This is a genomic window from Streptomyces achromogenes, assembly GCF_030816715.1.
Lineage (GTDB): Bacteria > Actinomycetota > Actinomycetes > Streptomycetales > Streptomycetaceae > Streptomyces > Streptomyces achromogenes_A.
The window spans coordinates 2,687,961-2,743,225 of record NZ_JAUSYH010000001.1 but is presented as its reverse complement, the minus strand read 5'-3'; the positions used below and the strand labels follow the sequence as shown (position 1 = coordinate 2,743,225).

Here is a 55,265-nt window from a genome sequence, read left to right as displayed (position 1 = left end):
GCGGGCCATCCGGGGTCTCGAGGAACGGTTGCGGGCGCGGGCCGTCGCCATCGTCGAGCGGGCGAGTGAGCAGGGCGGGGGTTCCTTCGACTTCGTCACCTCCGTCGCCTCGGAGCTGCCGCTTCAGGCCATCGCCGAGCTGATCGGGATACCCCAGGACGACCGCGCGAAGATCTTCGAGTGGTCCAACAAGATGATCGCGTACGACGACCCCGAGTACGCCATCACCGCCGAGGTCGGCCAGCAGTCCGCCGCCGAGGTGATCGCGTACGCCATGAACATGGCCGCGGAGCGCAAGCAGTGCCCCGCCCAGGACATCGTCTCCACGCTGGTGGCCGCCGAGAACGAGGGCAACCTGAACTCGGACGAGTTCGGGTTCTTCGTCCTCATGCTCGCGGTGGCCGGAAACGAGACGACCCGCAACGCCACCACCCACGGGATGCACGCCTTCCTCACCCACCCCGAGCAGTGGGAGCTCTACAAGCGCGAACGGCCCGACACCGCCGCCGAGGAGATCGTGCGGTGGGCCACTCCCGTCGTCGCCTTCCAGCGGACCGCCACCCAGGACACCGAGCTCGGCGGCAAGCTGATCAGGAAGGGGGACCGGGTCGGGATCTTCTACGCCTCCGCCAACCGCGACCCCGAGGTGTTCGAGAATCCGGACTCCTTCGACGTCACCCGCGATCCCAACCCGCATCTCGGGTTCGGCGGCGGCGGACCGCACTTCTGCCTCGGCAAGTCGCTCGCCGTCCTCGAGATCAACCTCATCTTCAACGCCATCGCCGACGCCATGCCCGGCATGAAGCTGGTCGGCGACCCGCGACGGCTGCGGTCCGCCTGGATCAACGGGGTGAAGGAGCTGAGGGTCACGGCGGCGTAGGGGCGCCGGGACGTTCCGCAGGCTGGCGACGCCGGGAGTATACGTGGACGTATACTTCCGGCATGAGCGATGCGATGATTCGAGTCCCTGCCGAGGTGCGGGACCGGCTGGCGGTGATCGCCGAGTCGAGAGGCACGTCGATTCGGTCCCTGGTCCAGGAGTTCGCGGAGTCGACGCTGACCGAGGAGGAGCGCCGGGAGCGTGCCGAGCGGACCCGTGCCTACCTCGCGGAGCACTTCGGTGTCGAGGTGAGCGACGGCGAGAGCGCGGCCATGGGGCGCAGGCTGCGGGAGGCCTTCGCCCGGCAGCAGGATGACGCCGCGTGATCCTTCACCACCTGGTCCTGGACACGCCGACGCTGCTGGCGTTGTCCGGCAACCGGCAGGTGTCCGCGCTGATCCACCGGGCTCACTTCGAGACGGAGACCCGCTTGTGGGTTCCGACCCTGTCGGTTCTGGAGGCCGACCGCGAGCACCTCGGGATCGCCGAGCACGTCGGCCAGCTGGAGGTCCTTCACACCGTCGACCTGGATTACGCGGCGGCGCTCGCGGTGGCCAGACTGCATCGCAACGGTATTCCCCCGGGGGTCGGGGCGGCGATCCACGCTGCCCGTCACCTGCCCGAGTGGGGTGCGGCCGCTGTTGTCGCCACCGTGCATGCGAAGGCGTACGAGGGGTGCGGCGTGCCCACCCTGGATCTCACCCGCTGAGACGGTCGGACCGGACGCAGGCGCATGGGCATGCGCGAACGCCGAAGGCGACGGCCCGGGGGATCGGGGGCCGCCGCCTTCGGCGCGTATCGGGGCGCGCGAAGCGCGGGTCACGCGGTGGGGCTCAAGCGGGTGGAGCGGGTGGAGCGGGTGGTGCAGGCGGCGCGAGCGGTGCGGTCGGCGTGGCTCAGTACCAGCCGTTGGCCTGCCAGAAGGTCCAAGCGCCGACCGGGCTGCCGTAGCGGGAGTTCATGTAGTCCAGACCCCACTTGATCTGGGTCTTGGCGTTGGTCTTCCAGTCGGAGCCGGCCGAGGCCATCTTGGAGCCGGGCAGGGCCTGGACGAGGCCGTAGGCGCCGGAGGAGGCGTTGGTGGCGTCGACGTCCCAGCCGCTCTCGTGCTTGACGATGTTGGAGAAGGCCTTGTACTGCGCGGCGTCCGGGATCATCTTGTGCGCGATCGCCTGGGCCTTGGAGGTGGAGGACGCGGACGTCGTCGCGGCGTGGGCCGGGGCGGCGGACAGCGCCAGACCCGCGGTGGCGGCGGCCACGGCGATGCCGGTGAGGGCCTTCTTCGGGGAAGCGATGCGACGGATGACGGAGACGGACACGAAGAACCTTTTCTTTCGGGGACGGTGGCGGTCGCCTGCATGCCGGAGCCACGCGGTGCGTGGCCGCACCGCGTGGTGTGCGGTGAGTGGCTGCATGCCGCGGCGCCGAGGCCCGTGGGCTCGTCGGCGCCGTGCGACGTCATCCAGAGAAACAGGATCGGCCGCTGCCCGCAAAGACCCCTTTTGCTAGTGGACGTCGTATGTCGGGAGCGGGGCGCCGGTGTGACCTGGCTCTCAACGTGCAGGTCGGAGGGCCTAATGGCATGCGCATGGCATCCAATTTGCCCGACTAGTTCGATTAGTAGGTGATGTGGGTCATGTGGGGTGGTTCACCGGTCAACGGCGCTCGGGGGCCGTCCGAGGGGCCTCGAATGTGACCGCGGTCTCGAAGGCGGCCCGCCGGGTGGCTCTGCGCAGCGCCTTCAGCACCGCCGGACCGAGCGTGCAGGTCAGCAGCACCGTGACCAGCGCCCGCCCCAGGTCCCAGCCCAGCGACGTCGCCACGCAGTACGCCACGAAGCGGGCCAGGTTCGCCGGGACCGTCCCGTCGGGATCGAAGGCGACCCCCGAGGCCAGCGTGCCCATGAAGGGCCAGCCGGCCAGGTTCATCGCCGTGCCGTAGGCGAAGGCGGCCAGGAAGCCGTACACCGACAGCAGGAGCAGTTCGCCACGGCCGCGCAGCCGGTCGCCGCCCGGCAGCAGGCCCGCGCCCATCGTGAACCAGCCCATCGCCAGCATCTGGAACGGCATCCACGGGCCCACCCCGCCCGTGAGCAGCGCGGACGCGAACATGGTCACCGACCCGAGGACGAAACCGAAGCCCGGACCGAGGACCCGCCCGCTCAGCACCATCAGGAAGAACATCGGCTCGATGCCCGCCGTCCCCGCGCCGAGCGGACGCAGCGCCGCGCCCGTCGCCGCCAGCACGCCGAGCATCGCCACCGCCTTCGCGCCCAGCCCGGACTCCGAGATCGTCGCCGCCACCACCGCCACCAGCAGCACCAGCAGGCCCGCGAAGAGCCAGGGAGCGTCCTGGGCGTGGGCGTTCAGCGCGGAGGCGGGCGGGGCCAGGAAGGGCCAGCCGAAGGCGACCACGCCCACCGCGCCGACCAGCGCCAGGGCGGCGAGGGAACGCGGGCCCAGCCGGACGGGACGGGGCCGCCGCCCGGGACGTGGCCGCCGCCCGGGGCGGTCCGTCATCGCAGCGCCTCCCTCACCTGCGCGACCGTGAGCCACCGCTGCGGGGCCAGGATCTTCGTCACCTGCGGGGCGAAGGACGGCGAGGAGACCACGACCTCGGCCGTCGGGCCGTCCGCGATGATCTCGCCCTCGGCGAGCAGCACCACCCGGTGGGCCAGTTCCGCGGCCAGCTCCACGTCGTGCGTGGCCAGCACGATCGCGTGTCCGGCGGCCGCCAGCCCGCGCAGGACGGCGACCAGCCGGGCCTTCGCCGCGTAGTCCAGACCACGGGTCGGCTCGTCGAGGAGGAGGAGCGGCGGGCGCGCGGTGAGGACGACGGCCAGCGCGAGGGTGAGGCGCTGGCCCTCGGAGAGGTCGCGGGGGTGGACGCCGTCCGCGATGCCGGGCAGCAGCTCCGAGACCAGGGCGCGGCAGGAGCCGGGCTCGGCCCGCGCGTCCCGGTCGGCGGCCGCGCACTCGGCGGCGACCGTGTCGGCGTACAGCAGGTCGCGCGGCTCCTGCGGGACCAGTCCGACGCGGCGGACCAGGTCGCGGGGCGAGGCGCGGTGCGGGACGGCGCCCGACACGAGGACCGCTCCCGCGGACGGCTCGACCAGGCCCACGAACGTGTTGAGCAGCGTCGACTTGCCGGCCCCGTTGCGGCCCATGAGGGCGATGGTCTCGCCGGGCGCGACGGTGAGGTCGACGCCGCGCAACGCCTGGACGCCGGCCCGGCGGACGCCCAGCGAACGGGCCTCGGCGGGGGGCGCGAGGGTGGTGGGCACCTCGGGGGAAGGGGAAGGGGCGCGGCGCAGGAGGCGGCGGGCGGGGCGGGGGACGGGGCGGCGGGCCCAGAGCCTCGCGGACGGCGTCTGCGCCGGGGACCCGACGACCGGTGCAGGCACAGGTGCAGGCGCAGGTGCAGGCGCAGCCGCAGGTTTCGGTGCCGGTGCCGCCGACCCGGCGTGAGCGTCGCCGGGCGCGTTGCCGGTGTCTCGGGATATTTCCAGGGTGGCGAGGCGTTCCCGCAGCTCGGCGGCCCTTCGGCGGGCGTCGCGGACCGTCAGCGGCAGCGGCGACCAGTCCGCCAGCCGGCCCAGGGCCACGACCGGCGGGAACACCGGGGAAACGGCCATGACGTCCGCCGGTGCGCCGAGCACGGGGGCCGCGCCGGGGGCGGGCAGCAGGGCGACCTGGTCGGCGTACTGCAGGACGCGCTCCAGCCGGTGCTCCGCCAGCAGCACCGTCGTCCCCAGGTCGTGGACCAGCCGGAGCAGGACGGCGAGGACCTCCTCTGCGGCGGCCGGGTCGAGCGCGGACGTCGGCTCGTCCAGGACGAGCACCCGGGGGTGCGGGGTGAGCACCGAGCCGATCGCGACGCGCTGCTGCTGGCCGCCGGAGAGGGTGGCGATGGGGCGGTCGCGCAGGCCGGCCAGGCCGAGCAGGTCCAGGGTCTCCTCGACGCGGCGGCGCATCACCTCCGGCGGGAGGCCCAGCGACTCCATGCCGTAGGCGAGTTCCTCCTCGACCGTGTCCGTCACGAAGTGCGAGAGCGGGTCCTGGCCCACCGTGCCGACGACATCGGCGAGTTCACGTGGTTTGTGGGTGCGGGTATCACGGCCGGCGACCGTGACCCGTCCCCGCAGGGTCCCGCCGGTGAAGTGCGGGACGAGGCCGCCGACCGTGCCCAGGAGCGTCGACTTGCCCACCCCCGACGGGCCCGCCAGCAGCACGAGTTCGCCCTCGGGGATCTCGAAGTCGACGCCGGTGACTGTGGGTTCGGCGACGCCCTCGTACGTCACGGAGACGTTCTCGAAACGGATCACGACGGCTCCTCGGACACGAACGCGGGCAGCAGGCCGATCAGGACGGCCGCCGCCGGCCAGAGCGGGAGGGCGGGCGCGGTCAGCGGCACCACCCCGGGATGCAGGACCGCCGGATCGGCGGACGCGGCGACGACGAGGAGAGCCGCGACGGCGACCCCGGAGGCGGCGACCAGACAGGCGCGAGGTGTCCAGCGGTCCGGACGGTACCGGGTGCGCGGGGAACGGCGGCCCCCCAGGCGCAGCCCGGCGAGGGCGGCGACGACCCCGGCGAGCAGCACCGGCAGCCCGTAGGTGCCGCCGGCCGCGGTGAGCAGGCCGTACGTTCCCGCGCAGACGCCGAGCAGGCCGCCCAGGGTGAGGGCGGCGGTCGTCCGGCGGACGGGGGCGGCGACGTCGGCGGTGCGGCCGTAGCCGCGGGCGTCCATCGCGGCGGCCAGCGCCACCGAGCGTTCCAGCGCGCCCTCCAGGACCGGCAGGCCCACCTGGAGCAGGCCGCGCAGACCCCGGTCCGGGCGGCCCCGCAGACGGCGGGCGGCCCGTAGCCGGTGGACGTCCGCGACGAGGTTCGGGGCGAACGTCATGGCCACCACGACCGCCACACCCGTCTCGTAGAGGGCGCCGGGCAGGGTCTTCAGCAGACGGGAGGGGCTGGCCAGGGCGTTCGCCGCACCCACGCACACCAGCAGGGTGGCCAGGCGCAGGGCGTCGTAGAACGCGAAGAGCAGGCCCTCGGCCGTGACCGCGCCGCCCAGCCGGATGCCCTGCGCCCAGTGCGGAAGCGGGACTTCGGGGAGCGTGACGAGGACGTGCGTGCCCGGGATCGGGGAGCCCAGCACGACGACGAAGACGATCCGGACGACCAGCACGGCGAGGGCGAGTTTGAGGAACGCCGCGTAGGAGCGGGCCCAGGGCGTGTCCGGACGGCACACGGCGACGACGTAGGCGGACACCGCGAGGAGCAGGCCGAGGAGGAGAGGGTTGGAGGTGCGGGTGGCGGCGGTGCCCAGACCGAGGGCCCAGAGCCACCAGGCGGCGGGGTGGAGTCGCCGGCGGGAGCGGCGGTCAGCCATTCCGGCGCGAACCCCGCCGCCGTGCCTGCCACACCGCTGCCGCGGCGAGCACGGCCACGGCCGCCGCGCCGCCGTAGACGCCGAGCGACGGGCCGCCGCCGCTGTCACCGCTGTCGCCGTCGCCGGCCTCGGGCTGGGTCGTGGGCTGCCCCATGGGCTGCTTTGTCCCATCCGTCGGCTGCGGCGGCTCCGTCGTCCCGCCGGCCGAGGCGTCCGCCGACCCGGCCGTCGCCACCTGCTCCCCGCAGCCCTTCTCCGGGTAGCCGGCGATCGCGCACAGCAGGGCGTTCGCGTCGTAGCGCAGGGGCTTGGCGACGGCGGCGAGTGCCTCGGCCGTCGTCGCGGCGGGGGAGACCCGGGCGCACGCCGTGCGCGGCGAGGGCGAGGGCGGGCTCTCGCCGCCCGGGGCGTCCGCCGCCGTGCCGAAGTCGAGGACCAGGGCCACGCGCTTGGTGCCGGCCCGCGCGGGCGTCCCGGCGCAGATCACCGTGAACGAGGCCGCGCCGCGCGGCTGCGACGCGTCCTGGGAGTCCGCGCTGACGGCGAACCGGAAGCCCTGCACGTCGCCGTCGGCCGGGCGGGCGAGGGACGGCCCCTGGGTCGCGTACGTCCAGTGGTCGCCGGCGCGGTCCCAGAAGGACCAGTAGCGGTAGCCCGCCGCCTGGGCCGAACCGGCCGAGCCGACCACGCCGGCCGCGCCCGTGAGGACGAGCGACAGCGCGGCGAGGACGACGGCGACGCGACGGCGTGTCACGGCTGCCGCTTCCGGCCGCGGGCGCTGATCAGGAACCCGATGCCGATGCCGGCGACGAGGAAGACGCCGACGATCACCCAGACGCTGTAGCCGGAATCCGAGTTGCTCTTCTTGTCGGTGTCGGTGTCGGTGTTCTTGCCGGCGTCGCCGGCCGGCGCGGTGGCCTGCGGGGCCGGGCCCGTCGCGTTGAGCTGTGCGACCAGGTCCGTGCCGCCGAAGGCGCGCATGTCGGCGCCCGTGGCGTGGGCGGCGAAGACCAGCTGGGCGTAGGCGGCCGGGCCGCTCTGCTTCGCCCAGGCCGACGCGTTTTTTTGAAGCCAGGCGAGGGGTTTCTTCGCCTGCTCGGCCGCGCCCTGGGCGGCGAGCGCGACGACCGCGTCGGCGGTGTTGCCGTAGTCGGGCTGGTCCTCGGCGCCGGGCAGGGCCGACGTGAGGTGGCCGGTCGCGGCGACCGCCCGGGCGAGATGGGCGGCGCCGTTGCGGGCGAGGTCGGCCGCGGTGAGCGCGCCGGGCGTGCCGCCGCACACGGGGGCCGCCGAGGTCTTTCCGGCCGTCGCCGCGAAGCCCTCGCCGAGCGCGCCGAGCACGCCCGCCGCCGTCGCGTCCGCGTTGGCCGCGAGGGCGCCCTTCTTGTCCGGCTGGTAGGCGAACGCGCCGCCGCCGTCGCCGCCGCACGGGAGGGAGAGCTTCCCGAGCGCGTCGAGCGGCGATTTCCCGGCCTTGCGCACCCGCGCGGGCTGCTCCCCGGCCGCCGCCAGCGCCCCCGCCACGACGGACGTCGAGTTCGCGTCGCTCGCCCCGCCCGCGGAGTAGCCCCAGCCGCCGTCGGCGTTCTGGACGGACTTCAGCCAGCCGACCGCCTTCTCCGCCGCGGCCCGGTGACCGCCGAGGGCGGCCAGCGCCTGGACGGCCGCGGCCGTGCTGTTGGTGTCGGTCATCACCTTCGCGTCGCAGGGCTTGGCGGGGTCGGCGCGGAAGGCGGCGAAGGCGCCGTTCGCGCACTGCTGCCCGGCCAGCCACGTCACGGCCCCGTCGGCGGGGGTGACGCCCACGGTGTGCTGTGCGAGCAGGGCCAGCGACTGACGCCAGACGCCGTCGTAGGTCGGGTCGGAGGTCCCGTACAGCCCGGCGGGCCTCGCCGTCGACGGGGCGGGGGACGGTGTGGCGGCCACGGCGGGGACGGCAGCGCCCAGCACGACGGTGGCGGCGGCGAGAGCCGTGGCGCTACGGCGGACGTTCATGATCGGCGGGTGCCTCTCCCGGTCGGGGAGCCGGGCAGCACGGGGCACCCCGGCGGCTCGGCTCCGTATGCCTCGACGGTGCCGTGCGACGGCGGGCCTGCCGACGCACGCGAGCCGGTCACGTCCCGTACCGGGCGATCCGGCTCTACGGAAAGGGGCCTCCCCGGGGCGAGCGAAGTCGAAGCTTGGGGCAGGGTCGGCGCCGGAATTGCGCCGGCTTCCCCCTGTACGGGCGTGGACGACGCGGCCACTCTACCGGCAGGTAGGAATCGGCCCGAGGGGGGCTGTGCGAGGCCGACACGCAGGTAGATTCATGTCCATGCCAGTTGCGGGGAGACTGCTCGGCTCGGGTCGCACGGCCGACGTCTACGAGATCGACGAGGACTGGGTGCTGCGCCGGGACCGGGAGGGCTGGGGCGACGCGGTCGCCGAGGCGGCGGTGATGGCGCATGTGCGCGCGCACGGCTACCCGGCGCCCGCCGTCCGGCCCCCCGTCTCGCGCGTCGACCTGATCATGGAACGGCTGGACGGGCCGACGATGCTCCAGGCGCTGACTGCGGGCGCGCTGGACGCGGGGGAGGCGGGGGAGATGCTCGCCCGGCTGCTGCGCGCCCTGCACGCGGTGCCGGGGCGGGTCTCGGACGGCGCCCGCGTCCTGCACCTCGACCTGCACCCCGACAACGTCGTCCTCGCCCCCGACGGCCCGAGGGTCATCGACTGGACGAACGCGGAGGACGGCGACCCCGGCCTCGACTGGGGCACGTCGGCGGTGATCCTCGCCCAGGTCGCCGTATCCGCCGAGCCGGTCGCGGCGCCGGCCCTACCGCCCTTGGCCCGCGCGACGCTGACGGCGCTTCTCGCCGACCCGTCCGACCTCACCGAAGAGGGGCTGGCGCAGGCGCTGCGGCGACGGGCCGCAAACCCGACGGTGAGCCCGCAGGAGACGGAACTCCTGCGCGCCGGCCGCTGAGTTGATCAGGTCGCTGACGGAGTAGCGGCGAGCGGTGTCGGGCCTCCGAAGGGGAGGAACAGGACCCGTCGCGCCAGCAGCCACGCGCCGTCGACCCGGCGGAACGCGTCCTCGTAGTGTCCGACCTGGACGGGCGGGCCGGCGGGGACGACGCCGCCCTCGTAGCCGTCGACGCGGTGCGTCGAGAAGTACGAGACGGCGTGCGCGGTGTCCGGCCCGGTCGCCGTGACGAGGATGTTCGCCATCAGGCGGCGCGACAGCCGGTCGGCGGGACGCGAGCCGAAGTACTCCCGCAGGGCCGCCCGCCCCACGACCAGCCGCTCGCCGGCCGGCCACTCCCAGCTGCCGTCCTCGGTGAACAGCTCGGCCACGGCGGCGGGTTCGCCGAGGTCGAGACGGTGGACGAAGTCGATGACGAGGCGTTCACAGGCGCGTTCGGCGACGAGGCGTTCGTGGGAGTCCATACGTCTGTCTAACAGGCGCGATCACGGTGCGGCGAACCCTTTACCGGGGTCACACCGCCATGTACGTCACCGGCTCGCTCCCCGTCACCGCCTCCGCCCGGCCCTGTTTCACGAGCCGGCGCAGATGCGCCTCCGCCTCCGAGACGGCGATGTTGCGGGAGCCGTAGGGGATGGCGTCCCAGGGCCGGTTCCACTCCATGCGTTCGGCGACCTGCCAGGCGGTGAGCGGGGCGGAGAGGAGGGCCAGGAGGCCGGTCAGGCGGTCCTCGTGGTGGGCGAGCAACTCCCGTACGCGGGAGGGGGCGTCGGTGAAGGCATGCTGGTGGGCCGGGAGGATCTCGGCGGGGCCGAGGCGGCCGACGCGTTCGAGGGAGTCCAGGTAGTCGCCGAGGGGGTCGGTGACGGTGTCGTCGTCCGGGTCCTCGTAGAGGCCGATGTGAGGGGTGATCTCCGGGAGCAGATGGTCGCCGGAGAACAGCCGGCCGTGGCCGCCGAGCCGGGCGGGGTGTTCCTCCTCCAGATGCAGGCAGACATGGCCCGGGGTGTGGCCCGGGGTCCAGATCGCGCGCAGCCGGCGGCCGGGCAGGTCGAGGAACTCGCCGGGGACGATCTCCCGGTCGGGGAGGGCGGGCGCCAGGCCGGGCAGCGTGCGGCGGCGGGTCCGAGTCGTGCGCAGAGGTGCGATGTGCTCCTCGGGGGCGCCGGCGGCCGTGAGCTTGTCCGCCATGTACGTGTACCAGCGCTCGGGCCGCGTCCCCCTGGTCCGCCTGACGATCGCGGCGTCCGCCGCGTGCATGGCCACCCACGCCCCGGAGGCCTCCCGCACCTTCCCGGACAGGCCGTGGTGGTCGGGGTGATGGTGGGTGACGACCACCCCGTGCAGGGCCTCGACGGACGTGCCGCAGGCGGCCAGCCCGGAGGTCAGGGCCTCCCAGGCGGACGGGTCGTCCCAGCCGGTGTCGATCAGCACCGGCCCGCGGTCGGTGTCGACGACGTACACCAGGGTGTGACCGAGAGGGTTGTCGGGGATCGGCACCCGCAACGAGCGGACTCCGCCGCCATGGTCGAACGTGCCGGGCCCGTCGGCGGGACTGCTCTGACTGCTCTTCATCTGCCCTCCGTCACCCGACCGCCGCCCACTATAACTAGAACTGGTTCCAATGGATGCTCAAGTCGACTGTTCGTGCGGACGGTTGAATGTGCGGTGACATCGGTGACATAGGTGGCGGGAGGGAGTGCTCATGCGGCATACGTCGGACGAGCATGCGCATCAGTCGGTAGGTCGGCCCGACTACCTGACCGACCGGCAGTGGGCGGGGCTGGCGCTCGGGGTGCTCAGCGGCGTGGTCGAGGGGTGTGACCGGGCTGAGCTCGAGGGGGCGTGGGCGTCGGAGCTGGGGGTTGCCGCGTTGCAGGGGCTGCTGGTGCGACTGGACGAATTGATGGCGCGGGGCGACGCGCGGGGTGGCGCGGCGGGCGGCTGACCCGGGCGGAGAAGCCGCTGGTGAGGGCGGGTTCGGTGGCGACCCTGGCTTAGTGTGACCGGAACTGGTATCAGTTTCTGAAATACCGTCAGAAACGAAGGCAGTGGCCATGGCCGAACTCGTGGAACACGGACAGCTGTTCATCGGTGGCGCGTTGACGGACCCCCTGGGCGATGCCGTCATCGAGGTGATCTCGCCGCACACCGAGGAGGTCATCGGGCGGGTTCCGCACGCCTCGCGGGCCGATGTGGACCGTGCCGTCGCGGTCGCCCGGCAGGCCTTCGACGAGGGGCCCTGGCCCCGGCTCCCGCTCGATGAACGGATCGCGGTCGTCACCCGGATCAAGGACGGCATCCTCGCCCGTCACGAGGAGCTCGCCCGGGTGATCTCCGCCGAGAACGGCTCGCCGTACTCCTGGAGCGTCCTCGCGCAGGCCCTCGGCGCGATGATGGTGTGGGACTCGGCGATCAAGGTCGCCGGCGACTTCACCTACGAGGAGCGGCGCGACGGCGTGCTCGGCAGGATCCTCGTGCGGCGCGAGCCGGTCGGCGTGGTCGCGGCCGTCGTCCCCTGGAACGTCCCGCAGTTCGTGGCCGCCGCCAAACTCGCGCCCGCGCTGCTCACCGGCTGCACCGTGATTCTCAAGCCGTCGCCGGAGACGCCGCTGGACGCGTACGTCCTCGCGGACATCGCGCGGGAGGCGGGGCTGCCGGAGGGTGTGCTGTCGATCCTCCCCGCGGACCGCGAGGTGAGCGAGTACCTGGTCGGGCATCCCGGCGTCGACAAGGTCTCCTTCACGGGTTCGGTCGCGGCCGGCAAGCGGGTCATGGAGGTGGCGTCCCGCAACCTCACCCGGGTCACCCTCGAACTGGGCGGGAAGTCGGCGGCCGTGGTCCTGCCGGACGCGGACATCGCCACCGCCGTGCCGGGGATCGTCTCGGCCGCCTGGATGAACAACGGCCAGGCCTGTGTCGCCCAGACCCGCATCCTGCTGCCGCGCTCGCGCTACGACGAGTTCGCGGACGCCTTCGCCGCAGCGGCGGCCGCGCTGGTCGTCGGCGACCCGCTGGACCCGGCGACCCAGGTCGGTCCGCTGGTGGCCGAGCGCCAGCAGCGCCGAAACCTGGACTACATCCGCATCGGCCAGGAGGAGGGCGCGAAGATCCTCACGGGCGGCGGACGTCCGCCGGGCCTGGAACGCGGCTGGTACGTCGAGCCGACCCTCTTCGGCGACGTCGACAACTCCATGCGGATCGCCCGCGAGGAGATCTTCGGCCCGGTGATCTGCCTGCTGCCCTACGGCGACGAGTCCGAGGCCCTCAAGATCGCCAACGACTCCGACTACGGCCTCAGCGGCAGCGTGTGGACGGCCGACGTCGAGCACGGCATCGAGATCGCGCGCGAGGTCCGCACCGGGACGTACTCCGTGAACACCTTCAGCCTCGACATGCTCGGCCCGTTCGGCGGCTACAAGAACTCCGGACTGGGCCGGGAGTTCGGGCCGGAGGGGTTCGGCGAGTACCTGGAGCACAAGATGATCCACCTGCCGGCGGGCTGGGAGGGCTGAGCTGCCATGGGCGACCGCTGGCACGTCGAGGTGGACCGCACCCTGTGCATCGGCTCCGCCCAGTGCGTCCACCACGCACCCGGCGGCTTCCGGCTGGACACCGCACGGCAGTCCCATCCGGCCGATCCGGACACGGACGCCAACGAGCGGGTGCTGGCCGCGGCGGAGAGCTGTCCGGTGGAGGCGATCATGATCACGCTGGTCGGGAACGGCGAGGCGGTCTTCCCTCCCGACGAGTGAGAAATATTCGATTTGGGGGGTTTCATTCGGGTTGGCGTGTTCTATGCTGGTAAAGGCCTACGAGGCGAGTGAGGGAGTTCGACCGGAGTAGCCGACTCGGGCGCGACGCCGCATGACAGGGCATCCGCCGGGGCCGACGTCGACGGACGGACTGAGGGACCGGAAGGCCGCAGGCCAGGGCCGGACGGAGACCCCCGGTCGTCTCGTAGGTCTTCTGCGTGCGCAAGTCTTCGCGTGCGCGCGGACTCCCCCGGGCCGACGGCTACGGGGGCCGGCGGCTACGGGTGCGCGCCGGGGGGCTTCGGGTCGGTCACGTCGATCAGCCGGCACACCGTCTCGATGTCGATGCGCACCTGCGCGATGGACGCGCGACCGGACAGCCAGGTGATCAGCGCCGAGTGCCAGGTGTGCTCGATGACGCGGACCGCGGAGAGCTGCTCGGGTGTGGGGTCGGTCAGTCCCATCGAGTCCAGGATGATCGCCGTCGTCTGCCGGGACACCTGGTCCACCTCCGGCGACACGCTGCGGTCGGCGAAGGTCAGCGCGCGGACCATCGCGTCCGCCAGATGCGGCTCGCGCTGCAGGGCGCGGAAGGCGCGCATCAGTGTTTCCGCGACGCGATCCGCGGCGCTCTCGCCGGTCGGGGGCTTCTTGCGCAGCGTGCCGTGCATGTGCTCCAGCTGGTCCTGCATCGTGGCGACCAGCAGATGCACCTTGGAGGGGAAGTAGCGGTAGAGCGTGCCGAGGGCGACCTGCGAGGACTCGGCGACCTCCCGCATCTGCACCGCGTCGAAGCCGCCCCGGCTGGCCAACTGCGCGCTCGCGTGCAGAATGCGGCGACGGCGCGCCTCCTGACGCTCGGTGAGAGGCGAGTGCGCCGGGCGCGGTGGGGTGGCATCGGCAGACATGGGTCCCGCTCCGGTCCGTTCCGTGACGGTCGTGGTGACCGTCGGTGAGGGGGCGGTGATCATGCGGCTGGGCGGAGCGGCCGACCCGGGCCGGCCGTGGCGTGAATCACCTGATCCACTGCTCTCGGCGCTCCTACCTGCCGGTAGATTCAGAGCCTCCCGAACGATCAAGTTTGAAACTTGTTCTAGATTAGCGTCCCGTCGTAGTCTCGCGGGACAATGCAGGCAGAAGGGGGCCCGGAGTGACCGCTGAGGCCAGTCAGGCGGGGTCCCGGCGTGACCGTGCTTCCGACGGCGAGCGACCGCTCAAGATCGCACTCCTCACCTATAAGGGGAACCCGTTCTGCGGGGGCCAGGGCGTCTACGTACGGCATCTGTCGAGGGAGCTCGCCCGCCTCGGGCACAGCGTCGAGGTGATCGGCTCCCAGCCCTACCCCGTGCTCGACCCGGGGCTCGAGGACCGCCTCACCCTCACCGAACTGCCCAGCCTCGACCTCTACCGCCAGCCGGACCCCTTCCGCACGCCCGGACGGGGCGAGTACCGGGACTGGATCGACGCCCTGGAAGTGGCGACGATGTGGACCGGCGGGTTCCCCGAGCCGCTGACGTTCTCCCTGCGCGCCCGCCGCCATCTGCGCGCCCGCCGCGGGGAGTTCGACGTCGTGCACGACAACCAGACCCTGGGTTACGGCCTGCTGGGCGACGTCGGCGCGCCGCTGGTCACCACCATCCACCACCCCATCACCGTCGACCGGCAGTTGGAGCTGGACGCCGCCGACGGACGACGGCGACGCCTCTCGGTGCGCCGCTGGTACGCGTTCACCCGGATGCAGAAGCGCGTGGCGCGCCGGCTGCCCTCCGTGCTCACCGTCTCCGGCACCTCCCGGCAGGAGATCGCCGACCACCTCGGCGTGCACGACGACCGCATCCACGTCGTCCACATCGGCGCCGACACCGACCTGTTCTCGCCGGACCCGTCCGTGGCCGTCCTGCCGGGCCGGATCGTGACGACGTCCAGCGCCGACGTCCCGCTCAAGGGTCTGGTCTTCCTCGTCGAGGCGCTGGCCAAGGTGCGCACCGAGCACCCGCACGCCCACCTCGTCGTCGTCGGCAAGCGCCCGCAGGAGGGGCCGGTCGCCCAGGCGATCGAGCGGTACGGCCTCGAAGGCTCCGTCGAGTTCGTCAAAGGCATCTCCGACGCCGAACTCGTCGACCTGGTGCGCTCCGCCGAGGTCGCCTGCGTGCCGTCGCTGTACGAGGGCTTCTCTCTGCCGGCCGCCGAGGCCATGGCCACCGGCACCCCGCTGCTCGCCACGACCGGCGGGGCCATCCCCGAGGTCGCCGGGCGCGACGGCGACACCTGCCTGGCCGTGCCGCCGGGCGACGCGGGGGCACTCGCCGCGGGCCTGGGCCGGCTGCTGGGCGACCCCGCCCTGCGGGCCCGGCTCGGCACGGCCGGACGGCAACGCGTGCTGGAGCGGTTCACCTGGGCGCGGGCCGCCGAGGGGACCGTCGCCCGGTACCGCGAGGCGATAACCGACGGCGGCCGCGCACGGGTCGCCCCGGCCTTCGACGCCCACGGCGTCACCGACACCCCCGACGCCTCCCCGGCCTCCGCGGCCGCCGGAAGCCCCGAGGCCGCAGAGACCGTCGAGGCCGTGGCGACGGCCGACGTCGTATCCGAAGCATCCGATCGCGAAAGCAGGGCCACGTGCTGACCGTCGACTTCTCCCGGTTCCCGCTCGCCCCGGGCGACCGAGTCCTGGACCTCGGCTGCGGGGCCGGGCGGCACGCCTTCGAGTGCTACCGGCGCGGCGCGCAGGTCGTGGCCCTCGACCAGAACGCCGAGGAGATCCGCGAGGTCGCCAAGTGGTTCGCGGCGATGAAGGAGGCCGGCGAGGCCCCCGAGGGCGCCACCGCCACCGCCATGGAGGGCGACGCGCTCGCGCTGCCCTTCCCCGACGAGTCCTTCGACGTCGTGATCATCTCCGAGGTCATGGAGCACATCCCGGACGACAAGGGCGTCCTCGCCGAGATGGTGCGGGTGCTCAGGCCGGGCGGACGCATCGCGATCACCGTCCCGCGCTACGGGCCCGAGAAGGTCTGCTGGACCCTCTCCGACGCCTACCACGAGGTCGAGGGCGGCCACATCCGCATCTACAAGGCGGACGAACTCCTCGAGAAGATCCGCGAGGCCGGCCTCAAGCCCTACGGCACCCACCACGCCCACGCGCTGCACTCGCCGTACTGGTGGCTGAAGTGCGCGTTCGGCGTCGACAACGACAAGGCGCTGCCCGTGCGGGCGTACCACAGGCTGCTGGTCTGGGACATCATGAAGAAGCCGCTGGCCACCCGGGTCGCCGAGCAGGCCCTCAACCCGCTGATCGGCAAGAGCTTCGTGGCCTACGCGACCAAGCCGCACCTGCCCGCGGTGGACGCGCGGTGACCACTCCCCGGACAGAACACCTGGTCCTGCCCGGGGTCCTCACCGCAGGGCAGGCCGCCGCGACCGTCGCCGGCATCCTCGCCGTGCAGCGGGAGGACGGCGCCATCCCGTGGTTCAGGGGCCACCACCTCGACCCCTGGGACCACACCGAGGCCGCGATGGCCCTGGACGCCGCGGGCGAGCACGAGGCCGCCGCCCGCGCCTACGCGTGGCTGGCCCGGCACCAGAACGACGACGGCTCCTGGTACGCCGCCTACGCCGACGGCGCCCACGACGACGTCACCGACCGGGGGCGCGAGACGAACTTCGTCGCCTACGTAGCGGTCGGCGTGTGGCACCACTACCTCTCCACCGGGGACGACACCTTCCTCGACCGGATGTGGCCGAGCGTGTACGCGGCGATCGAGTACGTGCTGCGGCTCCAGCAGCCGGGCGGACAGATCGGCTGGCGGCGCGACGACGACGGCACGCCCACGGCCGACGCGCTGCTCACCGGCTCCTCCTCGATCCACCAGGCGCTGCGCTGCGCGCTCGCCATCGCCGACCAGCGCGAAGAGGCGCAGCCCGACTGGGAGTTGGCGGCCGGCGCGCTGCGCCACGCGATACGACGGCACCCCGAGCGGTTCCTCGACAAGGACCGCTACTCGATGGACTGGTACTACCCGGTGCTGGGCGGCGCGCTGACCGGCGCGGAGGCCAAGTCCCGCATCGAGGCCGAGTGGGAGCGGTTCGTGGTGCCGGGCCTCGGCGTGCGGTGCGTCGTGCCCAACCCGTGGGTGACGGGCGGAGAGTCGGCCGAACTCGCCCTCGCCCTGTGGGCGATGGGCGAGTCCGACCGGGCGCTGGAGATCCTGCAGTCCATCCAGCACCTGCGGGACGCGGACTCCGGGCTGTACTGGACCGGGTTCGTCTTCGACGACGAAGCGGTCTGGCCCCGGGAACTCACCACCTGGACCGCGGGGTCGCTGCTGCTCGCGGTCGCGGCCCTCGGCGGCCACGAGGCCACCTGCGCCGTGTTCGGCGGCGAGCAGCTTCCCGCGGGACTCGAAGCGGACTGCTGCGCCTGAGGGAGGGGACGGACCGCCGCCCTCAGGCGCGGGACCGCCGCACCTGGGGGATCGGCGGCGCGGACCGCGCTCGGGGACGTCAGTGGCGGTGGACGCGGTTCGCGATGGCGTGGCCGACGAACAGGTACACCACCGCCGCCAGACCGTAGCCGGCCACGACCCTCGCCCACGCCTCGTCGAACGTGAAGAGGTCACGGGACCAGCCGGCCAGCCAGTTGGCGGCGTGATGGACGAACTGGACGAGGTCGTTGCCCCGGTTGGCGTCCAGCAGGTACATCAGGATCCACAGGCCGAGGATGACGGCCATGACGTCCGCTACCACCGCGATGACCGTTCCGGCGGAGTTGGAACCACTGCGATATCGAGACATGTTCTCCGGATTGCCGTTCGATTCCGGATGAAACCTCGGGCCGGGCGGCGCGGAACCGGCCGCGTCAGGAGTTGAGTTCCGCCAGCACCCGCAGCGTCGTCGGGTCCGGTGCGACCGCCAGCAGATCCGTCACCGGGCCCTTGCGCCACACCTCCAGCCGCTCGGCGATGCGTTCGCGCGGGCCGACGAGGGAGATCTCGTCGGCGAACGCGTCCGGCACGGCGAGCACGGCCTCCTCGCGGCGGCCGGCCAGGAACAGCTCCTGCACACGCCGGGCCTCCTCCTCGTAGCCCATGCGCGCCATCAGGTCGGCGTGGAAGTTGCGGGTGGCGTGGCCCATGCCGCCGATGTAGAAGCCGAGCATGGCCTTCACGCCCAACAGGCCCTCGCCGACGTCGTCGCAGACCTTGACCCGGGCCAGCGGCGCCACCCGGAAGCCCTCCGGCAGCTCCGCCACCGCCGGCCCGTACGCGTCCGGACGATTCGGCGACCAGTACAGCGGCAGCCAGCCGTCGGCGATACGGACCGTCTGGGCGACGTTCTTCGGCCCCTCGGCGCCCAGCAGCACCGGCAGGTCGGCACGGAGGGGATGGGTGATGGACTTCAACGGCCGCCCGAGACCCGTCGCGTCGGCGCCGCGGTAGGGGTGCGCGTGGAAGCGGCCGTCGAGCTCCACCGGAGCCTGCCGCCGCAGCACCTGCCGCACGACGTCCACGTACTCCCGGGTCGCCGTCAGGGGCGACTTCGGGAACGGCCGGCCGTACCAGCCCTCGACGACCTGCGGGCCGGACAGCCCGAGCCCGAGCATCACCCGGCCGCCGGAGAGGTGGTCCAGGGTCAGGGCGTGCATCGCGGTCGTGGTGGGGGAGCGGGCCGCCATCTGCGCGACCGCGGTGCCCAGCCTGATCGTCGACGTCCGGGCGGCGATCCAGGTGAGGGGGGTGAAGACGTCCGACCCCCACGACTCCGCCGTCCACACGGAGTCGTAGCCGAGCCGTTCCGCCTCGCGGGCCAGCTCCACATGATCGGGGGAGGGGCCGCGTCCCCAGTAGCCGAGCGCCAGACCGAGCCGCATGCCCGCCTCCTGACGGTGTGTCAGACAGAGAGGGCGACTGTACGGCAACGGCCCCCCGCCCGGAAGGGCGAGGGGCCGTGCACACCGTGGTGCGGAGCGGGGCTCAGCCGCGCTGGATGCCCGACGAGTCCCGCAGGACGCCGCGTCGGCCGTCCTGCGTCTGGGCGACGAGGCCCTGGGCGCCCTGCTCGACGGCCAGGTACCAGGTGCCGGGGGCCAGTTCGGCGATCGGCGTCGGCGCGCCGTCCTCCGCGTACAGCGGACGCGGCACCGGCACGGCGAACCAGAACGGCGAGAAGTCCCCGCCGGACGGCTGCGCCGGAGCCGGCTGACCGCCGCCGAACGACTGCGGACCCGGCTGGCCCGGCTGACCGGGCTGCCCCTGCGGCTGACCGCCGAACGCCGACGGCTGCTGCGCGCCCGGGTAGCCGTAACCGGCGGGCGGCTGCGCGCCGTACGGCTGCGGGGCCTGCGGCCTGGGCGCCGGGACGAGAGCGGCCTGCAGGGCCGGGACGAGCGGGGTGGCGACAGCGACAGCGGCGAGGAGCAGGGTGGCGACGAGGGCCAGGATCAGGCCCGCGCCGGCGTCGGGGCTGTTCGAGCTGTCACCGACGTTGTCGTAACCACCGGACGGGTCGAAGATGTTGCCGAGCGCGCTCCAGGCGGCGAAGACCGTGAAAGCCACGCCGAACTGGCGGAGTTCCAGGCCGGCGACCTTCGGCGGCTGCGGAAGCGCCCGGCTGACGACCACGAGCGCGGCGCCGATCAGGCCCGCCAGGACGACGCTGAACAGGACCGGCCCGCTGCCCCAGAGGTTCGGCAGATCGTAGCTGTCGGGGATCCCGTCGATCGAGTAGTTGTCCAGGAACGACGCGATGAACAGCAATACCGCTGCTCCGATCACCACGCCGTCGCCTCGAGTGAGGGAGCGGATATTCACTTCAGGTCCTTCGTCAGTCGTCTCGTCGTCGGTACACGCATACACATAGCGGTAGAGGCGTCGCTGTCACCATGTCGCCGTCAGGCCCCGGTGTGAAGCGCGGGGGTGGCCCCTCATCGTAGGAACGACATTATCGTCCGCACGATCGCACTGTCCGCCGGGATCAGCGCCCTGATCACTACCCGCGCAGGAAACTCACGATTCCCTCAGACATCCCCTGCGCCGCCTTCTGCCGCCAGGCGCCGCTGGTCAGCAGTGCCGCGTCCTTGGTATCGCGCATGTTGCCGCACTCGATGAACACCTTGGGAACCGTTGACAGATTGAGACCGCCCAGGTCCTCACGCGTGACGAGACCGGTGCCGTCGCCGACGTAGTTGGACGGCGAAGTGCCCGTGGAGCGGGCGAAGTCGCCCGCGATCAGCTCTCCGAGCTCCTTCGACGGGGCGACGACGGCCCGGTTGTCCGCCAGGCCCTTGTGCACCGAGCCCGGCAGGATCACGTGGAAGCCGCGCTGCCCGGCCCCGGCGCCGTCCGCGTGGATCGAGACGACCGCGTCGGCGTGCGCCGCGTTGCCGATCCGGGCACGCTCGTCGACGCAGGGGCCGAACGGCCGGTCCGCGTCCTGCGTCAGCTTCACCGTGGCGCCCTGCTCCTGGAGCAGGGCGCGCAGCCGGTGCGCCACGTCCAGCGTGAACGTCGCCTCGCTGTAACCGGCGTTCGTGGACGTGCCCGTGGTGTCGCATTCCTTCCAGTTGGTCCCGATGTCAACCTTGCGGTTGATCTCGGAGGCGTGCTCGGCGTTGGCGGGGTTGTGCCCGGGGTCGATGACGACGACCTTGCCCTCGAGGGGAGCGGCGGCCCGGCTCGGCGACGCGGCGAGCGTGTTCGGCTTCGCGTCCCCGCCGGCCCCGACCGTGGCGCCGGCGCTCGAGGAAGCACCGGCTCCGGCCGCCCCGCCTCCTGCGCCCCCGCTCCCCGGCGCGCCCAGCGCCTCGTACGCCAGCCAGCCCAGCAGCGCCCCGGGCACCAGCAACGCCAGCCCCACCGTCACCGGACGCCGCAGGCGGGAACGGCGGGGCTGCGGGGAGCCGAAGGAACCGGACGGCCCGGAGGGGTCGGAGGGGTCGGAGGGGTCGGAGTGCGAGCCTGGGTACGACACGCCTGCCACCCTAACCGCCCCCTCCGGTGCCGTGACCGGAAAGGTTCACCGGCTCGCGCCGCCCGGCACGGCACTAGCGCGTCACCTCCGCCGACGCGTACGCGGTGCCCCGGGGGGCCAGGCAGACGAACCAGTTGTAGGGGGAGCTGTCGACCGTGCGGACGGTCGGGACGTCGGCGCGCACGCCGGTGGTCGCGGGGACCCTGCTGATCACGGTCTTCGTGCCGTTCTTCCAGGTGCACGTCACCTGTCGGGCGGTCTTGGCCACCTGGCCGATCACCAGCCGGTCGGACTTCTCGGCGTAGGTGCCGAGCCGGTACGCGAGGGCGTTGATCTTCCTGCCCGAGAGGGCGTCGCCCTTCCCGGTCAGACCGTGCAGGACCATCACCGTGCGGGCGGTCGCCTCCTCACCGGTGCTGCGGTGCACGAAGTAGGCGCTCTTGCCGACCAGGTCCGCGGGCGTGCGCACGCCCGCGGGGGACTGGTCGTACTCCGCCATCGCGTTCATGGAGGCCCTGGCGTCCTGAACGTCGATCGGCGCCGGCCAGACGTCGAGGGTGACCCGCCATTCCCGGCCGCCGTCCGTGCCGCTCGCGAGGGTGACCCGGTTGTCCGGCTGGAACGGCGTCGGCGTCTCGGTGACCCGCTCCGTCGCCGCGGGCGTCGCCCGGTCCCCGTCACCGCCCGGCAGCCCGGTGACCGCAAGCGCCCCCGTCGAGCCGACGACCACCAGGGCGGTGGCCGCCGCGACCGCCCAGCGGCGGGCTCTGCGCCGGCGGCCGCCGCGGATCAGGGCCTGGGTGGGGGCTATGCCGATCTCCACCTCGTCCGCGGCGTCGGCCAGCAGGAAGGCGATGTCGTGTGCCGCCATGTCGTGGTTCGTCTCCCGGTCCGCGCCCATCACTTCCGCCCTCCGTACATCACGCCGTCCGCCAGTTCCGGTATGGCGCGGAGCTTCGCGATCCCCTTGGCCGCGTTGCTCTTCACCGTGCCCACGGAACAGCCCATCGCCTCGGCCGTCTGCGTCTCCGTCAGGTCCTCCCAGTAGCGCAGCACCACCGCCGCCCGCTGCCGTGGCGGCAGCGCGGCCAGCGCCCGCAGCAGGGTCTGCCGGTCGTCGGCCCGCGCGATCAGGTCGCCGGGGGCCGGGGTCTCGTGGGCGAGACCCGGTCCGTCGTCCCTCGGGGCGAGCAGTTCGCGGAGCTTCTTGCGGTGCCTGCGGGCGTGCGCGTTGACCATCACGCGCCGTACGTACGCCTCCGGCTCGTCCGCCGCGCGGACTCTGCGCCAGGCGACGTAGACCTGTTCCAGCGTCGACTGGACCAGGTCCTCGGCGGCGTGCTGCTCCCCGGTGAGGAGAAACGCCGTGCGCATCAGCCGTGGCCAGCGGCCGACGACGAATGCCTGGAACTCCGTGTCCCCGTCCTGTTCCCGATCCCCCATGGGCACCTCCTAGATGTTCAAAGGAGGCCACGAGAGGCCCGGATCGTTGCCTCAGCGGGCCGGGATTCTCCGCGGCAGCCACAGCAGCATCAGCGCCGCCCCCGCCAGCAGCACCCCCGCGCCCGCGCGGAACGCCAGGGCGTACCCCTCGGTCAGCGCCTGCGGGGTGCCGCGGCCCGCGGTGCGGGAGGCGGCCAGCGCCGACAGCACCGCCAGGCCCAGCGAGCCGCCCATCGTGCGGGAGGTGTTGACCAGGCCGGACACCAGCCCGGCCTCGCCCGGCCCGGCGCCGGACGTGGCCAGCGAGGCGAGCGGGGTCGAGCCCAGGCCGCCGCCCAGCATCATCAGCACGCCCGGCAGCATGATCCCGGTGACGTACCCGTCGTCCATCCGCATCGTCGACTGCCAGCCGAACCCGGTCGCCGCCAGCAGCGTGCCCAGCACGGCCACGGTGCGGGCGCCGGCGACGCGCATCAGCCGGGGGGCGAGTTTGGAGCCGACGACGATGGCCAGGGAGCTGGGCACCAGCGCCAGCCCCGCTTCCAGCGGGGTGTAGCCCAGCGCGTTCTGCAGGTACAGGGTCAGGAAGAACCACATCGAGAACATGGCCGAGCCGTTCACGAACATGGCCGCGTTCGCCGCGGACACCGTCCGCAGCCGGAACAGGCCGAGCGGCATCAGCGGGGCCGCCGTCCGGGCCTCGACCACGAGGAACAGCGCGACCAGGGCGAGCCCGGCGGCCAGCGGCACGAGGGCGGCCGACGCGGTCCATCCCTCGGACTCGGTCCGCGAGATGCCGTAGGCCAGGGTGGCGAGGCCGGCCGTGACCAGCAGCGCGCCCGGCAGGTCCAGGCGTCGTCCGTCCCCGGTCCGGCTCTCGGCGAGCCGGCGCAGCGAGCCGGCCAGCACCAGCACGCCGACCGGCACGTTGATCAGCAGCACCCAGCGCCAGGACAGCAGGTCGACGAGCCCCCCGCCGACGAGTCCCCCCGCGGCCCCGCCGCCCGCGCCGACCGCCGTCCAGGTCGCGATGGCCCGCGCCCGCGCGGCGCCCTCGGGCACGGCGGCGGTGACGATCGTCAGGGTGGCCGGGGCCAGCACCGCGGCGCCGAGCCCCTGGACGGCCCGGGCGAGCAGCAGCTGCCAGCCGCTCTGCGCCAGGCCGCCGGCCAGCGAGGCCAGGGTGAACAGGGAGAGCCCGGTGAGGAACATCCGCTTGCGCCCGTACAGGTCGCCGGCCCGGCCGCCGAGCAGCATGAACCCGGCGAAGGCCATGGAGTAGGCGTTCACCACCCACTGCAGCCCGGAGGAGGTCATGCCGAGGTCCGCCCGCATCGACGGCAGGGCCACGTTGACCACGGACACGTCGAGCACGACGAGGAACTGTCCGGCGCAGGCGAGCGCCACGAGCAGCCAGGCGGGGGGAGCGGTGCGAGGGGATCTCCGGGCGCGGGCGGTGGCAGCGGTCTCCAGCATGGGCGTCATGGTCTCAACCGGGTTGTGCCCCTTGCATCGGTTTTTCGACCTAGGTCCACGGACGCGAGTCGGAGTCGAGGGCGGACGCAGGTCGGAGTCGAGGGCGGACGCCGCCCGGAGGGAGAGGAAGGGGAACGCCCGGAGGGAGAGGAAGAGGAAGGGGAGGGGGAGGGAGAGGAGGGGAGGGGAAGAGGAGGGGGAAGTGGGGCGGACGTGGTGCCGGGGTCAAGAGAAGATAAAGAATTCGTTAGTACGCCGAAGCATCGGAATAGTTGCCCGTGCATACAGGTTCAGCTCCCATGTAATCGCCGAACCACCGCCCGGAGGCACCCCCTCATGACGCACACGACGACGGACCGGCCCACCCGCGAAGCGAGCGGAGCCGTGGTCCCGGTCCTCGCCTTCGCGGGCATCGTGGTCGCGGTCATGCAGACCCTGCTCGTCCCGGTCATCAAAGACCTTCCCCAGCTGCTGGGCACCTCGCCCAGCAACGCCACCTGGGTCCTGACCTCCACCCTGCTCTCCGGCGCCGTGGCCACCCCGATCATGGGCCGCCTCGGCGACCTGTACGGCAAGCGCCGTCTGCTCATCGCCAGCCTCGCCGTCATGGTCGTCGGCGCCCTGGTCAGCGCGCTCACCAGCGACCTGATCACGATGATCGCCGGCCGCACCCTCCAGGGCTTCGCCATGGGCGCGATCCCGCTCGGCATCGGCCTGATGCGGGACATGCTGCCGCGCGAGAAGCTCGGCTCGGCCATGGCCCTGATGAGCTCCTCGATCGGCGTCGGCGGCGGCCTCGCCCTCCCCCTCGCGGCCCTGGTCGCCCAGCACGCCGACTGGCACGCCCTCTTCTACGGCGCCGCCGGCCTCGGCGCGCTCGCCATCGCCCTCACCCTCCTCGTCGTCCCCGAGTCCCCGGCGCGCGCGGAAGGCACCTTCGACGTCCTCGGAGCGATCGGCCTCTCCGCCGGCCTCGTCCTGTTCCTGCTGCCCATCACCAAGGGCAGCGACTGGGGCTGGACCTCCGGCACCACCCTCGGCCTGTTCGCCGCCGCGGCCGTCGTCCTCGTCCTGTGGGGCGTCATGGAGCTGCGCGTGAAGGCCCCGCTGGTGGACCTGCGCACCACGGCCCGCCCGGCCGTCCTCTTCACCAACCTGGCCTCGATCATGGTCGGCGTCTCGTTCTACGTCGTCTCCCTGGTTCTGCCGCAGCTGCTCCAGCTGCCGAAGGCCACCGGCTACGGCCTCGGTCAGTCGATGGTCGTCGCCGGCCTGCTCGTCGCACCGCTCGGCCTGACGATGATGGTCACCGCGCCCGTCTACGCCCGTCTGTCCGCCAGGTACGGCCCCAAGGTCACCCTGATCCTCGGCATGCTGATCATCGCGATCGGCTACGGCGCCGGCCTCGGCCTGATGAGCGCCGCCTGGCAGAGCCTCGTCATCGCGGTCGTCCTCGGGGCGGGCATCGGCCTCGCCTACTCCTCGCTGCCCGCGCTGATCGTCGGCGCGGTCCCGGCCTCCGAGACCGGCGCGGCCAACGGCCTCAACACCCTCATGCGGTCCATCGGGACGTCGGTGTCCAGCGCCGTCATCGGCATGGTGCTCGCCAACACCGCGAACGACGTCGGCGGCGTCGCCGTGCCGACCATGCACGGCTTCCGCGTCTCCTTCCTGATCGCCACCGCCGCCGTCGCGATCGGCCTGGTCCTCGCGCTGTTCCTGCCCCGGCAGCAGCGCCCCTCGGACGCCCTGCGGCTGCGCGCCAGCAGCGAGGAGGACGCCGTGCCGGCGCGCGCCGAGGAGGCCCTGCGGGGCTTCCGCGGCCGGGTGCTGGACGCCCACGGCGTCCCCGTCGCCCGCGCCAGGGTCACCCTCATCGACCGCCGCGGCCGTCAGGCGGGCGCGACCCTCTCGGAGCCGGACGGCAGCTACGCCCTCGCCGTCCCGGCCCAGGGGCCCTACGTTCTCGCCGCGAAGGCCGTGGGCCACGGCCCCCTGGCGAGCTCCGCCACCCACGCGGGCGACGCCCGCCCGGTGGACCTGGACCTGGCCCTCCCGGCCGAGACCGTCACGGCCTGACCGCCACGCCCCCTCCCGGGCGGCGGCGCTCCGGCGCACGCCCCCTCCGCACCCCCCGTCGGCAGTCGACGGGGGGTGCGGCCGCAGCGCCCTACCGCCGTTTCCGCACCCCCTGTCACCGGCGTCGCCCAGGGTGGGGCAGCATGGGCGGGCTCGTTCGTTCGTCCGTCGGAAGGACCCCCATGCCCGCGGTGCCCCAGCCCGAGATCCTGGCCGCGTTCGAGGCGGCGAAGGGGTTCATGCCGGTCGACGAGGGGCTCGCGCTGTACGCCGCCGCCGTCGAGGCGGGGACGCTCGGGATGCCGCTGCTGGAGATCGGCACGTACTGCGGGCGCTCCGCGATCCTGCTCGCGGACGCGGCCCGCCGGACCGGCGTCAGCGCCCTCACCCTCGACCACCACCGGGGGAGCGAGGAGCAGCAGCCCGGCTGGGAGTACCACGACCCGGAGACCGTCGACCCCGAGATCGGTCTCATGGACACGCTGCCCGCCTTCCGCCGCACCCTGCACCGGGCCGGTCTGGAGGAGCACGTCGTCGCGCTCGTCGGACGGTCGCCGCAGATCGCCGCGTTCTGGAACACGCCCCTCGGCCTGGTCTTCGTCGACGGCGGTCACACCGACGAGCACGCCGGCTCCGACTACGAGGGCTGGGCGCCGCACGTCGCGGAGGGCGGGCTCCTCGTCATCCACGACGTCTTCCCCGACCCGGTCGACGAGTTCACCGGTCAGGCCCCCTACCGCGTCTACCTGCGCGCCCTGGCGTCCGGGGCCTTCACGGAGGTCTCGGACACCGGCTCGCTGCGGGTGCTGCGACGGACCGGCGCGGGAATCTGAGGACCCGGCGCGGGCCCGCCAGGCACGCGGGGCGCACACGGGGGGCGCGGGTGCGCGGCAACCGTGTTCAGGACGGTGCGGCCCGTCGGCGGCGACGGAGCCGCACGACGGCCAGGAGGACGACGGCCAGGAGGACGACGGCCAGGGCGCCCGCGGCCCAGGCCCAGGCGTACCGGTACGGCGGGGCGGGCGAGGCGTCGAGCGGGATGACGGCTACGTCGTTGGCCGGGGTGCGGTCGTACGGGTTGACCGTGCGGATGGTGCCCCGCGCGCCCGCGACCTGCCGGTCGATACGGATGTGGAAGTCGATGGCGGTCGTGCCCCCTTCGTGCCGCACCTCGTAGAACTGGTCGCGGCCGATCTCGCAGACGAACGCACCGCCGGGCTTCTCCGGCCGGTCGCAGGCCCACTTCCCGCCGTCCTCCTCGAAGCGAAACGGCACGGAGGTGACCGTGGTGCCCTCGGGCGGGACCACCTCGAAACGGCCCGGCTCCTCGTCGCCCGTCATCCGGCCCGGGCCGAGGTCCTCCAGCCCCAGCCGGACGTGCACCGTGTCACCGACGCGGCCCCGGACGGTCGCGGTGACGGGACGGTAGTCGACCTGGACGTCGGTGGTCACGGCGACCCTGCCCTGGCCGTCGCCGATGCCCCGGGCGGGGGTGCGGACCAGGCCGAGCGGGGGGCCGACGCCCCGCACCGGGTGACCGGCGGGGCGCGACGGGGCGGACGACCAGGTGTAGGTCACCTCGCCGGTCAGCGTCCTGGGCCCGGTGACCGTGTAGACCAGCGGGGCGTCGGCCGCGTAGGCGGCACCCGGCGCGGCCTTCGTCGGGAACGTGCACCATGCGGAGGTGGGCGCGGACCCCGCGTAGAAACAGTTGCTGTGCAGCGCGCTGAGCGTCAGTCCCTCCGACGCGTCGACCTTGAGGGCGACGCCCTGATTCGCCGGGAAACGGGTGTGGTTGGCCAGGCGTGGCGTCACGTGCGCGGACTTCCCCGGAGCCAGCCCGCTCACGTTCTTCTCCTGCCCGGGCGCGGAAAGCCTCGGACCGCCGACGGTCATCCGGGTGGTGCCGGTGACGGCGGGCGCGTTGTCGGCGGTCGCGGTGTACGTCACCGTCCCGCTGTCGCCCGGCTCGACGCCGTCCACGCCGCGGAGGGAGAGGGGGGAGTAGCTCTCGCCGTCGCCGTTCTGCAGATCGCCGTACACGCACGTGAAGACCGGACCCTCGGCCTCGCACATGTGCGTGTCACCGACCCGGGCGACTCCCGCCAGCCCCGACGCGTCGACCACGACCCTGACGTTGCGGGCCGGTTCGCCGCCCTTGCTCGCCTGGACGTAGACCGGGACGACGAAGCCGTCGTTCGAGGCCCCGGCCCCTTCGTCGGCGCTGTACATGACGTAGGTCTCCACGGTCTCGAACCGCATCGCGACCCGGCCGGACCCTTCGTCCGCGACCGCCTCCGGCACGGCCGCGGGCGCATCGGCAGACACGACCGCGGGCGCGATGGCGGGCGCGACGGCCGGCACGACCGCCGGGGTGACGGCGGGCGTGACCCCGGAGGTGAACACAGCCGTGGTGAACACCGCCGCGACAACCGCCGCCTGCCCGGCCGCACGCCTGGGAATCCGTATCGGTAACGACATGCGGGCACTATGCCAGCGGCGGCCCGGACCCTACAGCCACCCCTGTTGCCGGGCCTCGCGCATGGCCTCCATGCGATTGCGGGCGCCCGTCTTGCCGATGGCGGAGGAGAGGTAGTTGCGGACCGTGGACTCCGAGAGGTGCAGCCTGCCCGCGATGTCGGCGACCGTCGCACCGTCGACCGACGCGTTCAGGACGTCGCGCTCGCGGGCGGTGAGCGGGTTCGGGCCGGCGCCCAGCGCGGCCGCGGCGAGCGCCGGGTCCACGACCGTCTCGCCCGCCAGCACCCGGCGGATCGCCTCCGCCAGCTCCTCCACCGGGCCGTCCTTGACCAGGAACCCGGCGGCCCCGGCCTCCATGGCGCGGCGCAGATAGCCGGGCCGCCCGAACGTGGTCAGGATCAGCACCCGGCAGTCGGGCGTCTGCTCGCGCAGCTCGGCGGCGGCGTCCAGGCCGCTGATGCCGGGCAGCTCGATGTCGAGGAGGGCGACGTCCGGGCGGTGGAGCAGGGCCGCCTCCACGATCCGGTCGCCCGCGCCGACCTGGGCGACCACCTCGATGTCGGCCTCCAGCCCCAGCAGCAGTGCCAGCGCCCCGCGCATCATGCCCTGGTCCTCGGCGAGCAGCACCCGGATGCACTTGGCGGGGCGGCGGTCACGGGGCATCTCGTTCACGGGCCCACCCGGCATCTCGGTCACGGCCCAAGATTAGGGCCGCCGACCGCGGACCGCGCCCCGTGCGGGGACTCCGGCCGGAGGGAGGACCGCACGCCCTCCTCGTCTCTCGCGCCTCCGCCGCCCCTGGCGCCCTCGTCGGACACTGCCCCCGCCGCGTTCCCGCCCGCGTCCGCGTCCGCCCGGCTGTCCGCGTTCCCGTCGGCGTCCGCGTCCGCCCCGCCGTCCTCGACGATCCTGGCGCAGGCGACGACCCTGGCGTCCGCGTCCACTCTGGGGTCCGCCGGCAGCTCCGCCGCGACGCGGAAGCCGCCGTTCGGTCCCCGGTCCGCCGTCAGCGAGCCGCCCGCCGCCGCCAGACGCTCGCGCAGACCGGTCAGTCCGGTGCCGCCGCGTGCGCAGCAGTCCTCGACGTCCTCGTCCTCGCCGAGGCCGACCCCGTCGTCCGTCACCGTCAGCCGGACCCGGTCCGGGGTGCCGGACACCGTGATCGCACACCGGGTGGCCTCGCTGTGCCGGATGACGTTGGTGACCGTCTCGCGCACCACCCAGCCCAGCAGCGCCGCGGTCTGCGGCTCCGGCGGCGGCCCGGAACGGTTCACCGTCGGTTCGACGCCCGCCGCCGACAGAGCCGAGCGGGCCCGCTCCAGCTCGGTGGCCAGACTGCCCTCGCGGTAGCCGGTGACCGCCTCGCGGATCTCGGTCAGCGCCTGCCGCCCGACCGCCTCGATGTCCGTGACCTGGGAGAGCGCCGCGTCCATGTCGCGCGGCGCCAGCCGTCGGGCCGCCTCCGACTTCACCACGATCACGGAGAGGGTGTGGCCGAGCAGATCGTGCAGGTCACGGGAGAACCGCAGCCGCTCCTCCTCCACCGCGCGCCGGGCCAGCTCCTCGCGGGCGGCGCGCAGCTCCCGCACCGCCTCGGAGAGGGAGAGGATCGCGGCCGTGACCATCGTCGAGATCCAGGTGGCGTAGGCGATGGTGAGCGCGCCCCAGCCGTCGTGGACGGAGGAGACCGTACCCGCCAGGACGGCCACGGCGATGCCGAGACCGCGCAGAGGGGCCCCGCGCAGGACCGCGCCCGTCGCGAGGCCCAGCAGCGGGAAGAAGAGGAGCCAGTTGCCGCCGTAGCCGAGGGCGAGTGCGCAGGTCACGAGGCCCAGCAGGACCAGCGCCACGCGCGTGGACACCGCGTCGCGGGTCTCCTTCGCGAAGGCGCGGAAGGCGACGTAGATGTACAGGGAGTTGAACGTCAGCAGCCCGAGGCCGCCGATCCACGGGTTGGGCGTCTCGCCCTGGAAGAGGTGGGAGAGCGCACCCATCCCCATCAGCAGCCAGGGCAGCAGGGAGAAGCCGTTGGGTGGCGGACCGGGGTCCTCGGAGACCTGCCCGGCCGTGCGGGCGGCCTTCTGCTGCGCGTGGTGGCGGTTCTCGTCCTCCCTCCGGCGCTGTTGCCGCTCGCGCCCCGTCCCCGTCCCCGTCCCCGGCGCCGAGCGCCGGGTCGCCGTCCGGCGGGCGAGTGTGCGTCGCCGCCACTGTGCCGGTGATCTCGTCATGGTGGTGTCCCCCGGTTCGTCGTTTCCGTGGTCCGCCCGTCGTGCCGGTGCGGGTCTGTCGTCGACGCTACGTTTCCGGGGCCGTCGGCGGCAGAGCCGGATGTACGGACCCGTGCGGGACAAATGTCATCGGTCGCCGTGCCCGACCGGCCGGGAGCTCGAGCGGACGGGGGCTCGCGCCCGGTGCACCGGCCGTCGCATCTGACATACCGTCAGGTGTCTTCACAACTCCGGAGGCCTGGGCTATACAGGGGGTCGCCGCGCTGGAACGCGTTCTAGATCTGCTCGCTCGGGCGGGTTCCGCGGCCCCGTGACGACCTCGGTGCGGCCGATCGGTGCGGACGGCCGTGCCGAGGTCTCCGAACGACGCGATCGAACCGGCCCGGTCCTGATCGATCAGCCCTGAGCGATCTAGGGCTGACTCGATTGATCAGGACCGATCCGACGCGACCAGATGCGATCCGATCCGATGACCAAGACGGATCCGAACGATCAGGAGCTCCATGCCCATCGACGCAGCCAAGGCGCTCGCCGCCGAACCCCGGACCGGCGAGATCGCCTGGGACCGCCGAGACGTCCAGCTGTACCACCTCGGCATCGGCGCGGGCGTTCCGGCCAACGACCCCGACGAACTGCGCTACACGCTGGAATCCCGGCTGCACGTCCTGCCGAGCTTCGCCACCGTCGCGGGCTCCGGCTCGCCCGGCGTGATCAGCTCGCTGTCCATGCCCGGCGTCGAGGTCGACCTCGCCCGGGTCCTGCACGGCGGCCAGCGCCTGGAGATCCACCGGGCCATCCCCGCCGAGGGCCGGGCCACCGCCACCGGACGCATCGCCGCCGTCTACGACAAGGGCAGCGCCGCCGTCCTCGTCATGCGCACCGAGGCCGCCGACGCGGACGGGCCCCTGTGGACCAACGACGCCCAGATCTTCGTCCGCGGCGAGGGCGGCTGGGGCGGGGACCGCGGCCCGTCCGGCCGGCTCGAGCCGCCCGCCGGCGAAGCCGACAGGACGGTCGAGCGGGCCCTGCGCGAGGACCAGGCGCTCCTCTACCGGCTCTCCGGCGACTACAACCCGCTGCACGCCGACCCCGAGTTCGCGAAGCTCGCCGGGTTCGACCGGCCCATCCTGCACGGCCTGTGCACCTACGGCGTCACGCTGAAGGCGGTCGTCGACACCCTGCTCGACGGCGACGTCGGCCGGGTCCGCTCGTACGCCACGCGGTTCGCGGGAGTGGTGTACCCCGGAGAGACCCTGCGCATCCAAATGTGGCGCGGGGCGGGCGAGGTGCGGGCGGCCGTGAGCGCGGTCGAGCGGGACGACGCGCCGGTCCTCGCCGACACCGTCGTCCAGCACTCCTAGCCCCCCGTCCGGCAGGGAGACCGGCCCTCCGCACAGCAACGCACCCGCCATCCGCACATCCGGGAACCGCCCGTCGCACATCAGGGGAAACCGCCCGTCGCACATCAGGGGAAACCGTCCGTCGCACATCCGGGGAACCGCCCGTCAGAAAACCGCCCGACAGAGCACCGCCCGTCAGGGGTCCGAGGGGAGCCGCACCATGCGCGCAGCCGTACTGCACGAGATCGGCCAGGACAAGCTGGAGGTCCACGACGACGTCGAGGCCGTGGGCTTCGGACCCGGGCGGGTCAGGATCCGGGTGCGGGCCACCGGGCTGTGCCACTCGGACCTGTCCGCGATGGGCGGGGTGCTTCCCCAGCCCGCGCCCTTCGTACCCGGCCACGAGGGCGCGGGCGAAGTGCTGGAGGTCGGCGAGGGCGTCACCCGGGTGAAGCCCGGCGACCGGGTCGTGGTCTGCTGGCTGCCGGCCTGCGGCGCCTGCCCCGCCTGCAAGCGCGGCCAGACCGAGCTGTGCCTGGCCGGTTTCATGAACGCCGGCACCCCCAACTTCCGCCGCCCGGGCGGCGACGTGTTCGGTTTCGCCGGCACCGGGACCTTCGCCGAGGAGGTCGTGGTGGACGCCGGCTGCGCGGTCCCGATTCCCGACGACGTCCCCTTCGACATCGCCGCCCTCATCGGGTGCGGGGTGACCACGGGACTGGGCGCCGCCCTCAACACGGCCGACGTGGAAGCCGGTTCGTCGGTCGCGGTCATCGGCTGCGGAGGCGTCGGCGTCTCCGCGATCCAGGGCGCGCGGCTCAAGGGCGCCGCCGAAATCGTCGCCGTCGACCCGGTCGCCGCACGCCGGGAGGCCGCCCTGCGGTTCGGCGCCACGAAGGCCGTCTCGCCGGACGAGCTGCCCGGGACGAAGCAACTGGTCACCGGCGGGGAGGGGTTCGACTACGTCTTCGAGGTCGTCGGCCGCTCCGCCACCGCCCGCACCGCCTACGAGAACACCCGGCGCGGCGGCACCCTCGTCGTCGTCGGCGCGGGCGCACTGGACGACTTCCTCCAGCTCAACATGTTCGAGCTGTTCTTCGACGAGAAGCGGATCCTGCCCTCGATGTACGGCGGCGGCGACGTCCTGCGCTCCTACGAGCGGACGATCGCCCTGTGGCGGGCCGGCCGCATCGACCTCGAGGGCCTGATCACCCACCGTGTGGCGCTCACCGAGATCAACGAGGCACTGGACCAGATGCGCACCGGTGCGGCGCTCCGTACGTGCATAGAGATCTGAGGGGCGGTCGTCCGGATGTCACTGTCATCGCCACTGCCCCTGCCGCTCGAGGGGCTGACCGCCATCGTCACGGGCGCCGGGCGCGGGCTCGGGCGCGCCGAGGCGCTGGAACTGGCCCGGCTGGGCGCGGCCGTCGTCGTCAACGACTACGGACAGCCCGGCCGTGACGGCTCCGGCGAGGCGTCGGCAGGGCCGGCGCAGGAGGTCGCGGCGGAGATCCGGGCCGCGGGCGGCGCCGCGCTCGCCCACACCGGGGACGTGTCCGACTTCCGGCAGGCCCGCGAGCTCGTCGACGCGGCGATCGCCGAGTTCGGCACGTTGGACGTCGTCGTCAACAACGCGGGCATCCTGCGCGACCGCATGGTCTTCTCCATGGCGGAGGAGGAGTGGGACTCGGTGATCCGGGTCCACCTCAAAGGCCACTTCAACACCACCCGCTTCGCCGCCGCGCACTGGCGCGAGCGTTCCAAGGCGGCAGGCGCCCCGGTGTACGGGCGGATCGTGAACACCTCGTCGGAGGCGTTCCTGGCCGGCTCCGCGGGGCAGCCCAACTACGCGGCGGCGAAGGGCGGGATCGTCGGCCTGACGACCTCCACGGCCCTCGCGCTCGCCAAGTACGGCGTGACCGCCAACGCGATCTGCCCGCGTGCCCGCACCCGGATGACGGCGGACGTCTTCGCCGGGTTCGAGCAGCCGGCCGACGGGCTCGACCCGCTCGCCCCCGAGCATGTCGCGCCGCTCGTCGGCTACCTGGCGTCACCGGCCGCCGCGCGGATCAACGGGCAGTTGCTCGTCGTGCACGGGGGCGTCGTGGCGGTCGTCGAACGGCCCAGGGTGGCGGCGAAGTTCGACAGCAAGCAGGACGCGTTCAGCTTCGACGAGCTGGACGCCGTCCTCGGCGGGTACTACGCGGACCGGCCGGACGGCGAGACCTTCGCGGCGGCCGAGGTGCTGGGCCTGCGACGCGGTCAGCCGGCCACGTAGAGAAAGCGGTACGCACGACGTCCAAGGGACGCTCAAGGGATGCCCGGGGGTGCCAGGGGGTGCCCGCGGATGTCCGGGGCGGGCCTGAGCGCCGACGACATGCGCAGGGGCCCGGCCGTCCGTGGACGGCCGGGCCCCTGCGGCGTACTGTCAGGCAGCCGCTTCGGACGTGTCGTCGGCCCTGTTCTCGGCCGGCCTGCGATGCCTGCCGTGAGGGGCCGAGTCGGCCTCGTGGGCCGAGACCGGGCCCCGGTGGCGGCCGTTTCCGGCCGTCTCCTGGAAGTCGGCGGCCGGCGCCTGCATGGTGCTTGTGTCGCTCATCGGAAGAATTCACCCCGTCAACATGATCTTTTACAGCCGGGTGATTTTATCCGGCACACCGCGGGGCGAATCCAGGCGGCCACGCCAACCGCCGCTACTTCGTTACAAGTCGGCCGAGCGGCGCCTGTTGCAGGGGCACGGGACGGGCGGCGACCGGCGCCGGCTCCGACGGACTCCCGCCGGACGCCACCCCACCGGACGCCGCCGCCTCGTACGAGGACGCCCAGTACGGAACGGCCTCAGGCGGTGTCCAGTCGGGCGCGGTCTCGGGCGCGGTCTCGGGTGCGGTCTCGGGTGCGGTTGCGGGTGCGGTTGCGGGTGAGGCCGCGGCCGGAGCCGTCAGGGGCGCCACCCCGCACGGTTCCGCCGCCGTGGTGTACGGCAGCCGCAGCACGCCGTCCGGCGTCCACAGTCCACTGCCCGTCAGCCAGCCTTCGGGCGCGGCCAGTTGGTGCAGCCGGCGTTCCGTGGGACGCCAGACGCCCACCCAGGCGCCGAAGGGGCCGTCGATGCGCAGCGCCACCGCGCAGGCCTCCGGCAGGAGGGCCTGACCCGGCTGGATCGCGAAGGGCGTCATCGCGAGGCCGGGCAGCCGCAGGGACTCCGGGAAGCGGACCGGCAGCGTGCTGCCCACGACCCCCCAGCCCAGCCGTGGCTCTCCCGGCGAAGCGGCGTCGGAGCTGATCAGCAGCAGTCCGCTGTCCGGGTCGGCGAGCAGCAGACGGTCGTCGCTGTCGGCGGAGATCTGCAGCAGCGGCGACATCTCACCGCCGCGCTCCAGGTCCATCACGACGGCCTTGGTCCGCCCGCCGGCCTCACGGTCCAGCGCGAGCATGCGGCCGGTGCGGTCCAGCCACACGCCGCCGGAGCACCGGCCGGGGATCTCGGCCACGTGCTCGGGGCCGAAGACGCCGCCCGCGACCAGCCACACGGCCGTCGTCCAGGGGCCGACGGCGAGGGCGTACGCACGCTCTCCGCAGGGGGCCGGCGGGAGCAGACGCAGCTCGACTCCGTCGTCCGGGCACTCGACGGCACCCAGCGGCAGCTCTCCGGTGCCGGGTCCGGTCGGATACAGCAGGGAGAACGCGTGCCGTCCGTCGGTCGGCCGCCGGATCAGCACCCGGCCGTCGGCCATCGGCTGGACCTCCGTGCCGGGCTCCTCCGGCTGGTTGCCGGGCAGCGGCACGGCGTACGGCTCGGGGCCGTCCAGGGTCCAGCGCTCGGGGAACAGCGAGTCGCCGTCCCGGGCGAGACGTGCGGCGTAGGCGCCGTTCGCGGTCAGCACACAGGAAGCGGGGGGTGTGGCGCCGTAACCGTCGGCCGGTGCTGCCGCCATGTGCTGGGTGGGCTGTGTGTGGTGCCTGGGCTGGGTGTGGTGCGTGTGCATGGGGGTTGTGGTCCCGGCGGCCACCGCCGTGATCACGCGCGCCCCGGACGCCGTCACGCGCCCCGCCATGGCGTTCGCGGGCGGTGTCACGTGCCGCACGGGTGTCGCCGACGCGACGTCCAGGGACGCCGTACGGCGCCCCGCGGACTCGGAGGGCCCGGCGGCATACGGCGTGCGGTCGGCGACACGGCCCTCCGGTGCCCCCGGGAACTCCGGAGCCGCCAACAGCTCCGGGGGCTGCAACGGCTCCCAGGGCTGCACCGGCTCCGAGGGTTGCATCGGACCCGGGGGCTGCAACGGCTCCGGCGGCTGTGACAGCTCCGGGGGCTGCAACGGCTCCCAGGGCTGCACCGGCTCCGAGGGCTGCACCGGCTCCGAGGGTTGCATCGGACCCGGGGGCGGCGACAGCTCGGGAGCCTTCAGGAGCTCCGGGCGCTCCCCGGTCCCGGGGCCCTCCCCGTCCCCCGGGTCCGCTTCTTCTTCCGGGTCCTCCCGGTCCTCCCCGTCCGCCGCGGTGGGCTCGATCGCACAGGCCGGCATCGTCATCGTTCCGCCACCTCCGGCGACGAAGCTAGTTTTCGCACGCACGGGCGTGGGACCCACGGGCGCTCTTCTTCCCTCGTAAGAGTGGTGCAGAAGCGATTCTGCTGAGGGTCGGGTAAGGCGTGTGCATGCCGAGGCGGCGGTATCTCCCCGCAGAACGGCCAGGTAGCCTTTCGTTCGTGCCCCGTCTGTCTGAAGTCATCGCCGCGCTGGACGATCTGTGGCCCTCCGAGCGGGCCGAGTCCTGGGACGCGGTCGGCACCGTCGTGGGCGATCCCGACCAGGAGGTCTTCCGGGTCCTCTTCGCCGTCGATCCCGTCCAGGAGATCGTCGAGGAGGCCGTGAAACTCGGCGCGGGCCTGCTCGTCACCCACCACCCGCTGTATCTGCGCGGGACGACCACCGTCGCGGCCTCCACGTTCAAGGGCCGCGTCGTGCACACCCTCATCAAGAACGACATCGCCCTGCACGTCGCGCACACCAACGCCGACAGCGCCGATCCCGGGGTGAGCGACGCCCTCGCCGGCGCGCTCGGCCTGCGGGTCGTCGGCCCCCTCGTGCCGGATCCGAGCGACGGCGAAGGCCGCCGGGGCCTCGGCCGCGTCTGCGAGCTCGACCACCCGCTCACCGTCCGTGAACTCGCCGCCCGGGCCGCGGAACGGCTGCCCGCCACCGCGCAGGGCATCCGGGTGGCGGGCGATCCGGAGGCGCTCGTACGGACCGTCGCCGTCAGCGGCGGCTCCGGGGACAGCCTCTTCGAGCAGGTCCGGGCCGCCGGTGTCGACGCCTTCCTCACCGCGGACCTGCGCCACCACCCCGTCTCCGAGGCCCGCGCCCACAGTCCTCTCGCGCTGCTCGACGCGGCGCACTGGGCCACCGAGTGGCCCTGGTGCGAGCTGGCCGCCGCCCAGCTCGACGAGATCTCCGACCGGAGGGGATGGGACCTGCGGGTCCACGTCTCCCGCACGGTCACCGACCCCTGGACCGCCCACGCGGCGTCCACCGCCACCTCTAGCTCAATGGGAGCCCCCAACTGAACGCCGCGCCCGCCGACCAGATCCGACTCCTCGACGTCCAGGGCCTCGACGTCCGTCTGCAGCAACTCGCGCACAAGCGCAGGTCCCTGCCCGAGCACGCCGAGATCGAGTCGCTGACCAAGGACCTCACCCAGCTGCGCGACCTCCTCGTGGCCGCCCAGACCGAGGAGAGCGACACCGCCCGCGAGCAGACCAAGGCCGAGCAGGACGTCGACCAGGTGCGCCAGCGCGCCACCCGTGACCAGCAGCGACTGGACTCCGGCGCCGTCACCTCCCCGAAGGACCTCGAGAACCTGCAGCGGGAGATCGTCTCCCTCGCCAAGCGCCAGGGCGACCTCGAGGACGTCGTCCTGGAGATCATGGAGCGCCGCGAGAGCGCCCAAGAGCGGGTCGCCGAGCTGACCGAACGGGTCGGCTCCGTGCAGGGGAAGATCGACGACGCCACCGCGCGCCGGAACGCCTCCTTCGAGGAGCTCGACGGCGAGGCCGCCACCGTCACCAAGGAGCGCGAGGTCGTCGCCGCCTCCCTGCCGGCCGACCTGCTCAAGCTCTACGACAAGCTGCGGGAGCAGCAGGGCGGCATCGGCGCGGCCAGGCTCCACCAGCGCACCTGCCAGGGCTGCCGCCAGGAGCTGGCCATCACCGACATCAACGAGATCCGCTCGGCCGCGCCCGACACGGTCGTACGGTGCGAGAACTGCCGTCGCATCCTCGTGCGCACGTCCGAGTCGGGGCTGTAACCGGTAAGGGGCCTGCATCGTGCGGGAGTTCATCGTCGAGGCCGACGGGGGGTCGCGGGGCAACCCGGGGCCCGCGGGCTACGGCAGTGTGGTGATCGACGCGACGACGGGGGAGACCCTCGCCGAGCGGGCCGAGTTCATCGGCGTCGCCACCAACAACGTGGCCGAGTACCGGGGGCTGCTGGCCGGACTGCGCGCCGCCCGCGAACTCGACCCCTCGGCCAGGGTGCGCGTCCGCATGGACTCCAAGCTGGTCGTCGAGCAGATGTCGGGCCGCTGGAAGATCAAGCATCCCGACATGAAGCCGCTCGCGGCGGAGGCGGCCCGGGTGCTTCCGCCCGGGCAGGTCACCTACGAGTGGATCCCGCGCGAGCAGAACAAGCACGCCGACCGCCTCGCGAACGAGGCGATGGACGCGGGCAAGCGGGGCGAGCAGTGGAACGAGGGCGCGTCCCGAGCCGCGCTCGACGCCCGGTCCGCCGGCGCCCCGTCCGCCCCCGAGCCGTCCGGTCCCCCCGGCGACGCCGTCGCGGGCGCGGCGAAGGCCCGCGAGGCCCTTTCCCGGGCGGCAGCGGAAAGAACTACGGGAGGGGCTGCGGAAGCATCGCTGCCCGGCGGAGCGGAAAGAACCGTCGCGGAAGCCGTTGCGAAGCCCGGTGCCAACACCGGCGACGACGTGCGCGCCGGCCGCGCGGTCGCCCTGTCCACCGCAGGAGCCGCAACCTCCGCCCCCGCCGCTGCCCCGACCGTCGGCTGGGGCGCCGCTCCCGATCTCGGGGCGCCCGCGACCTTCGTGCTGCTGCGGCACGGTGAGACGCCGCTGACTCCGCAGAAGCGGTTCTCCGGCAGCGGCGGCACCGATCCCTCGCTCTCCGACGTCGGCAGGGGACAGGCCGAGCGGGTCGCCGCCGCGCTCGCCCGGCGCGGCACCGTCCAGCACATCCTCGCCTCCCCGCTGGCCCGTACCCGTGAGACGGCCGGCATCGTGGCCGCCCGCCTCGGCCTGGAGGTCACCGTCGAGGACGGGCTGATCGAGACGGACTTCGGCGCCTGGGAGGGGCTGACCTTCGGCGAGGTCCGCGAACGTCACCCCGACGACCTGAACGCCTGGCTCGCCGACCCGGAGGCCGAGCCGACCGGCGGCGGCGAGAGCTTCGCGGCCACCGCCGTCCGGATCGCCGCAGCCCGCGACCGGCTGGTCGCCGCGTACGCGGGCCGCACGGTCCTGCTGGTCACCCATGTGACCCCGATCAAAACCCTCGTGCGGCTAGCCCTGGGCGCACCGCCGGAGTCCCTCTTCCGCATGGAACTGTCGGCGGCCTCGCTGTCGGCCGTGGCCTACTACGCGGACGGGAACGCGAGCGTCCGGCTCTTCAACGACACGTCCCACCTTCGGCCCTGAGCGCGGACGCGGTCCTCGGCGCGGACGAGGCCCCGGGAGCTGACGCGGTCCTGAGAGCTGACGCGGTCCTCAGGGCTGACGCGGTCCGGGCGAGCGACTCGATCCGAGGCCAGTCCCGGTCCGCGACCGCGTCCGCCGGGACCATCCAACTCCCGCCCACGCAGCAGACGTTGGGCAGCGCGAGGTAGCCGAGCGCGTTCTTCGGGCCGATGCCGCCCGTCGGGCAGAACCGGGCCTGCGGCAGCGGACCAGCGAGCGAGCTCAGGTATGCGGCGCCGCCGGCCGCCTCCGCCGGGAAGAACTTCATCTCCCGCACGCCCCGCTCCAGCAGCGCCACGACCTCCGACGTCGTCGACACCCCGGGCAGAAAGGGCAGCCCGGACGCGAGCAGCGCCGTCAGCAGGACGTCCGTCCAGCCGGGGCTCACCAGGAACCGGGCCCCGGCCGCCCCGCACGCCGTCACCTGCTCCGGCGTGATCACCGTGCCCGCCCCGACGACGGCCTCCGGCACCGCCCCGGAGATCTCCCTGATCGCGTCGAGCGCGGCCGGCGTCCGCAAGGTCACCTCGATGGCGGGCAGCCCGCCGGCCACCAGTGCCCGAGCCAGCGGCGCAGCGTCGGCGGCGTCCTCGACCACCACGACGGGCACGACGGGGGCCGGGGTCAGATCCAGTACCGAGGCAGTCGCAGCGGAGGGCACAGCGGAAGGCGCAGGCGAGGTCATGCGCCTCATCCTGCTCGCGGCATGCAGCATGCACAAAGGTCATTGCGCATGCTGCAACGCGTAGATGTATGCGGGATGCGGGATGCGGGATGCGGGATGCGGGATGCGGGATGCGGGATGGGGGGACGGCGGGGGCGGGCGAGTGTGCCGCGTCGTGTCGGGCTGCGCCGTGCCGCGCCGCGTCGTCAGTGCACGTCGTCCACCAGGACGTCCAGCGTCCGGGCCGCGCCCGCTCGGGCCAGGGCCTGCTCCTCGACCACGTATCCGAGGTCCCGCAGGGCTTCCACCAGCTCCGCCGGGCCCTTCGGGGCGATTCCCGCCGTCAGCAGGCTCCGTACGATCCGCCCCTTCGTCGCCTTGTTAAAGTGGCTGACGACCTTCCGCGTCGGCGCGTGCAGCACCCGAACGCTCGCCGTCCGCGCCGCGACCTCGCCCTTCGGCTTCCAAGCCGCCGCGTACGCCGCCGAGCGCAGGTCCAGCACCAGGCCGTCCCCGGCGGCCTCGGGCAGCACGGAGGCCATCGGCGCACGCCAGTGCGCGCCCAGCGCCCCGAGGCCCGGCAGCTTCACGCCCATGGAGCACCGGTACGACGGAATCCGGTCCGTCACCCGGACCGCGCCCCAGAGCCCCGAGAAGACGAGCAGCGACCTGGCCGCGCGCCGCTTCGCCGCCGCGTCGAGCGAGGCGAGCCCGAGGGAGTCGTACAGGACGCCGGTGTAGATCTCCCCGGCCGGGCGCGCACCCGCCGTCCGCAGCCGTGTGTTCTTCGCGATCTCGCCGCGCAGCCCCTCGCTCAGTCCGAGCACCTCGCGCGCCTTCTCCTCGTCGGCCTCGCACAGCTCGATCAGCTCGTCGAGTACGGCCTCACGGGCCGCGCCCAGCCCCGGCAGCGAGAGGGCCTCCGGCTTGAGCGGGGCACCGCGTCCGGAGGACGCCTTGCCTTCGGAGGGCGGCAGCAGGACCAGCACGGGACATCTCCTCACATCGAACTCAGCAGCACAGCGTACGGCGTGCCGCACGGCGACCTCCGCCCCGCTCGGGGGTCCGGTTCGGCTCCGGTCGGGCCGCCCGCTCGGTCTGTGTCGCCACCGCCCGGATTCCGTGCCGGAGCGCGCCGAGGCGCTCACCCTTGACGGCTAACAGCGTTAGCCGTAGGGTCGGCCCTGTCGGGCTAACAGCATTAGCCGGAATGGGCCGCACCGCCGAGACCGCAGTCGACGACTTCCAGGAGGCAGACGATGAGCACGGCCACCACCAGCACGCGCACCGGTACGACCGCCAACCCGCGCACGGGCTCCGGCTTGCGTGGCGTCCGCCGCGCGGCCTGGCTGGCGAGCGCCCTGTTCTGGTCGGCGTTCGCGATCCTGGAGGCCATGAACCACGGCTGGCTCGCGGGTGGTCTCGCCTTCGCCTTCCTGATCGTGCCGGACCTCGCGTTCCTGGTCGGCCTCGACGCCGCGCCCCGCATGGCGAAAGGACAGCTCCCGCCCCGGGCGGTCCCGTACTACAACGCGATGCACCGCGCCGTCGTCCCGCTCGCCCTGATGGTCCTCTACACGTTCGGGCCGTTCCCGGCCTGGCCTCCGCTGTTCGCGGCGCTGTGCGGCTGGCTCGCGCACATCTCGTACGATCGCGCCTTCGGCTACGGACTGCGCACCAAGGAGGGCTTCCAGCGTGACTGAGCGGCTCACGCCCCGCGCCCGCGAGATCGCGGCGGCCGCCCGGACCCTCCTGGAGGAGGCCGGGCCCGCCGCGCTCACCATGCGCGCGCTCGCCGACCACCTGGGCATCAAGGCGCCCTCGCTCTACAAGCACTTCCCCGACAAATACGCGGTCGAGGTCGAACTGGTCGCGCAGATGCTGCAGGAGTCGGCGGAGGCCCTGGAGGCCGCCCAGACGCGTGAGCCGGGCTCGCTGCTCGCGCTGGCACAGGCGTACCGCACGTACGCGCTCGCCCACCCCCACCTCTACTGCCTGGCCACGGAACGCCCGCTGCCGCGCGAGGCCCTGCCCGCCGGCCTGGAGGACCGGGCCGCGATGCCCCTGCTGCTGGCGTGCGAAGGCGACCTGGACCTGGCCCGCGCGATCTGGGCCTTCGCCCACGGCATGGTGGTCCTGGAGATCCACGGCCGCTTTCCGGACGACGCCGACCTCCCTGCGGCATGGAAACGCGGCCTGCGGGCGTTGCAGCAGTAGGAGCGGGCAGGACTGGGCAGGGGGCGTCGGATGGGCCGTGAACAGGCGTGGTGGACCAGAGCCAGGCTGGGCCGCTGCGGGCCGTCCCTGGACCTGCTCACCGCCCGCTTCCAGCAGCACGTCTACGCGCCCCACGCACACGAGGAGTTCACGGTCGGCGTGTGCGTGGAGGGGGCGGAGATCATCGCCTACCGCGGCGGCCACATCCGCACCGGCCCCGGCTCCATCGTCGTCCTCGACCCGGGTGAGACCCACACGGGAGGCCCCGGCGCCACCACCGGCGGCTACGCCTACCGCGCCCTGTACGCGGTCCCCGGCCTCCTCACCGACGGCGTCCTCGGCGGCACGCCGCACTTCCGCGAGCCCCTGGTGGACGATCCCGAGCTCGCCGCAGCGCTGCGCCGCGCCCACACCGAGCTGACCGTCCGCCCCGACCCGCTGGAGGCCGAGTCCCGGCTCCCGTGGCTGCTGACGGCCCTGGCCCGACGGCACTCCACGGCCCGCCCGGTGTGCGACATGATCCCCGGGGCCGAGCACATCACCCGCGCCGTCCGCACCCGCCTCACCGACGAGCTGCTCGCCCCGCCCTCGCTCGCCGACCTCGCCGCCGAGCTGGGCCTGTCCCGCTACCAACTCCTGCGCGCCTTCCGCACGACGACCGGGATCCCGCCATACGCCTGGCTCGCCCAGTACCGGGTGACCCGGGCGCGAGCCCTGCTGGAATCGGGCCTGCGCCCGGCCGAGGTCGCCGCCCTGGTCGGCTTCGCCGACCAGGCCCATCTCACCCGCTGGTTCCGCCGCGTCCTGGGCGTGACCCCAGCGGCCTACCGCAACAGCGTTCAAGACGTCTGAGCGGACCCGGCCGAGACTCCTGCCATGACTGCTCGCGGCTGGTTCCTGTTCTCCCTGATGGGAGTCGTGTGGGGGATCCCCTACCTGTTGATCAAGGTGGCGGTGGACGGCGAGGACGGCCTGTCCCCGTCCGTGGTCGTGTTCACCCGATGCGCCGTCGGCGCGGCCCTCCTACTCCCCTTCGCCCTGCGCCAACGCGGGCTGACCGGCACCGTGCGGACGCACTGGAAGCCCATGCTGGCCTTCGCGATCATCGAGATCATCGGCCCCTGGTTCACCCTCACCGACGCGGAACGGCACCTGTCCAGCTCGACGGCGGGCCTGCTGATCGCGGGCGTCCCCATCGTCGGCGTCACCCTGGCCCGTTTCTTCGGCGACACGGAACAACTGGGCGCACGCCGGACCGCCGGCCTCGCGCTGGGCCTGACCGGCGTAGCCGTCCTCACCGTGCCGCATCTGACCGGCGGAGACGCCCGCTCGCTGGCCGAGGTCCTGCTGACGGTCGTCGGCTACGCGACGGCGCCCCTGATAGCCGCCCGCCACCTCAAGGACGTCCCCTCCCTCCACCTCACGGCCCCCTGTCTGGCTCTGGCGGCCCTGGTCTACGCCCCGGCCGCCGTCGCCACCCGCCCCACGGAGCTGCCCTCCACCGCCGTCCTGTCGGCTCTCGCGGCCCTGGGCGTGGTCTGCACGGCCGTCGCCTTCGTCGCCTTCATGGAACTGATCAAGGAGGCGGGCCCGACGCGCGCCACGGTCATCACGTACGTCAATCCCGCGGTCGCGGTCGCGGCGGGCGCCCTGTTCCTGGACGAGCCCCTGACGGCGACGATCGTGGCGGCCTTCACCCTGATCCTCGCGGGCTCCGTCCTGGCGACGGCTGCGGGACCGAAGCGCGACTCTCGCCCGGTAACATGGTCGACACGGCAGACGAGCCGGGCGGACGGCCGCGTGGAGTCCCTTACGGGGCTTCCCGAGGAACGTCCGGGCTCCACAGGGCAGGGTGATGGCTAACGGCCACCCGGGGTGACCCGCGGGACAGTGCCACAGAAAACAGACCGCCGGGGACCTCGGTTCCCGGTAAGGGTGAAACGGTGGTGTAAGAGACCACCAGTGCCCAGGGCGACCTGGGCAGCTAGGTAAACCCCACCCGGAGCAAGGTCAAAAGGAAACACCTTGGTGTTTCTGCGCGGACGTTCGAGGGCTGCCCGCCCGAGTCCGCGGGTAGACCGCACGAGGCCGACGGCAACGTCGGCCCTAGATGGATGGCCGTCACCGAGGCCCTCGCGAGAGGCCTCGGCACAGAACCCGGCGTACAGCCCGACTCGTCTGCCGCTCAGGGCTTCTGGTCGGCTAAGTAGAGGGTCAGGGTCCTTTTGCTCAGGTCGAAGGGCTGAGGGCGAAGAGGGCCCGGCCTGTTCAGCACAAGGGGGCAGTTCCGCCCAGCCGTCGGGCCTTGGAGCACTCCCCCAAGCGGCGGTGGCCGTCGGCCCCCGGAAGCCCAGGACGAGGGGACTGCTGCTCAGCGCAGTCCGAGTGGCCACGAAAGATGATCGCAGCCAGGAGCTCTCGGCCCCACGCCCCACAAGATCCACGACCGTGAATTGCCGAATATGCCACACGAGGTGTCTCCTCAGGCGAGAAGAAGTTGCAGGAACGGCCTCGGATTGCCGTGCCAGAAGATGTCGAGACTGTCCCGTGCCCGGGTCGCCGGGAACGCGCCCGCTGTTCCTCCCTGCGGTAGCGGGCAGGGTCCGCCTGGCGGAGCTGGTTGACCTGCTCGCGAGGGACCAGGCCGTCGCTGACTCCGGCGATGATCATGCGCTGGTACTCCAGCCCCTTGAAACGGAACATGGTCCCGATGTGGATCCCGGGCTCGCCCCGGGCACCGTCGGCGCCGATCTCCAAGGCTCGGATGCCGTGTTCCCCCAACGTGCTTCCCAGTTCGCTCGCCATGCGGTTGGTGGGGACACAGATGGCAATCTGCTCGTGCGCGATCCGTTCGTCCGGATGGGCGTCCCAGGCCAGGATGTGCGCGGCGTTCGCCTCACGTTCCGACTGCCAGACGGGCGGCGCGTTCGGCGACCTGATCCCACGTCTGGCGTCCGAGCCGGTCCAGACGCTGCGAGAAGGGTTCGGAGAGCTGCCAGATGCCGGCCCTTTCCGCCCGGACGATGTTCTTGCCGCGTCCGGCCCGGCGGGCCCGGAAGTAGTCAGTGCGGGTGCCGACGGCCTGTCCGAGGATGACCTGCGTCCACTCGTCATGGAGGAACTCCGCATCCCAGCCGCTGTCGCCGGAAAGTCCGTCAAGGGCCGGCTGCGGCCAGGTGGCTGCGCAGTACAGTCGCGATCTCCGAGGCGTCGCCCGTCGACGGGACCGCCCAGGGTGTCTCGTCACCGTTCTCCATCACGAAGCTGCTCAGGAATCGCACACTCGCCGGGGACGGAACGTACGAGTCGCGGAGCCAGTGGGCGAACAAGGCGGCCGTGTCGGCGGTCACGTCGATGATGCTGACGTGGGCGTAGTCCAGAGTCGGCATGGCAGCCGTACCCGTGACGAAGACCTCCGGCGCCACCTCGATCTCGAAGTCCAGGACAGGCACATCCCGGAGGCCGGAGGTGTTCGTCTCCGGAAAGGCATCGGGGAACGCCTGCTCCAGCGCGTCCCTGAACGTCCCCAGACTCGCCTGCCATGCGGCTGGAGTGTCCTCGGGAGGCGCGAAGACGAAGTTCGACCGCAAGGTGTGCTCGACTGCCACAGAAGTCCTTCACTCTCAGGGCACGTACCGTGCGGAACCGGTGACGTCGTTCATGGCGATCATCGACTCCCAGTAGGCCGCGTTGTCCTTGCCGTTGGTCACGATCTCAAGGCCGCGGATCTCCGAGTTCGCCGGGTTGGCCATCGCGCTCTTGTATCTGCGCAGCTCCGACTCGTCACTTCGGTACATGCCGTCGATCAGCGGGTCCCACTTCGGATTCCCTTTGTCATCCACCTTCACGGGCTTTGCCAGTGTCTCGTTGACCCGCTCGATACTGCGAAAGCTGCGCTTCGCGCAGTCCGGGTCGCGGACGTGTTTCGCCTCGACGAGGCGCTGAAGCCCACTTCGAGTGTGGTGGAGGCGGCCGACTTGTACACCGCCGCGAACGCCCGCCCGGCGTCGTCGTCCCCGGCCATGCCATGCTGCCGGTCGAGTTCGTGGAAGAGGGCGATAGCGGTGTCCCGCGTGCCTACCATGACCGTGCCCACCATTCCCATGGACGCCTTGGTCATGCCCTCGGCCATGACCTTCAGGTCCAGCGGCAGTCCCACGCTCATCTCCGTCCGGCCCGGTGAACAGGCCCGTGAACACGAGCAACTGACCACCAGTTCTATCGCACGGGTGTGCCTTCTGATGCGCGGCCCCTTGTGGTGGGCGACCAACCTGACGACGGACCGCGTCGTTCAGGAAACCGTCGCCTCCATGTACCGGCGACGTGGTGGAACGTGCCGTCGCGCTTTCAGTACGACGGCTGCATCGGAAAGTCGCCGGGCCGACCTGTGACCGGCCTCTAACCGCCCACCGCCCACCGCGCGCCCGCAACCGTGCCCAGCAGCAGGGCAGGGAGCAGCCACCACCACGGCATGGTCCTTCGCACCGACGGCGACAGCCACAGGGCCGCCGCGGAGCCGGCTGCCGCGAGGGTGAGGACGCAGGACAGGACGATTCCGGCGTACGCGTCGTCGTCCCAGGTGCCGGACGGCGTGATGGTCAGCGCCGTCCAGCAGAAGTACGCGGCGATGAGGGTGAGCAGGGTGAGGGGGACGGCGAGGACCAGGCGGAGGCTGCCGCGGTCGTCGTCCTCGGGGGAAGGGGCGGTCATCAGCGCAGTGCGTCCCTCGCGTCGTTCAGGTCGTTCGTGGACCCGCGCCCGTAGGCCTGGGCGTCGTCGGTCTGCCCGTACGGTCCGCCGTCGTACCGCGGCGAGTGCCTGACGCCGTCCTGAGGGCGACCGTTCACCACAGACGGAGCAGGCCCTCGGCAGGACGGCAGTCCGGCGAGGGCCTGAACCAGACGGGACGAGTCCCGGTGTCGGTGTGCGGGTGCGGGTGCGGGTGCGGGTGCGGGTGCGGGTGCGGGTGCGGGTGCGGTGTCCAGTGTGTCAGGACAGGGGAGCCGTGTCGGCGGATTCCCGTGCCCTGGTCTTCGCCGACAGGCGGCCGCGTACCACCGCGAAGACCACCACGCCCGCGGCCACCGCCGTGGACAGGACCACCTGGTCGCGGCCGCCGCCGTCGGCCGTGTCGGTGAGCATGTAGCCGAGGACGAAGGTGATCAGGGCGATGGTCGCCCAGGTCAGGTAGGGGTAGAGCCACATCCGGACGACCAGCTTCTCCGGTGACTCCCGCTCGATGATCTTGCGCATCCGCAGCTGGGAGAAGCAGATCACCAGCCAGACGAACAGGGCGATCGCGCCGGAGGCGTTGAGCAGGAACTGGAAGACCGTGTCGGGCCAGAGGTAGTTGAAGGCGACGGCGACGAACCCGAAGACGACTGAGGCCAGGATGGCTGCGCGCGGCACGCCGCGGCCCGTGGTCTGTCCGAAGGCGGCCGGGGCGTCGCTTCGGCGACCGAGCGAGAAGGCCATGCGCGAGGCGGTGTACAGGCCCGAGTTGAGGCAGGACAGCACCGACGTCAGCACGATGGTGTTCATGATCTGGGCGGCGTGCGGGATGCCGATGGAGCTGAGGGCGGCGACGTACGAGCCGTCCTTCAGGATCGCCGGGTCGTTCCAGCGCAGCAGCGACACCACGATCAGGATCGAGCCCAGGTAGAACACCGCGATCCGCCAGATCACGCTGTTGGTGGCCTTGGTGACGGCGGCCCGCGGGTCGGCGGTCTCGCCCGCGGCCAGGGTGACGATCTCGCTGCCCATGAAGGAGAAGACGACCATCAGGACGCCGGTGAGGATCGCGCCGGGGCCGTTGGGGAGGAAGCCGCCGTGTGCGGTGAGGTTGGAGAAACCGCTCGCCGGGTGGTCGGAGCCGGGCAGCAGTCCGAAGATCGCCAGGCCGCCGAGCGCGATGAACGCGGCGATGGCGACGACCTTGATGCCGGCGAACCAGAACTCGAACTCGCCGTAGGAGCTGACCGAGACCAGGTTGGTGGCGGTCAGGACGATCATGACGATCAGGGCCCAGCCCCACTGCGGCACCGCGGGGACCCAGCCGGCCAGGATCTTCGCCCCGGCGGTCGCCTCGACGGCGAGCACCACGACCCAGAAGAACCAGTACAGCCAGCCGATGGTGAAGCCGGCCCAGCGGCCCAGCGCGCGGTCCGCGTAGGCGGAGAACGAACCCGAGGTGGGGTTGGCCGCGGCCATCTCGCCGAGCATGCGCATCACGAGGACGACGAGGACGCCGACGAGCGCGTACGAGACGAGGATGCCGGGGCCGGCGGCGGCGATGCCGGAGCCGGAGCCGACGAACAGCCCGGCGCCGATGACACCGCCGATCGCGATCATCGACAGGTGGCGGTTCTTGAGTCCGGCCTGGAGGCCGCCGGAGCCGTCGGAGCCACCGGGCTCGCCGGACTCCGCGGGAGGGGTTTTGGGGACGGTTGTGGTCATCTCGACATCCATGGAGGGAGGACGGACAGGGAGGACGGACCAGGAGCGTCTGGAAATTAGTTCAGTGCGATCGAAAAAAACAAGACTTGTTTAACTGTTCACCTTGCTCTATTTTTCGTGCCAGCGCGGAACCGTCTCTTCCGGGAGCCTCTGTGGACCACACCGTGACCCCGCTCGCCAGGCCGTTAAGGTGGCGCCGTGGTGAATGCACCGGGCAAGTTCGGCCCCTACAGCGGCTGGGACACACGCGTCCTGGCCGGCCGGGGTCCCACAGGAGCGGAGCTCGTCCGGTCCCGGATCGCTCTGCGGGTGCGGCTGCGGTCCGTCTCGCCGGGGGACCGGCTGCCGGACGCGGGGGTCCTCGCCGAGGAGCTCGGGATCAGTGAGATCACCGTGCGACGCGCGCTGGAGGTCATGTGCCAGGACGGCCTGCTCGACCGCCGTCGGGGCCGGGCCGGCGGGACCTTCGTCGCCGCCGACTGGGACGCGGTCGTCGCCGTGATGTACGACGCCGACGAGGCGGCCGCCCTGGACTCCTTCCATCTGCTGCTCGAATGCGGGCTCGTCGCGCACACCGCGGGCGAGCTGACCGACAGCCGGCTCGACGGGCTGCGGGCGCTGGTCGAGGAGATGAACCTGGCCGACGACCCGGCCCGGCTGCTCGAACTGGAGACCCGCTTCCACCTCGACCTCGCGGAGACCCTCGGCGGCGCCGGGATCAGGGAGTTCGCCGCCGACCTGCTCGGCAAGCAGTGCCTGCTGGGGCCCGCGCCGGACCCCGCGGTCGTACGGGCCCGCAACCGCTGCCACCTGGACCTGCTCGACGAACTCGGCCGCGGCGCGATGGACCCGGCGGTACGAGCGGTGAAGGCGCACCGGCACGCCGAACCGGACCGGGCTCTCGGAGCCGAACCGAACCCGTCCCGCAGCGCCGAACCGAACTGAGCCCCAAAGCCGAACCGAACTGACCCCCCAAAAAGCCGAACCGAACTGAACCCGCAGAGCCGAACCGAACCGACCTCTCGGAAGGGAGTTGCCGTCATGACCGAGTCCGGATCCGCCGGGCCGCCGCCGACGTCGGGACGCGCCGACGGCACGCCCCAGCGCCTGCGCGGCGGCGTCCTCGGCATGGCGGACATCGCCGCGGCCACGATGGCCAACGTCGGCCCGGCCATGAGCTTCTTCTTCGGCTTCGCCTTCCTCGCCACCACGGCGGGAGTGGCCTCCCCGCTGACCATCATGGCGGCGGGCGCGGCGGTCGCGCTGTTCGGCAACACGCTGGCCGAGTTCTCCCGGGCGCACCCCTCGGCGGGCAGCTTCACCACCTTCGTCGGCAAGACCTTCGGCCCGGTCAGCGCCGTGACCACGGCGCTGCTCGCGGGACTCGGCTACATCATCGCGATGGCCTCCGTCATCGCGATCTCCGGCGGGTTCATGCAGATCACCCTGAACCACTACACCGGCGTCGACCTGCCGTGGATCATCTGGACGGTGCTGCTGACCGGCCTGTCGGTGGTGCTGATGCTGCGCGGGATCGTGGTGTCCACCAAGTGGGCCGGTTACTTCTTCGGCGTCGAGATGCTCGTCCTGGTCGTGGTCTCGGTCGCAGCACTCTTCGAGCACCGGGGCGACCTCTCCGTCGCTCCGTTCCTGCCCTCCCACCTCACCCACGGCGTCAGGGGCCTCGCGGCGGGTTTCCCGCTGGCGGTGTACCTGTTCATCGGCTGGGAGAACTCGGCGGCACTGGCCGAGGAGACGGAGAACCCGCGGCGCAACGTCGGCCGCGCCGTGTTCTCCTCCGTCGCGATCATGACGGTGAGCTACATCCTCTTCTCCTACGCCACGGTCACCGGTTTCGGCTACGACGTGCAGCGGCTCGGAGACTCCCGGATCCCCTTCATCGACGTCGCCCAGCACACGCTGGGGGCGCTCGCCCTCCTCGCCTACGTCGGCGGCCTGACCTCCACCCTCGGCGTGCTGATCGCGGGCATCAACTCCCAGGCCAGGCTGGTGTTCAACGCCGGACGTGAGGGGCTCTTGCCGTCCTTCTTCGGCTATGTGCACCCCACGCGCCGTACGCCGAACAACGCGATCGTCACCTTCGCCGCGACCGCGCTGCTGATCATCGTCGGCTGGGGTCTGGGGCATGTGCTCGGAGCCGACGGCGGTCAGATGAACCCGGTGGTGTTCTTCGCCGAGTCGTCGAGCCTGGGCGCCATCCTGATCCTGCTGGTCTACCTCGCGTCCAACATCGCGCTGCCGCTGTACTACCGCAGGTACCGTCCGCAGGAGTTCCGGATCGTGCGGCATGTGGTGCTGCCCGCGGCCGGCGCCCTTGCCGTACTGGTCCCGCTGTACTATCTCGCCAAGCCGGGACAGCCCGCCCCGTACAGCTGGTTCCCGTACGCGGCTCTGGGCACCCTCGTCGCGGCCGTCTGCTACGCGACGCTCCTGGTCCGACGTGATCCGGGCCTTGCCGACCGGGTCGGCTCGGTCGTCGCCGACGCGGAGTGAGCGACGCGTCGACGGCCGCCCCCTCGTCCGGGCCGGTGGGGGGTGAGGGCACTCCCCGGTTCACGACACCGCCGCCTCCTTGTACTGGCCGAGGTAGTGGAACGTGCCGTCGGCGACCTCGTAGAGGAACATCGCGTCGTTGTTGTAGCCGTTCCCCTGGCTGTACTTGACGGTGCGGGTGATCCCGGTGTGCTTGACCTCGGGCAGCCGGTGGGCGATCGCGCCGCGCTCCCTCAGAGCCGTGCCGTCCTGTGCGCAGACCGCCGCCAGGAACATCACGGCGTCGTAGGCCTCGGCCGCGTACCAGCCGGGGGCGGCGCCGAACCGGGTGCGGTAGGCGGCGGCGAAGGCGCGGGCGGACGGGCGGACCGTGGGGTCGACGAAGGAGGTCGCGAAGATCCAGCCGGTCGCGGCCGCCCCGGCGGCGGCGAGGAATCCGGGGCCGAAGGCCTGTTCCGTGGCCATGCAGGTGCCGGTGAATCGGGCCGCCTTCAGGGCGGAGGCCAGTCCCGCGGTCCGCGCCGGGTCGCCCGTGCACACGACCGCGTCCGCGCCCGCGGACAGCACCGACGCGGCCAGCGCCCTGTAATCGATTTTCCCGGCGGGGACGCTGGTCAGCGTCGCCTGCCGACCTGCGCTCCGCAGTCCCTTCTGGGCCAGGTCGCACAGCTTCCAGGCGGTGTCGCCCTGCGCTCGGTCGTCCACCAGGAACACCTTGCGCGCGTCGACGTGGTTGCTGAGGTAGCGGACGCAGGGGGCGGCGAGGAGCGTCCTCTCGACGTGCAGCGCCGCGTGGGAGCGGAACTGGTCGTAGCCGAAGGACCTGCCGTCGAGACTGACGTCCACCGAGACGGTGACCACCGGCATCGTCGCCTTGGTGTACGCGGCCTCGGTGCGCAGGAAGCACGCGTCGGTGGTGGGCCCCACCACCGCGAGGACGCCGGCGTCCTTCACCAGCCGCCCGGCCAGGCTCGCGGCCCGGGCCGGGTCGCCGCCGTCGTCGTACGGGACCAGCTTCAGACGAAGGGGACGGCCGCTCTGGGCGTTGATCTGCTCGACGGCCAGCCGGGCGCCGTTGAGCTGGGCGTTCCCGCTGTCCTTCGCGGGTCCGGTCAGGTCGCCCTGGAACGCGACGACCAGTTCGGGACGCGCGCTCGCCACGGGCGTCGGCGTCGTCGGCGTACCGCTGCGGGTGCTCCACCACCAGGCTCCGCCGCCACCGGCCGCGAGGACCCCGGCCGTCGATCCGAGGCGCAGGAAGCTGCGACGGCGGATGCCGGGTGCGACGGACGGTGCGGCTCTGACGGCTGTCATCGTCGGGGCGTCCGGGGACACCGTGCTCGCCGGCGCGGACATTTGGGTCGGCTCGACGGCGTCGAGGGCGAGCACGGCGGCGGACCGGTCGCTGATCAGGCGGGCGACCGGCTCGGGCAGCCACCCCGCCGTGCCGCCCGGCCCGGGGCCGACGCCCGCCTCGAGTTCCGCTCGCAGGCGGGCGAGGTCGGGGCGGGCGGCCGGGTCCTTGTGCAGGCAGGATGTCAGCAGGGGCGCCAGGGCGTCCGGGAACGCGGCCGGGTCCGGCTCCTCGTAGACCGTGCGCAGCAGCACGCCCGCAGCCCCGCCGTCGCCGAAGGGCCGTACCCCGGTCGCGGCGAACGCGAGCACGCACGCCAGCGAGAACACGTCGCTGGGCGGGCCGATCTCCCCGCCGCGCGCCCGTGCCTGCTCGGGTGAGAGGAAGCCGGGCGAGCCCACGATGACGCCGCTGGAGGTGAGCGCCGTGGCCTCCGGGGCGCGGGCGATGCCGAAGTCGATGAGCCGCGGCCCGTCCGGGGCCAGCAGGACGTTGCCCGGCTTCACGTCGCGGTGCACGAGTCCCGCCGCGTGGACCGCGTCGAGGGCTTCGGCGAGCCGGATCCCGAGCACCCGCACGGAGGTGACCGACAGCGGCCCGAAGACCTCCACCGTCTCGGAGAGCGACGGGCCCGGCACGTACGAGGTCGCCAGCCACGGCGTCTCCGCGTCGGCGTCGGCGTCCAGCAGCGGCACCACCCAGGGGCTGTGGACCTGCCGGGCGGCCTGCGCCTCGCGGCGGAACCGGGCCCGGAATCCCGGTTCCTCCGCGTACGCGGCCCGCACCGTCTTGACCGCGGCGATCGCCCCGCCCGGCGCACGGGCCAGGAAGACGACGCCCATGCCGCCGGCGCCCAGCCGCCGCAGCAGTCGGTAGCGGCCGAGCCGGGACGGGTCGCCGGTGCGCAGCGGCTCCATCAGACGACGAGCGGCGCGGGGCCGCCGTACACGAAGGCGCCCTTCTCGACCCGCCAGAGGAAGCCGCCGGTGCCGTCGACGGCCATCAGGCCGGACCTGGCCAACTGGGGGTTGGTCAGATCGAAGGCGAACTGCTTGGTGATGCCCTGGTACTTCCCCGTCAGCACGGCTTCGTGGAGGTTCTTGCGGGTGCGGCTCTTCGCCGGCAGCCCGGACAGGGCCTTCAGCAGCATCCCGCTCACGTCGTAGGACTCCGCCGCGTACCGGGGCGGCGCCTCCTTGAAGCGCTCGCGGTAGGCGGCCGCGAACTTCGCCGCCTCGGGCTTGCGGGTCGCGTCGATGACCGGAGCCACCATCGCCCAGCCCTCGGCGTCCTGCTGAGCAGTGGTCAGGAACCGGGCGTCGAGCAGTGCCGGGCCCGACACCCGCGCACCCTGGAAGGACCGTTGCCGCAAAGCCGCGGCGATCAGTGCGCCCCGGTCGGGCAGTCCGGCGAAGAACACGGAGTCGGCGCCGGCCGAGAGCACCGCGTCCACCACGTTGCCGAAGTCGTCGCGCATCGCGCTGACCACCTCCGGCACGGCGGGCAGCTGCGCGTTGTTGAGCTGCGTGCTGAGGGACGTGGCGAGGTCCGTCCCGTAGTTACCGGCCGGACGGTCGACGACGAGGCCGACCTTGCGCGAACGGCCGGTGCCGCGAAGGTAGTTGCTCATGTACAGGGCGAGCACCGAGTCGGGCAGCCGACCGAGCAGGAACGAGCTGAAACCCTGGATGACGAGGCTCATGCTGCCGGGGGACACGGCGACGGCAGGCAGCCCCCGGGCGGCGTACTTCCCGAGCGCCGCCTGCGCCGTGGCGTCGGTGGTGGGACCGACCACGGCGAGGACCGATGGGTCGGCCGCGAGTTCCGCGGCGAGCCGGGTCGAGGTCGCCGGGTCGCCCTTGTCGTCGACGGCCCGGACCTTCACGGTGAACGGGGCGTCGCCGCGCGCGTTGAACTCCGCGACGGCCAGCCGCAGTCCGCGCTCCTGCGCCCGGCCCGTCGCCTGATGCGGGCCGCTGAGGTCGCCGTGCAGTGCGAGGGTGTGCACGGGCCGCCGTGCGGCGGCGGGCGTGGCGCCCTTCGCGTCGTCGTCCCGGGTCGTCGCCCACCAGGCCGTGCCGCCGGCGCCCGCCGCGACCGCCGCGGCAGTGCCGGCGAGCAGCAGGAAGCGGCGTCGGCCGGGCGGGCGGGCGTTCTGCGGGTCGGGCTGCCCGGCCGCCTGCCCGTCGGAGGCCTGGTCTGGGGGTGTGTCCTGTACGTCGGAAGCGGTGTCCGGCGGGGTTTCCGATCCCGCGCCGGACCGTGCCGGGGAGGACGCGGTGACCTGGGTGTGCTCGATGTCCG

The 55,265-nt window shown here is 72.8% G+C and carries 53 protein-coding genes, 1 other RNA gene and 2 pseudogenes (2 of these 56 cut by a window edge); 25 read left to right on the top strand and 31 right to left on the bottom strand.

All coding sequences use genetic code 11. The annotated features are described in order from the left end of the window. From QF032_RS12410 to QF032_RS12400, 3 genes are all read left to right on the top strand, one after another. A protein-coding gene (locus QF032_RS12410) for a cytochrome P450 (protein ID WP_307042376.1) crosses the window boundary here: on the top strand, positions 1-880 show its 3' portion. Its footprint begins 359 nt before the window's first position; 880 of the gene's 1,239 nt are visible here — the last part of the coding sequence; its start codon lies off the left edge, out of view; it ends in the stop codon at positions 878-880. Between the two features lie 62 nt (positions 881-942). Then, on the top strand, positions 943-1,206 hold the full coding sequence (locus tag QF032_RS12405; protein ID WP_307056005.1) for a hypothetical protein: 264 nt from the start codon (positions 943-945) through the stop codon (positions 1,204-1,206). Next, positions 1,203-1,589, top strand: coding sequence for a hypothetical protein (locus QF032_RS12400; RefSeq protein ID WP_306952819.1), 387 nt, complete (start codon positions 1,203-1,205; stop codon positions 1,587-1,589). The genes QF032_RS12405 and QF032_RS12400 overlap by 4 nt, the downstream gene beginning before the upstream one ends. A gap of 187 nt (positions 1,590-1,776) precedes the next feature. Here QF032_RS12400 and QF032_RS12395 read toward each other — a convergent pair whose 3' ends face one another. From QF032_RS12395 to QF032_RS12370, 6 genes are all read right to left on the bottom strand, one after another. Further along, a complete protein-coding gene (locus tag QF032_RS12395) occupies positions 1,777-2,199 on the bottom strand; it encodes a transglycosylase SLT domain-containing protein (RefSeq protein WP_307056004.1) in 423 nt (140 codons plus the stop codon). A gap of 336 nt (positions 2,200-2,535) precedes the next feature. Then, positions 2,536-3,399: an ECF transporter S component gene (locus QF032_RS12390; protein ID WP_307056003.1), complete on the bottom strand. Its 864-nt coding sequence runs from the start codon at positions 3,397-3,399 to the stop codon at positions 2,536-2,538. After that, positions 3,396-5,204: an ABC transporter ATP-binding protein gene (locus tag QF032_RS12385; protein WP_307056002.1), complete on the bottom strand. Its 1,809-nt coding sequence runs from the start codon at positions 5,202-5,204 to the stop codon at positions 3,396-3,398. The genes QF032_RS12390 and QF032_RS12385 overlap by 4 nt, the downstream gene beginning before the upstream one ends. Then, a complete protein-coding gene (locus QF032_RS12380; RefSeq protein WP_306952824.1) occupies positions 5,201-6,274 on the bottom strand; it encodes a CbiQ family ECF transporter T component in 1,074 nt (357 codons plus the stop codon). Before QF032_RS12380 ends, QF032_RS12385 begins: the two co-directional genes overlap by 4 nt. Beyond that, positions 6,267-7,028: an SCO2322 family protein gene (locus QF032_RS12375; protein WP_307056001.1), complete on the bottom strand. Its 762-nt coding sequence runs from the start codon at positions 7,026-7,028 to the stop codon at positions 6,267-6,269. Before QF032_RS12375 ends, QF032_RS12380 begins: the two co-directional genes overlap by 8 nt. Further along, on the bottom strand, positions 7,025-8,269 hold the full coding sequence (locus QF032_RS12370) for a prenyltransferase/squalene oxidase repeat-containing protein (protein WP_307056000.1): 1,245 nt from the start codon (positions 8,267-8,269) through the stop codon (positions 7,025-7,027). The genes QF032_RS12375 and QF032_RS12370 overlap by 4 nt, the downstream gene beginning before the upstream one ends. Before the next feature lie 319 nt (positions 8,270-8,588). Between QF032_RS12370 and QF032_RS12365 the strand changes: the two genes are divergently transcribed. Then, a complete protein-coding gene (locus tag QF032_RS12365) occupies positions 8,589-9,239 on the top strand; it encodes a phosphotransferase (RefSeq protein ID WP_307055999.1) in 651 nt (216 codons plus the stop codon). 5 nt (positions 9,240-9,244) lie between these two features. On the opposite strand, the gene QF032_RS12360 is transcribed toward QF032_RS12365, so the two are convergent. Together QF032_RS12360 and QF032_RS12355 are read right to left on the bottom strand one after the other, a co-directional pair. Further along, positions 9,245-9,703: a nuclear transport factor 2 family protein gene (locus QF032_RS12360; RefSeq protein ID WP_307042357.1), complete on the bottom strand. Its 459-nt coding sequence runs from the start codon at positions 9,701-9,703 to the stop codon at positions 9,245-9,247. A gap of 49 nt (positions 9,704-9,752) precedes the next feature. Beyond that, positions 9,753-10,814 carry an MBL fold metallo-hydrolase gene (locus QF032_RS12355; protein WP_307055998.1) on the bottom strand — a complete coding sequence of 354 codons (1,062 nt, stop codon included), beginning with the start codon at positions 10,812-10,814 and terminating at the stop codon, positions 9,753-9,755. Positions 10,815-10,944: 130 nt separating this feature from the next. Between QF032_RS12355 and QF032_RS12350 the strand changes: the two genes are divergently transcribed. The 3 genes from QF032_RS12350 (at position 10,945) to QF032_RS12340 (ending at position 12,994) form a co-directional block, all read left to right on the top strand. After that, on the top strand, positions 10,945-11,187 hold the full coding sequence (locus QF032_RS12350) for a hypothetical protein (RefSeq protein WP_307042353.1): 243 nt from the start codon (positions 10,945-10,947) through the stop codon (positions 11,185-11,187). Between the two features lie 109 nt (positions 11,188-11,296). Then, complete coding sequence (locus QF032_RS12345; protein WP_307055997.1) at positions 11,297-12,754, top strand: aldehyde dehydrogenase; 1,458 nt, start codon at positions 11,297-11,299, stop codon at positions 12,752-12,754. 6 nt (positions 12,755-12,760) lie between these two features. After that, the gene (locus QF032_RS12340) at positions 12,761-12,994 is read left to right on the top strand and encodes a ferredoxin (RefSeq protein WP_307042349.1); all 234 of its coding nucleotides are present in this window, start codon (positions 12,761-12,763) and stop codon (positions 12,992-12,994) included. 278 nt (positions 12,995-13,272) lie between these two features. On the opposite strand, the gene QF032_RS12335 is transcribed toward QF032_RS12340, so the two are convergent. Beyond that, the gene (locus QF032_RS12335; protein ID WP_307042347.1) at positions 13,273-13,902 is read right to left on the bottom strand and encodes a TetR family transcriptional regulator; all 630 of its coding nucleotides are present in this window, start codon (positions 13,900-13,902) and stop codon (positions 13,273-13,275) included. Between the two features lie 242 nt (positions 13,903-14,144). Between QF032_RS12335 and QF032_RS12330 the strand changes: the two genes are divergently transcribed. The 3 genes from QF032_RS12330 to QF032_RS12320 are packed head-to-tail and all read left to right on the top strand — an operon-like array spanning position 14,145 to position 17,415. Beyond that, positions 14,145-15,620: a glycosyltransferase family 4 protein gene (locus QF032_RS12330; protein WP_307042345.1), complete on the top strand. Its 1,476-nt coding sequence runs from the start codon at positions 14,145-14,147 to the stop codon at positions 15,618-15,620. Next, positions 15,614-16,348 carry a class I SAM-dependent methyltransferase gene (locus QF032_RS12325; protein ID WP_307042343.1) on the top strand — a complete coding sequence of 245 codons (735 nt, stop codon included), beginning with the start codon at positions 15,614-15,616 and terminating at the stop codon, positions 16,346-16,348. Before QF032_RS12330 ends, QF032_RS12325 begins: the two co-directional genes overlap by 7 nt. Further along, positions 16,345-17,415 carry a prenyltransferase gene (locus tag QF032_RS12320; RefSeq protein ID WP_307055996.1) on the top strand — a complete coding sequence of 357 codons (1,071 nt, stop codon included), beginning with the start codon at positions 16,345-16,347 and terminating at the stop codon, positions 17,413-17,415. The genes QF032_RS12325 and QF032_RS12320 overlap by 4 nt, the downstream gene beginning before the upstream one ends. A 79-nt stretch (positions 17,416-17,494) precedes the next feature. On the opposite strand, the gene QF032_RS12315 is transcribed toward QF032_RS12320, so the two are convergent. The 7 genes from QF032_RS12315 to QF032_RS12285 form a co-directional block, all read right to left on the bottom strand. Beyond that, positions 17,495-17,785, bottom strand: a complete 291-nt coding sequence (locus QF032_RS12315) for a hypothetical protein (RefSeq protein ID WP_057583141.1) — start codon at positions 17,783-17,785, stop codon at positions 17,495-17,497. Between the two features lie 64 nt (positions 17,786-17,849). Further along, entirely contained in the window at positions 17,850-18,860 is a 1,011-nt protein-coding gene (locus QF032_RS12310) for an LLM class F420-dependent oxidoreductase (RefSeq protein ID WP_307042340.1), read from the bottom strand. A gap of 103 nt (positions 18,861-18,963) precedes the next feature. Further along, positions 18,964-19,800, bottom strand: coding sequence for a DUF5336 domain-containing protein (locus tag QF032_RS12305; RefSeq protein WP_306952846.1), 837 nt, complete (start codon positions 19,798-19,800; stop codon positions 18,964-18,966). Positions 19,801-19,978: 178 nt separating this feature from the next. Continuing rightward, positions 19,979-20,959: an N-acetylmuramoyl-L-alanine amidase gene (locus tag QF032_RS12300; RefSeq protein ID WP_373430327.1), complete on the bottom strand. Its 981-nt coding sequence runs from the start codon at positions 20,957-20,959 to the stop codon at positions 19,979-19,981. Positions 20,960-21,032: 73 nt separating this feature from the next. Continuing rightward, positions 21,033-21,860: a hypothetical protein gene (locus tag QF032_RS12295; RefSeq protein ID WP_307055995.1), complete on the bottom strand. Its 828-nt coding sequence runs from the start codon at positions 21,858-21,860 to the stop codon at positions 21,033-21,035. Beyond that, on the bottom strand, positions 21,860-22,402 hold the full coding sequence (locus tag QF032_RS12290; RefSeq protein WP_307042334.1) for a SigE family RNA polymerase sigma factor: 543 nt from the start codon (positions 22,400-22,402) through the stop codon (positions 21,860-21,862). The genes QF032_RS12295 and QF032_RS12290 overlap by 1 nt, the downstream gene beginning before the upstream one ends. Before the next feature lie 51 nt (positions 22,403-22,453). After that, positions 22,454-23,887 (bottom strand): MFS transporter, encoded by a 1,434-nt coding sequence (locus tag QF032_RS12285; RefSeq protein WP_373430326.1) that lies wholly within the window; start codon positions 23,885-23,887, stop codon positions 22,454-22,456. A 327-nt stretch (positions 23,888-24,214) separates the two neighbouring features. On the opposite strand from QF032_RS12285, the gene QF032_RS12280 reads away from it, so the two are divergent. Beyond that, positions 24,215-25,957 (top strand): MFS transporter, encoded by a 1,743-nt coding sequence (locus QF032_RS12280; protein ID WP_307042330.1) that lies wholly within the window; start codon positions 24,215-24,217, stop codon positions 25,955-25,957. A gap of 182 nt (positions 25,958-26,139) precedes the next feature. Continuing rightward, entirely contained in the window at positions 26,140-26,790 is a 651-nt protein-coding gene (locus tag QF032_RS12275; RefSeq protein ID WP_307042328.1) for a class I SAM-dependent methyltransferase, read from the top strand. 67 nt (positions 26,791-26,857) lie between these two features. On the opposite strand, the gene QF032_RS12270 is transcribed toward QF032_RS12275, so the two are convergent. Genes QF032_RS12270 through QF032_RS12260 form a run of 3 tightly spaced genes read right to left on the bottom strand, consistent with a single transcriptional unit; the run spans position 26,858 to position 30,666 of the window. Beyond that, positions 26,858-28,438, bottom strand: coding sequence for a hypothetical protein (locus QF032_RS12270; protein WP_307055994.1), 1,581 nt, complete (start codon positions 28,436-28,438; stop codon positions 26,858-26,860). 30 nt (positions 28,439-28,468) lie between these two features. Then, positions 28,469-29,101, bottom strand: a complete 633-nt coding sequence (locus QF032_RS12265; RefSeq protein ID WP_307050051.1) for a response regulator transcription factor — start codon at positions 29,099-29,101, stop codon at positions 28,469-28,471. Positions 29,102-29,130: 29 nt separating this feature from the next. Next, complete coding sequence (locus tag QF032_RS12260; protein WP_307055993.1) at positions 29,131-30,666, bottom strand: sensor histidine kinase; 1,536 nt, start codon at positions 30,664-30,666, stop codon at positions 29,131-29,133. Positions 30,667-31,169: 503 nt separating this feature from the next. Between QF032_RS12260 and QF032_RS12255 the strand changes: the two genes are divergently transcribed. From QF032_RS12255 to QF032_RS12245, 3 genes are all read left to right on the top strand, one after another. Further along, the gene (locus QF032_RS12255) at positions 31,170-32,027 is read left to right on the top strand and encodes a MaoC/PaaZ C-terminal domain-containing protein (RefSeq protein ID WP_307042322.1); all 858 of its coding nucleotides are present in this window, start codon (positions 31,170-31,172) and stop codon (positions 32,025-32,027) included. A gap of 199 nt (positions 32,028-32,226) precedes the next feature. Continuing rightward, positions 32,227-33,303 (top strand): Zn-dependent alcohol dehydrogenase, encoded by a 1,077-nt coding sequence (locus QF032_RS12250; RefSeq protein ID WP_307042320.1) that lies wholly within the window; start codon positions 32,227-32,229, stop codon positions 33,301-33,303. 33 nt (positions 33,304-33,336) lie between these two features. After that, the gene (locus QF032_RS12245) at positions 33,337-34,287 is read left to right on the top strand and encodes a 3-oxoacyl-ACP reductase (RefSeq protein WP_307050049.1); all 951 of its coding nucleotides are present in this window, start codon (positions 33,337-33,339) and stop codon (positions 34,285-34,287) included. Between the two features lie 150 nt (positions 34,288-34,437). On the opposite strand, the gene QF032_RS12240 is transcribed toward QF032_RS12245, so the two are convergent. After that, positions 34,438-34,608: a hypothetical protein gene (locus tag QF032_RS12240; protein WP_307042318.1), complete on the bottom strand. Its 171-nt coding sequence runs from the start codon at positions 34,606-34,608 to the stop codon at positions 34,438-34,440. 94 nt (positions 34,609-34,702) lie between these two features. Then, positions 34,703-35,944 (bottom strand): hypothetical protein, encoded by a 1,242-nt coding sequence (locus QF032_RS12235; protein ID WP_307060228.1) that lies wholly within the window; start codon positions 35,942-35,944, stop codon positions 34,703-34,705. Positions 35,945-36,717: 773 nt separating this feature from the next. Between QF032_RS12235 and QF032_RS12230 the strand changes: the two genes are divergently transcribed. From QF032_RS12230 to QF032_RS12220, 3 genes are read left to right on the top strand one after another with little or no spacing between them, the layout of a single operon-like run. Continuing rightward, a complete protein-coding gene (locus QF032_RS12230; protein WP_306952860.1) occupies positions 36,718-37,575 on the top strand; it encodes a Nif3-like dinuclear metal center hexameric protein in 858 nt (285 codons plus the stop codon). Further along, positions 37,572-38,315 carry a zinc ribbon domain-containing protein gene (locus tag QF032_RS12225; RefSeq protein ID WP_307050045.1) on the top strand — a complete coding sequence of 248 codons (744 nt, stop codon included), beginning with the start codon at positions 37,572-37,574 and terminating at the stop codon, positions 38,313-38,315. The genes QF032_RS12230 and QF032_RS12225 overlap by 4 nt, the downstream gene beginning before the upstream one ends. A gap of 19 nt (positions 38,316-38,334) precedes the next feature. Continuing rightward, entirely contained in the window at positions 38,335-39,717 is a 1,383-nt protein-coding gene (locus tag QF032_RS12220; protein WP_307055992.1) for a bifunctional RNase H/acid phosphatase, read from the top strand. On the opposite strand, the gene eda is transcribed toward QF032_RS12220, so the two are convergent. Together eda and yaaA are read right to left on the bottom strand one after the other, a co-directional pair. Beyond that, on the bottom strand, positions 39,689-40,441 hold the full coding sequence (eda, locus tag QF032_RS12215; protein ID WP_307055991.1) for a bifunctional 4-hydroxy-2-oxoglutarate aldolase/2-dehydro-3-deoxy-phosphogluconate aldolase: 753 nt from the start codon (positions 40,439-40,441) through the stop codon (positions 39,689-39,691). The genes QF032_RS12220 and eda overlap by 29 nt on opposite strands. Before the next feature lie 185 nt (positions 40,442-40,626). Continuing rightward, positions 40,627-41,409, bottom strand: a complete 783-nt coding sequence (gene yaaA, locus QF032_RS12210; protein WP_307055990.1) for a peroxide stress protein YaaA — start codon at positions 41,407-41,409, stop codon at positions 40,627-40,629. 270 nt (positions 41,410-41,679) lie between these two features. Here yaaA and QF032_RS12205 point away from each other — a divergent pair, with 270 nt between their 5' ends. From QF032_RS12205 to rnpB, 5 genes and pseudogenes are all read left to right on the top strand, one after another. After that, positions 41,680-42,123 carry a DUF4260 family protein gene (locus tag QF032_RS12205; RefSeq protein WP_307055989.1) on the top strand — a complete coding sequence of 148 codons (444 nt, stop codon included), beginning with the start codon at positions 41,680-41,682 and terminating at the stop codon, positions 42,121-42,123. After that, complete coding sequence (locus tag QF032_RS12200) at positions 42,116-42,637, top strand: TetR/AcrR family transcriptional regulator (RefSeq protein ID WP_307055988.1); 522 nt, start codon at positions 42,116-42,118, stop codon at positions 42,635-42,637. The genes QF032_RS12205 and QF032_RS12200 overlap by 8 nt, the downstream gene beginning before the upstream one ends. Before the next feature lie 30 nt (positions 42,638-42,667). After that, the gene (locus QF032_RS12195) at positions 42,668-43,489 is read left to right on the top strand and encodes a helix-turn-helix transcriptional regulator (RefSeq protein ID WP_307055987.1); all 822 of its coding nucleotides are present in this window, start codon (positions 42,668-42,670) and stop codon (positions 43,487-43,489) included. 24 nt (positions 43,490-43,513) lie between these two features. Beyond that, a pseudogene (locus tag QF032_RS40595) lies at positions 43,514-44,302 on the top strand (DMT family transporter); the annotation flags it as partial. 115 nt (positions 44,303-44,417) lie between these two features. Further along, positions 44,418-44,818, top strand: an RNA gene (gene rnpB / locus QF032_RS12185) — RNase P RNA component class A. A gap of 301 nt (positions 44,819-45,119) precedes the next feature. Here the strand turns inward: rnpB and QF032_RS40590 are convergent. From QF032_RS40590 to QF032_RS12160, 6 genes and pseudogenes are all read right to left on the bottom strand, one after another. Then, positions 45,120-45,782 (bottom strand): annotated as a pseudogene (locus QF032_RS40590) (UvrD-helicase domain-containing protein); the annotation flags it as partial. Positions 45,783-45,792: 10 nt separating this feature from the next. After that, the gene (locus QF032_RS12180; RefSeq protein WP_307055985.1) at positions 45,793-46,245 is read right to left on the bottom strand and encodes a hypothetical protein; all 453 of its coding nucleotides are present in this window, start codon (positions 46,243-46,245) and stop codon (positions 45,793-45,795) included. A 15-nt stretch (positions 46,246-46,260) separates the two neighbouring features. Then, positions 46,261-46,518, bottom strand: a complete 258-nt coding sequence (locus tag QF032_RS12175) for a restriction endonuclease fold toxin-2 domain-containing protein (protein WP_307060226.1) — start codon at positions 46,516-46,518, stop codon at positions 46,261-46,263. Then, complete coding sequence (locus QF032_RS12170; protein WP_307060569.1) at positions 46,482-46,796, bottom strand: hypothetical protein; 315 nt, start codon at positions 46,794-46,796, stop codon at positions 46,482-46,484. Before QF032_RS12170 ends, QF032_RS12175 begins: the two co-directional genes overlap by 37 nt. A 239-nt stretch (positions 46,797-47,035) precedes the next feature. Then, positions 47,036-47,347, bottom strand: coding sequence for a hypothetical protein (locus QF032_RS12165; RefSeq protein ID WP_307055984.1), 312 nt, complete (start codon positions 47,345-47,347; stop codon positions 47,036-47,038). A 279-nt stretch (positions 47,348-47,626) separates the two neighbouring features. Continuing rightward, on the bottom strand, positions 47,627-49,093 hold the full coding sequence (locus QF032_RS12160) for an amino acid permease (RefSeq protein WP_307055983.1): 1,467 nt from the start codon (positions 49,091-49,093) through the stop codon (positions 47,627-47,629). A gap of 198 nt (positions 49,094-49,291) precedes the next feature. Between QF032_RS12160 and QF032_RS12155 the strand changes: the two genes are divergently transcribed. Beyond that, positions 49,292-50,038, top strand: coding sequence for a FadR/GntR family transcriptional regulator (locus QF032_RS12155; protein WP_373430325.1), 747 nt, complete (start codon positions 49,292-49,294; stop codon positions 50,036-50,038). Positions 50,039-50,134: 96 nt separating this feature from the next. Next, positions 50,135-51,607 (top strand): APC family permease, encoded by a 1,473-nt coding sequence (locus QF032_RS12150; protein WP_307055982.1) that lies wholly within the window; start codon positions 50,135-50,137, stop codon positions 51,605-51,607. A gap of 60 nt (positions 51,608-51,667) precedes the next feature. Here the strand turns inward: QF032_RS12150 and QF032_RS12145 are convergent, their stop codons facing one another. Together QF032_RS12145 and QF032_RS12140 are read right to left on the bottom strand one after the other, a co-directional pair. Then, positions 51,668-53,878, bottom strand: a complete 2,211-nt coding sequence (locus tag QF032_RS12145; protein WP_307055981.1) for a bifunctional serine/threonine-protein kinase/ABC transporter substrate-binding protein — start codon at positions 53,876-53,878, stop codon at positions 51,668-51,670. Further along, positions 53,878-55,265 carry the 3' portion of an ABC transporter substrate-binding protein gene (locus QF032_RS12140; protein ID WP_307055980.1) on the bottom strand. 754 nt of this gene lie beyond the right edge of the window, so the window shows 1,388 of its 2,142 coding nt (coding positions 755-2,142); its start codon lies off the right edge, out of view; it ends in the stop codon at positions 53,878-53,880. The genes QF032_RS12145 and QF032_RS12140 overlap by 1 nt, the downstream gene beginning before the upstream one ends.

Bases quoted from the DNA above. Each gene is read 5' to 3' on its own strand.
- QF032_RS12405 (WP_307056005.1), top strand. From the start codon at position 943: ATGAGCGATGCGATGATTCGAGTCCCTGCCGAGGTGCGGGACCGGCTG.
- QF032_RS12390 (WP_307056003.1), bottom strand. From the start codon at position 3,399: ATGACGGACCGCCCCGGGCGGCGGCCACGTCCCGGGCGGCGGCCCCGT.
- QF032_RS12380 (WP_306952824.1), bottom strand. From the start codon at position 6,274: ATGGCTGACCGCCGCTCCCGCCGGCGACTCCACCCCGCCGCCTGGTGG.
- QF032_RS12370 (WP_307056000.1), bottom strand. From the start codon at position 8,269: ATGAACGTCCGCCGTAGCGCCACGGCTCTCGCCGCCGCCACCGTCGTG.
- QF032_RS12365 (WP_307055999.1), top strand. From the start codon at position 8,589: ATGCCAGTTGCGGGGAGACTGCTCGGCTCGGGTCGCACGGCCGACGTC.
- QF032_RS12360 (WP_307042357.1), bottom strand. From the start codon at position 9,703: ATGGACTCCCACGAACGCCTCGTCGCCGAACGCGCCTGTGAACGCCTC.
- QF032_RS12355 (WP_307055998.1), bottom strand. From the start codon at position 10,814: ATGAAGAGCAGTCAGAGCAGTCCCGCCGACGGGCCCGGCACGTTCGAC.
- QF032_RS12350 (WP_307042353.1), top strand. From the start codon at position 10,945: ATGCGGCATACGTCGGACGAGCATGCGCATCAGTCGGTAGGTCGGCCC.
- QF032_RS12345 (WP_307055997.1), top strand. From the start codon at position 11,297: ATGGCCGAACTCGTGGAACACGGACAGCTGTTCATCGGTGGCGCGTTG.
- QF032_RS12340 (WP_307042349.1), top strand. From the start codon at position 12,761: ATGGGCGACCGCTGGCACGTCGAGGTGGACCGCACCCTGTGCATCGGC.
- QF032_RS12335 (WP_307042347.1), bottom strand. From the start codon at position 13,902: ATGTCTGCCGATGCCACCCCACCGCGCCCGGCGCACTCGCCTCTCACC.
- QF032_RS12315 (WP_057583141.1), bottom strand. From the start codon at position 17,785: ATGTCTCGATATCGCAGTGGTTCCAACTCCGCCGGAACGGTCATCGCG.
- QF032_RS12310 (WP_307042340.1), bottom strand. From the start codon at position 18,860: ATGCGGCTCGGTCTGGCGCTCGGCTACTGGGGACGCGGCCCCTCCCCC.
- QF032_RS12295 (WP_307055995.1), bottom strand. From the start codon at position 21,860: ATGGGCGCGGACCGGGAGACGAACCACGACATGGCGGCACACGACATC.
- QF032_RS12290 (WP_307042334.1), bottom strand. From the start codon at position 22,402: ATGGGGGATCGGGAACAGGACGGGGACACGGAGTTCCAGGCATTCGTC.
- QF032_RS12285 (WP_373430326.1), bottom strand. From the start codon at position 23,887: ATGACGCCCATGCTGGAGACCGCTGCCACCGCCCGCGCCCGGAGATCC.
- QF032_RS12280 (WP_307042330.1), top strand. From the start codon at position 24,215: ATGACGCACACGACGACGGACCGGCCCACCCGCGAAGCGAGCGGAGCC.
- QF032_RS12275 (WP_307042328.1), top strand. From the start codon at position 26,140: ATGCCCGCGGTGCCCCAGCCCGAGATCCTGGCCGCGTTCGAGGCGGCG.
- QF032_RS12270 (WP_307055994.1), bottom strand. From the start codon at position 28,438: ATGTCGTTACCGATACGGATTCCCAGGCGTGCGGCCGGGCAGGCGGCG.
- QF032_RS12265 (WP_307050051.1), bottom strand. From the start codon at position 29,101: ATGCCCCGTGACCGCCGCCCCGCCAAGTGCATCCGGGTGCTGCTCGCC.
- QF032_RS12260 (WP_307055993.1), bottom strand. From the start codon at position 30,666: ATGACGAGATCACCGGCACAGTGGCGGCGACGCACACTCGCCCGCCGG.
- QF032_RS12255 (WP_307042322.1), top strand. From the start codon at position 31,170: ATGCCCATCGACGCAGCCAAGGCGCTCGCCGCCGAACCCCGGACCGGC.
- QF032_RS12250 (WP_307042320.1), top strand. From the start codon at position 32,227: ATGCGCGCAGCCGTACTGCACGAGATCGGCCAGGACAAGCTGGAGGTC.
- QF032_RS12240 (WP_307042318.1), bottom strand. From the start codon at position 34,608: ATGAGCGACACAAGCACCATGCAGGCGCCGGCCGCCGACTTCCAGGAG.
- QF032_RS12235 (WP_307060228.1), bottom strand. From the start codon at position 35,944: ATGGCGGCAGCACCGGCCGACGGTTACGGCGCCACACCCCCCGCTTCC.
- eda (WP_307055991.1), bottom strand. From the start codon at position 40,441: ATGACCTCGCCTGCGCCTTCCGCTGTGCCCTCCGCTGCGACTGCCTCG.
- QF032_RS12205 (WP_307055989.1), top strand. From the start codon at position 41,680: ATGAGCACGGCCACCACCAGCACGCGCACCGGTACGACCGCCAACCCG.
- QF032_RS12195 (WP_307055987.1), top strand. From the start codon at position 42,668: ATGGGCCGTGAACAGGCGTGGTGGACCAGAGCCAGGCTGGGCCGCTGC.
- QF032_RS12165 (WP_307055984.1), bottom strand. From the start codon at position 47,347: ATGACCGCCCCTTCCCCCGAGGACGACGACCGCGGCAGCCTCCGCCTG.
- QF032_RS12160 (WP_307055983.1), bottom strand. From the start codon at position 49,093: ATGACCACAACCGTCCCCAAAACCCCTCCCGCGGAGTCCGGCGAGCCC.
- QF032_RS12150 (WP_307055982.1), top strand. From the start codon at position 50,135: ATGACCGAGTCCGGATCCGCCGGGCCGCCGCCGACGTCGGGACGCGCC.
- QF032_RS12145 (WP_307055981.1), bottom strand. From the start codon at position 53,878: ATGGAGCCGCTGCGCACCGGCGACCCGTCCCGGCTCGGCCGCTACCGA.